Genomic DNA, 57,671 nt, shown 5'->3' with positions numbered 1-57,671 from the left:
TCAAGGCGAAGAAGGCGTTTTCCGCAAAGTCGGCATGGAGCCGACCGGCGACGACTTCAACTCCATGCTGAAGCTGGAGCTGGTCGAGCCCGGCATTCCGTTCAACCCGCTGATCAACGCGGGAGCCATCGCCGTCTCGTCATTGATCCGGGGCGTTACCCCCGTGGAAAAGACGGAGCGTATCCTCTCCTTCTTCCGCGAGCTCGCGGGCGACCCGACGCTGACCTTCAACGAAGCGGTATACCGCTCCGAAGCCGCTACCGCGCACCGGAACCGGTCCCTTGCCTACTTCCTTAAAGATAATGAAGTGCTGGACGAAGAGGTGGAGCCGGTGCTGGACGTTTATTTCAAGCACTGCTCCGTGGAAGTGACCTGCCGCCATGTGGCGCGCATGGCGCTCGTTCTGGCGATGAACGGAACCGATCCTTTGACGGGACGGGAGCTGGTGCCGCGACGCTACGTGCAAATCGCCAAAACGTTCATGGTCAGCTGCGGCATGTACAACGCCTCCGGCGAGTTCGCCATCCGCGTCGGGCTTCCGGCCAAAAGCGGCGTCGCCGGCGGCATTCTCGCCCTCGTGCCGGGACGGTACGGCATCGGCGTCGTCGGCCCGGCGCTGAACGATAAGGGCAACAGCATCGCCGGCGTCCACCTGCTGCAGACGATGTCGGAAGCGTTCGACTGGAGCATGTTTTAGCTGGAGCGGATCGTCGGAAGGCGCTGGCGACGGTGAACCGGCGCCGCAGCGCGCTCAGGCTTGAGCGGGGAGCATGGTGCTCCCGCTTAAAGCCTCAAGCATAGGCTCCCCCTGGGCGCGACACAGCGCACGCTTCTTCGGGCCTGCGCCGGCTCCCAAAATAAAGGAACTTCAACGAGCTATCACTCCTAAGAAACCGGATTCGAATCGCTTAGCGCACCCCCAGTGCTTTACTCGTGTCGAATCGTGGTCCCCGCATCGAAAAAAGCCCAACTAACGCATTTCCCGTGCTCTATTTCCCAAAAAGCAACATCCCCAACCAAATTAAATGCATCGCAGTTCCGCTATTTTCCTCCGGTGCACGAGCACTCTACTCAAAATCGCCAGTCACCTTATCCCGATCATCGTTCCTTTCCCCTTCACGCTTCCTTAAACAATTGTGCAACCGAAAACGTCGCTATGCAAACAAAAAAAGCACAGCCGCTTGAGCCGTACCCGTAAGGTTCGCGCTTCAAAGAAACTGTGCTTTTCACTTCCCGGTGCCTTACTTCAGATTTACTTCAAATCTTTCATGGCGACAGCATCCATGTCGGAGAACTCCTGGTTCTCTCCGGCCATTGCCCAGATGAACGTATAATTGCTCGTGCCTACGCCGCTGTGGATCGACCAGCTTGGGCTGATGATTGCCTGCTCGTTGCGTACAACCACGTGACGGGTTTCCGTCGGCTCGCCCATCAGATGGAAGACGACGCCGTCTTCCGGCATATCGAAGTAGAAGTACACTTCCGAGCGGCGGTTATGCGTATGGCAAGGCATCGTGTTCCACATGTTGCCCGGCTTGAGCAGCGTCATGCCCATCACGAGCTGGCAGCTTTGGATGCCGTTCAAGTGAATGTATTTGTAGATCGTGCGCTCGTTGGAGTTGGTGATCGAACCGAGGTGCTGCGGCTCCGCCTCGCTGATCGCAACCTTTTGCGTCGGGTAATTTTTGTGCGCCGGGGTCGAGCTCAGGTAAAAGCGCGCCGGATTCGCGGCATCCGCGCTCTTGAACACGACTTGCTTGTTGCCGAGGCCGACGTACAGGCCGTCTTTGTTCTCCAGCACGTAATCGGTGCCGTCGACCGTGACGACGCCTTGGGCGCCTACGTTAATGATCCCGATTTCGCGGCGCTCAAGGAAATAGTCCGCCCCCATGTCGTGCTTATCCGCTTCGAGCAGAACCGGCTCCGTTGTCGGTACGGCGCCGCCCGTAATGAAGCGGTCCACATGGCTGTACACCAGATTCAGCTTGCCCGGTACGAACAAGCCTTCGATCAAATATTCTTGGCGCAAACGTTCCGTATCGTACGTTTTCGTTTCCGTCGGGTTGGTTGCGTAACGAATTTCCATAGACATCGTATAATTCCTCCCGTATTTACATGGTCACTGCTATTATAAACCATACGTTCATTTAAGTTCAAATGAATTATTTTTGAACCAAAATGAACCAACAAGTACATACGAAACCGCAGACGCGGGTAACGAGCATGATCATTCGCCGCCTCCGCCCTCTTCATCTAGGCTTTCACTCAAACGGCCGTCCGCGTACAAGCCCACTTCAGCGCATTTGCCGGCCAGATGTGCTGGCTTCCGGATCGCAAGCGTCCCCATTCGGCGCTCGCTGCGACACGACGGATGGTCAAGCCGCATCTGAGAGCATCCCGCTCCTACCCTACCTTCCGGCTCGGCTCCGCCGGTTCCGCTCGATTCGCGTGCCTGCCGCTTCGTAGCTGCGCGCCGTCTCCTCCGGCAAATACGGATCGGTCACGATCACGCCGATTTCGGACAGCTTCGCGAACGTGATCAGCGCGCACTTGTTGAACTTGCTGTGGTCCGCCACGCAAAACACCTGCTTCGCGGAATCGATCATCGCCCGTTTTTGCCCGACGTGGGAATGGGTAAAGATCGTAAACCCATACTCCGGATGAATCCCGGTCGTGGACAGGAACGCCTTCTGCACGTTCAGCCTGCCGAGAAATTCCGCGGCTTCTTCGCTGACCAGCATATTCCGGCTGCGGAAGCCGCCGGGGACGACCAGCCGTACGCGGTCCTTCTTGATCAGCTCGCTGATGATATACAGATCGTTCGTGATGACCGTCAACGGCGCATTGTCGAGCAGCTTGGCCATCTCCAGCGTCGTGCTGCCGCTGTCGAGCGCGATAATGTCGTTCGGCTCGACGAACCGCAGCGCCCACTCCGCCGCCTCCCGCTTCTCGTCCGGATGCTTCGGATTCGGCGCGAGCCCGGCCAACAAGCCGGAGTAGCCTTCATTGGCCAGCACAGCGCCGCCGTGCGTCCGGTGCAGCAGTCCTTTGCTTTCCAGCTTCTCGAGATCCTGGCGGATCGTCTTTCCCGTCACCCCGAGCTTGTCCGCCAAATCCGCGACGGACACCTCGCGGTGCGCCATGAGCAGCTCCATAATTTTCTCGTATCGTATAATGGCTGACATCGTTGCCCCCCGCTTTGCGGACTGCTTCCTTCACGCCAATCCGCACCCATATTTTAGCTGCCCCTATGGTAACACAGCTCCTCCGGGAAAACCAAGAGCCCCCGGCAAATACGCCCGTCCGCACGTTCCGGCCCCATCCGAAATGGCTCTGCCGCAAAATACGAAACACCGTGACGCTGCCGTACGAAAAGTGTTATAATATGGTCTAATGTAAGCAATGAAGAAATATGGAAGGATGGAGCGTCATGAACCCTCTTGCCCAAAGTTTAAATGAGACCATTCAAAAGGAAAGCCCGCACGTCTACGAGATGCTGTCCGAGCTCGGCAAACAGATTTATTTTCCGAAGGTCGGCATCCTGAGCCAATCCGCCGAAGCGAAGGCGAAGGCCAAGAAGTTCAACGCCACCATCGGCACGGCGCTGGAGAACGGCCAGCCGATGCATCTCAAAGTCATCCAAGATACACTGTCCGCGTACAATCCGAAGGACATTTACGAATATGCCCCGCCGGCGGGCAAGCCGGAGCTTCGCACCGCATGGCGCAGCAAGATCATCGAGGAAAATCCGTCCCTTCAGGGCAAAAACCTCGGCAATCCGATCGCGACGAACGCGCTGACCCACGGGCTGAGCATCGTAGCCGATTTGTTCGCAGGTCCAGGAGACGCTGTGATCATTCCGGATAAAAACTGGGAAAACTACGAGCTGACCTTCGGCATTCGCCGCGGCGCCGAGCTCGTATATTACCCGCTCTACACGGAAGACCGTCAGTTCAACGCGGCAGCGCTCCGCGACACCCTGCTTGCGCAGAAGAACAAGGGCAAAGCCATCGTCGTGCTGAACTTCCCGAACAACCCGACCGGCTACACGCCAGGTCCGGAAGAAGGGCGCGCCATCGTAGCGGCGATCAAGGAAGCGGCGGAAGCCGGCATCAACGTCGTGGCCGTCACGGACGACGCTTATTTCGGCCTGTTCTTCGAGGATTCGCTGCACGAGTCGCTTGCCGGACAATTGGCGGGGCTTCATCCGCGCGTGCTGTCGGTCAAGATTGACGGCGCAACGAAGGAAGAATACGTGTGGGGCTTCCGCGTCGGTTTCATTACGTACGTCGGACAAAGCGATGCGACGCTGGCGGCTTTGGAGCAAAAAACGATCGGCATTATCCGCGGAACGATTTCCAGCGGCCCGCATCCGTCCCAAACATTCGTGCTGCATGCGCTGAAATCGCCGGACTTCAAAGCCCAGAAGCAGGAGAAGTTCGACATTATGAAAGGCCGTGCCAACCGTGTCAAAGCGCTGCTCGATACCGGCAAATTCGATCAGGTATGGGACTACTACCCATTCAACTCCGGCTACTTCATGTGCCTGAAGCTGAAGACGGTCGACGCCGAAACGCTACGCTTGCACCTGCTCGATAAGTACGGCGTCGGAACGATCGCCCTCGGCGAAACCGATCTCCGCGTCGCCTTCTCCTGCATCGAGGAAGCGAATATCGAGGAGCTTTTCGAAACGATCTACCAAGGCGTTCTGGATCTCCAGAATGTCACCGCGAGATAAACGAAATCCGTAAAAGCCGGGGTTCGCAAGAGCCTCCGGCTTTTTTTGCATTTGCAATCGACCGAAATCGAATGTTACAATAAATCTACGTTAACACCTCGGTTAAGTGAGACTTTGTCCGAAAGGAGGAATGTGGATGACAGCATGCCGACAAAAGCACCCTCTTCATGTCCTTTTCGTGCTGCTTACCGGTCTGTTCCTCACGTTCTCCTGGTTCATCCCGATTGCCGAAGCGGAAAACCCGCCGCTTACGCGCTCGATGACGATGGGCCAATCGGGCGCCTCCCACGCTGTCTCCACCGCTTCCCGTCAGCAGACGGACAACGACATGCACACGCCTGTGTCAGGCATACCGTATCTCCGTTCGGAAGCAATCCGATTTCCCATACCTGCCTTCATCTTGGAGCGGCGCTCAGACCGTTCCGTCTTCCTCCTGCTCAAGCAGCAGCTCCTGATGCCTTTAAAATTTACGGTGATTACGTACCTCGCTCCCCAAGTTTGATCGTTTACGGGCTCCGATAGCCGGACCCGCAATTCAAAACTTGGGAGGAGATTCCATGACAGATATCCGAGAGTCCGATCTTCCGGGAATCGGACGAAAATTTCAACTGCACGCACGCGGAGGCGATAAATTGGTCGTGGTCGTCCACGACGACGGAAGAAGAGAGCTGTATCATTTTGATCCGGACGATCCGGATGAGACCGTCTCCACGGTAACGCTGGACGACGACGAGGCAAGAATGATGGCCGGTATTATCGGCGGGATGAGCTATCGGCCCAAATCGCTCGAAACGATGGAAGTGGCGCTGGACGCCCTGGTCGTGGAATGGTTCAAAATCGAGGCCGGCGCAGGCAGCGTCGGGCATACGATCGGCGGGCTGAACGTCCGCAAGCAAACGGGAGCGACGATTATCGCCATCGCCGAGAAAAATCACACGCACTGCATCAATCCGGGCCCGGAGTATCGGCTTAATGTGGAATCGACGCTCGTCGTCGCGGGAGAACGCAAGCAATTGAAGGCGCTGAAGGAGCTCCTTCAGCATGGGAGCCTGTAGCCTATGGAGCACATCGTTCTAGAGATCGGGCTGGCGATTTGTCTCATTGCCGCTGCAGGCTGGCTTTCCACGAAGCTGCGATTTTCCGTCGTTCCGTTTTACATTTTGATCGGGATGGCGGTCGGCCCCCATGCGCCGAAGTTCGGGGCATTCGATTTCCGCTTCATCGACAGCGCTCCGTTGATCGAATTTATGGGCCGCCTCGGGGTGCTGTTCCTGCTCTTTTATCTCGGACTGGAATTTTCGGTCGGCCGGTTGATCAAGTCCGGGCGCTCCATCGCGGTCGGGGGCACGATCTATATCGCGATCAATTTCACGCTCGGGCTGCTGTTCGGCTGGCTCTCCGGATTCCCGCTGAACGAGACGCTGGTCATTGCCGGCATTACGACGATTTCCTCCAGCGCGATCGTAGCCAAAGTGCTCGTCGATCTGAAACGGACGGCCAATGCCGAGACGGAAATGATTCTGGGCATCATCATGTTCGAAGACGTGTTTCTGGCCGTCTATATCTCCATCCTGTCCGGACTGCTGCTAAGCGGAGCCACATCGGTAGGAGGCATTATCCTGTCCGCGCTCCTCTCGCTCGGCTTCATGCTCGTCTTCCTGATCGTCGGGCGCAAAGCGGTGCCTTGGCTGAACCGCTTCCTGAATATCCGGTCCAACGAAGTGTTTCTGCTGTTCGTCTTCGGATTTTTGACGGTCGTTGCGGGCTTCTCCGAAACGATTCATGTCGCGGAAGCGATCGGGGCGCTACTCGTTGGACTCGTATTGGCCGAGACCGAGCACAGGCACCGGATCGAGAAGCTGATTCTTCCGTTCCGGGATTTCTTCGGGGCGTTGTTCTTCTTCAGCTTCGGCCTGACCATCGATCCACTCACGCTCGGCGGCGCCGTCTGGCTCTCGTTGGGAGCGGTGCTGCTGACCCTCATCGGCAATTACGTGGCAGGGATGCTAGCCGGGCGAAGCGCCGGGCTATCCCCGAAAGCCTCGTCCAACATCGGGCTGACGATCGTCTCCCGGGGAGAGTTCTCCATCATTATGGCCAATCTCGGCAAAGCCGGCGGACTGATGACCGTCCTGCAGCCGTTCGCCGCGCTGTACGTATTGATTTTGGCGATTCTCGGACCGCTGCTGACGAAGGAATCGAAGTTCGTGTACGGCATGCTGAATCGTTGGTTTAAATTCGACACAACGGCTGCTGCGCCGCCGGACCGCTCCAAGGCGCAGGAAAACCATCCGGCCTGACGACGCAAACAAGCCTGACGGAAGGGATCGCTCCCTTTTCGTCAGGCTTGTTTATTTTTCCTTAGATCAATAAATTAAACAAGTTCGGGTCTTTATTAATCTCGCTGAACCGCAGCCCGCGCTGCTCCATCCGTTCGATCAGCGGACCGTAATCGTCCTTGTGCTTGAGCTCGATGCCGACAAGCGCAGGACCGTTTTCTTTGCTAGTTTTCTTCGTATATTCGAACCGCGTAATGTCGTCGGTCGGTCCGAGCACATATTCGAGAAACTCCCGCAGAGCGCCCGCGCGCTGCGGAAAGTTGACGATGAAGTAATGCTTCAGTCCCTCGTAGATGAGCGACCGCTCTTTGATTTCTTGCATCCGGTCGATGTCGTTATTGCCGCCGCTGATGACGCACACGACATTTTTGCCGGCGATCTCCTCGCGGTAAAACTCCAGCGCCGCCACCGACAGCGCTCCCGCCGGCTCCGCCACGATGGCGTTCTCGTTGTACAGCTCAAGTATCGTCGTGCACACTTTGCCTTCCGGCACGACGATGATATCGTCGAGGAACTCGCGGCAGATGTCGTACGTCAGCTCGCCGACCCGTTTGACCGCCGTGCCGTCGACGAATTTGTCGATCTCGCCTAGCGTGACGATCTCGCCCGAATCGACCGATTGCCGCATCGAAGGCGCTCCGGTCGTCTCCACGCCGACGACCCGGGTGGACGGGCTAACGCCCTTGATATACGTGGCCATGCCGGCAATGAGTCCGCCGCCGCCAATTCCGGCGAATACGTAGTCGACCGGTCCCTGCATGTCGTTCATCAGCTCCAGGCCGACGGTGCCTTGCCCGGCAATAACCTTCGGATGATCGAACGGGTGAACGAACGACAATCCTTCACGCTCCCCATAATCCAGCGCTTCCTGCAGCGAATCGTCGAAGGTGTCCCCGGTCAGCACGACGTCGACGAACGGGCCGCCGAGCAGCTTGACCTGCGATATTTTTTGCCGCGGCGTTGTCGTCGGCATGAAGATTTTGCCCGGAATTTGCAGCGCTTTGCAGGAATAAGCCACGCCTTGGGCATGGTTGCCGGCGCTGGCGCAGACGACGCCTTTGCGCAGCTTGTCCTCCGGCAGGCCGCGGATCATATTGTAGGCGCCGCGAATTTTGAACGAGCGGACCACCTGCAAGTCCTCCCGCTTCAAGAACACGTTGCAGCCGTACTTTTCGGATAAAATGAAATTTTTTTGCAAGGGGGTCTGATGCACGACGTCCTTCAGCAGATGGCTGGCGACGAGAATATCCTCTAGTTTGATATGCTGTGCGGTCATAATCGCTTTTTTCCTCCAACCCGGTGTACGTAAGTCTCGCGCCCGGCAGTACGGGCTTGCGCGCAATTTCTCCTAATTATACACCGTTCGGCGCATCTGTCCATCCCCCATGCCCAATTGCCAGGATAACCCGCCGCCGATGTTGCAAAGCGTTGTATGATCGGGTACGATGACGGTATCGGGGCATGACCTCGACGCCATTTCTGCGGCAATTCCATAATCATGGAGAAATTTATGAAAATAACTACGCTAATCGAAAATTTGAAGAATGATTCACAAGATTTAATCAATGAATCCGGCTTATCTCTTTACATAGAACAAGATAACAAACGTATCCTTTTTGATACCGGAAAAACCGGCAGCTTTATTACGAATGCACAGAAATTGGGAATTCATTTGGAGCATGTGGATGCCGTCGTGCTTTCTCATGGCCATCATGATCATGGCGGAGGTCTTCTACCGTTCTTTAAGGTCAACAGCAAAGCCAAAGTCTACATGAAGCGGAAAGCTTCGGGAGATTATTATTTTCATCTTCTGGGTTTTAACAAAAACATCGGCATCGATAAAAAAGTGTTCGAGGAGTATTCCAACCGAATTGCTTATATTGATCGTTTTACCGAAATCATGAATGATATTTATATCATTACAGACATCGAGGAGCAGGATTTGACCCCTAGGGGAAATAAATATTTATTTGCCAAAGAAGGGAACAAGCGGGTTCAAGATAAATTTGAGCATGAGCTCATGATGGTTATCAAGGAGCAGGACGGGATCTGCGTATTTACGGGATGTTCTCATAAAGGTACCCCCAATATGATACGAGCCGCCAGAACTATGTTCCCCAGTCTAGATATTAAAGCGGTGATAGGCGGCTTTCATCTCATGACGATACCGATGCTAAAATCATTCAGCGCTTCCCAGGAAGAGATTCAGGCCATTGCCAAAATGATCATCGACGAAAATATCCAAAAAGTATATACAGGGCATTGCACAGGGGTAAAAGCTTACAAAAATTTAAAGCATATTTTGGGTGCCAAAATCGAGTATATTCGAACAGGATCTCGGATCTATGTGTAAAAAACGGACCTTCCGGCAGACATTTAACATGGCTGCAGGAAGGTCCGTTTCCCGTTGCAATTCTAACCTTTTTTAATCGTTCTCTCTCATTTATCGAATGATGATGGTGTGTACGAGTTGGTTTTTACCTCTCAGCTCCAAAGCGCGTCCTGCGGTCAGCTGGCTGACGTCGCCGGAAATGTAGACTTCGGGAGCGACTCCGTAAACAGCCGATTGCACGCCGCCGCCGTTTACGTTTTGGTTAATCGTGATGTTGGCGAGTCCGCCTTTGGAGTTCAGTGTGTAGCTGTTCAGCGTTCCCGTTACCGTGAAGTCCGTTTGCTGCTGCGGATCGCTCGTCGTGTTCAATACTTCGACGTAGATCGCTTTGCCGCCATACGTGCGGATCAGCACCTGATCGCCCGTGCGCAGGTCGCCGAAAGCTACGCGGGAGCCGTTGCGGAATACGAACACGTTCGAATCCAGCTCAACGTTCAGCACCTCGTTGTTTTGCGATTTAACCGGCAGCAGGTTGTTGTTCAGCGCGCCAGTCACCGTGCCTTTCACCGATGCATGGTCCGGCAGCTGGCTGCCCGTACGATCCAGCAGCGCGGCAAGCTCGGCGCGGGTAACCGGCTTGTTCGGACGGAACGTGTTGTCCTCGTACCCGTCGATCAAGTTTTTCTCGATGGCCACGGCAACGTAGCCTACGGAGCCAGCGGAAATTTTGTCCGCATCGCGGAACGGAAGCTTGGCGTTCATTTTCGCTTTGGCTTCGTTCTGCAGCTTCATCGCTTTGACCAGCAGCGTCGTCGCCCACAGGCGGTCCGCTTCTTTCTCCGGCTGGATCATGTCGTCCGTCTCGGCGAACAGGTCGTTTTGCAGCGCGACGGAAACGTAGCCGGTCGCCCACGGATATTTTTGCTTTAATTTGTCCGCATCCTTGAAGTTCAGGTTAGCCGCTTTCGCATCAGCCGACTCGGCTTGATCGCGCAGACCCATCAAGCGGACCGCAGCGGTAATCGCCTCGATGCGGGAGATCGTTTTGCGCGGCTGGAACGTGCCGTCCTCGTAGCCTTCGAATACGCGCTTGGAAGCGAGAGAAGCGATGTAACGCTGCGCCCATTCCACGTCCTTGCCCTTCAGATCGTCGAACGTCAGCTTAATATTGATGTTGACATCTTTGTCAAAGTTCACTTTTTTCTCGATCGTGTCACGGTTGTCGCGGTCCTTGTCATGACCTTTACCTTTGCCGTCGGCGAAAGCCGCCGTCGATCCGCCCAGCACCATCGCCATGGTCAATCCGGAAATTACTGTCTTCTTGAACGCTTTGCTCATCATTCATTCTCCTTTGCCAAGTGGGTTGGACCGCAGTCCCGCTCCTGACGAACCCACGGCCAGCACGGGGCCCTGCCGCTCGATATAGCGGAGGAAATCCGTCGCCCGTCGATTCTCAAGCAGGTACGATCTATAATATGAGTTTGAAAAGAGGATGTTTCAGAACCTTCGCGAAGAGTTCCTGACTGCACTTACATCGTTCGCCCACCCCAAAATGTTTAGGGGGGTCCCTTTAGATCGCCTGCCAAAAATGTTAAACTTAACAGCATACCCCGGGATTGTCCTTTTCGGACCCTGTCCCGGCTTCTACCATAAACGAAAGATAAGGAGAGAGAGATGAAACTTAGCGGCAAAAAGCTGACGGTTGTTCTGGCCCTGGTGGCCTTGGTCGCCCTGGCTGGGATCTATACGTTCCTGCAGCGGAGCGCATCGGACAAGCCGTCTCCGAACTCAACGACAACCGCAGGAAAAGACGATTCGAACGGCGGCAAGAGCACAACCGCCTCCAAAACGGACAACAAACTGCCCGACATCCCAACAGAGCAGACGGATATCGTCGTGATCGGCAGCGAGCTGGAAGGCCTCTATCTGGCCCGCGCCGCGGCGGACGAAGGATTGAAGGTCAAAATATTGGACCCGCGCAATGCATTCGGCGGTCAAGTGCTGCAGGGAGAGATGCTGTTCCTCGACGAAACCCGCGACGATCAGCACAGGCTGCTGGTCCAAGGCCGGGCCAAGGAGCTGTTCGACGGTTTCCGCAACGGCAAAATCCGCAAGCTGAAGGAATTCGAGCAATATTTTGACAAGCTGAAAAAGGACATTCCCGTCGAGCAAGGGATCAAGATCGAGAGCATCGAGCAAAATCCAGGCCAATTCGGCGGACAGGCGTTAAACGGCATCGTCTACACGACCAAGGACGGCCAGAAGAAACGGCTCGCCGCCTCCTATTGGGTGGAGAATACGGATTACGCCGCGATGGTCAGCAAGCTTCAAGCGACCCGGATGCCGGGCCTGGAGAAGTTCTACGGGCAAAATAACATCGAGTATATGAGCTCAGGCATGATGATGAAGTTCAAAAACGTCGATTGGGCGAAATTCCAGCAGAGCTTCAACAATATGCCGAAGGAAGAGCGCAGCGCCAAATTCGGCTGGGGCTCGGTGGACAACAGCTTCGCCATCAGCCTCGCTGGCATGACGAGCAAGTACAAGCCGACGAACGACCGCGTGTTTCTGCGCGGGCTGAATGCGGTGAGCCAGCGGGACGGCGAAGTGATCATCAACGCCTTCCTGATCTATACGGTCGATCCGTCGGACGACAAATCGGTGGCTGATGCGATGGAGCTCGGGAAGAAGGAAATTCCTCTGATCCTGAACCATTTCCGCAAAAGCTTGCCCGGCTGGGAGAAAGCGGAGCTGAACGGGTTCCCGAACTACCTGTACATACGCGAATACAACCACTACGAGACGGATTACGTACTGAAGCCTTCGGACATGCTCGGGGCGAAAATGTTCTGGGACAACGTGAGCATCGGCGGTTACCCGCTCGACCTGCAGGGCACCAGCGCCAACAAATGGGGCATCGAGATGGGCCGCCCGGACAAATACGGGATGCCGCTGCGCAGCTTCCTGCTCAAAAATTACGACAACGTCATTATGGCCGGCAAAAACGTCGGCGCCTCCGCCATCGCTTACGGCAGCGCGCGCATTCAGCCGAATACAAGCTTGGCGGCCGAATCGATCGGCGTCATTCTGGGGCAAATTCAAGGCAAGAAGAAGCTTCGCGAGCTGAAGGAAGCCGACATGCCGCAGCTTCAGCAGTACCTGGCCTCGAAATATAACATCAAGCTGACCGGCGTCACCGGCAACAACAAGCTCGCCGGCTGGTCGGCGGACGAAATCGCCAAGCTCGATACCGGCGAGATCGTATATGCGTCTTACGTGAAAACACGCAAGAAATAACAAGCAAGCCCTCCTGCACCGGATCATGCGTCCGGTTGCGGGAGGGCTTTTTCGTGTGGCGGCAATGCGCCTCCACCTTTTGACACATCGGGTAAAAGGGAGTACAATGATTTAGTTCAAAGTTTAAATTATTTACAAACAAAATTATTAAGAGCTAAAACTCAAAGGGGGAGCCGTCATGCGGGAGCAAGGGCTTCATGCGTCCACAGAGATTGAAAAATGGACCCGGCTGGCGATGCGCCGATGGATCTCCGAAATGGGAGGCCGGCTCAAGCACGGTCTGCCGATTCAGCAGTACTATTTGCTGGAGAGCCTTCGAGCGAACGGAACGATGCGGTGTTCGGAGCTGGCGGACACGCTGCAAATTACGCTGCCGGCCGTGACGAACCTTGCCAATAAGCTGGTGGCCGGCGGGTATGCGGAACGGGCGCATAACGAAACGGACCGGCGGGTTGTCATGGTGACCGTCACGCCGAAAGGTCTGGACGCTTTGAGCGAGTTGGACGAGAAAGCGGCAGAATTGGTCGAGTGGTTCTGGCAAGGGCTGGAGCCGGGCGAAACCGCCGAATTGACCCGGCTGCTCCGCAAAGCGGTCGAGTATAGAACGGCTGTGGATAGAGACTAGAGAATGGGCTCCCGCTTACCGGAGAACCCGACAGCAGAGAGAAAAGGAGAGAATAGCATGGCTTCGCTTGAAAACACCGAGAAACCCGTGCCGTTTTGGCCGGTCATGATCGGTATTTTTTTCGGCTCGTTTCTGGCGATTCTGGGAACCAGCTCCATTAATGTCGCCATTCCGATCTTAATGCAGGATTTTAATACCGACTTAAATACGGTACAGTGGACGCTGACCGGCTTTATGCTGGCGACCGGGGTCATTGCGCCGATCACCGGCTATCTGGGGGACCGGTTCAGCACCAAATATTTGTATGTCGCGGCCCTGATCGGGTTTACGCTCATGTCGGGGCTATGCGCCGTAGCCTGGAATATTCATTCGCTGATCGTGTTCCGCATTCTGCAAGGGGCCTTCAGCGGCATGGTCATGCCTGCGACCATGACGATCATATATCAGGTCATTCCCCGAGAACGGCAGGCATTCGCCATCAGTATGTGGAGCTTGTCGGCGATGCTGGCTCCGGCACTCGGCCCGTCGCTAGCCGGTTGGCTGATTCAAACGTTCGACTGGACCTGGCTGTTCTTGATCAACCTGCCGTTCGGGATCATCGCCATTGCGCTTGCGATGAAGCTGATTCCGTATTACCGGCTGACGACGCCGAAGCCGTTCGACCTGTTCGGCTTTCTGGCCGTCATTCTCAGCAGCTCCGCGCTGCTAATCGCGTTCAGCGAAGCGCACGCCTGGGGCTGGGGGTCTTGGCAGACGATATCCCTGCTGGCCTTCGGAGCGTTGACGCTGATTGTCTTCGTCCTTTACGAGCTGCGCAAAGCCGGGCCGCTGTTGAATTTAAGAGTATTCGCGTATTCCCGGTATACCTACAGCTTGATTCTGAGCTGTATCATCACGATCAGCTTGTATTCCGGAACGTTCCTGACGCCGGTGTTTCTGCAAAATATCCAGCATGTCTCCGCCTTCGATACGGGCTTGATTCTCCTCATCCCGTCGCTGGCGATGGCGGTCTGTATGCCGATCACCGGCAAGCTGTATTCGCGAGTGGGACCAATGCCACTAATTCTGTTCGGGATCGTGCTGATCGGCGTCGGAACGCTGGCTATGGCCCATCTCAGCGTCGATGTGACGCATGGCTATATCATTATGTGGATGACCGTCCGCAACCTCGGCATCGCCTTCTCGACCATGCCCGCTTCCAACGCTGGCATGGAGGTCATTCCGCGCGAGCTGTCCGGGCACGCTTCCTCGGTGAATAACTGGATCCGCCAAGGGTTCGGATCGTTCTCCATCGGCCTGTTCACCTCGATGCTCGCCTCCCGTGTTGCCGCGCATAGCATGGAGCTCGGCAAGGCCGGCGGGCTGAACGGCCAACAGTTGCAGCAGCAGGCGTTCACGTTGAGCGTCAACGACGTATACATGGTGGCTACGGTTGTCGTCCTGATCGGCTTGCCACTGGCCTTGACGCTGGGAAAGCGGCGCGGCAAAAGCCAGCCTGAAGCTGCGCCAGGTCCGGGCTTGTCGCAAAAGACTTCATAGGCGAGCTGACACAAACTGGTTTTGTACTTACCCACCTAAAAAGGGACGGTTTCCTTCGACTAGAAAGGAAACCGTCCCTCAGTGTATTGAGAAAAGTGGTTCGGACAAGAATAGAGACAAATACGGAGGTGGGGTATCTACTGGAGGAGCGATAGCGTTCGCCTTTGTCTGCGGGAAATGTCCGCTGTTAAGCGGCTTATAATCAAAATTTCCTGCAGACAACAGCCGACCGGAAGTAGATACCCCACCCTCTCGTACACCTCTATTACCTCATACACTTTCTCAACAAACTCAGGGACGGTTTCCTTCGATTGGAAAGAAACCGCCCCTTTTGCTTTTATCTATAAGCGCAGCCCGAAGGTCACACGTACCGTAGACCCTTCAAATGCTACGTCCCGAATCGCCACATGCCTCGGCATATATTCGTTCAGATCAACCTGAATCGGCTGGAGGCTCAGCCATTCGCCCGGTACGTTAACGTCCCGAATGACAGTGCCGGTATGGGCAGCCGTCAAATACGGCGCTTTCCAGGCAAGGTCGAAGTTGAGCCGGGCGCCAACCTTCCAGCGGTCTTGAAGCAGCAATGTCACGTCCGCCGCGAGCCGGTCCCCCTCAAGGAAAAACCTCGCTCCCGTCAGCTTGACGCCAGGACGAAGCTCGGCCCTGCGGGCAAGCGCTTTTTTCAGCAGATCGCCTACCTCCTGCTCCGTCAGCACCGCCTCCGGCTTGCGGTTGACTACCATGGCGGCGAGCTTTTCGCGCACCGGAAGATCGTTGTACGACAAGTCCAGCTCCGCTTGCGGCTGCGCGTACCATAATGCCCCGGCGACCAGCAGCCCGGCCAGAATTACGATCGTGACGATTCCTTTGAAGAGCGATTTCATCTGACTTCCCCCTTAAAGGAGCCGATCCAAACCTGAGCCTGATGTCCTGTCACGAATTTGACAGGCGGAATCGGCAGCTCATTCGTTACTTTTTCGGTTTACCCGACGGATCGCGCTTTTCCTTCAGCCAGCGCGGCGCTCCTTTGTTTTTGCGGTCCCGTTCCCGGTCCGCCTTGCGTTTATCCGGGGCAGCCGGAGCCGGGGGACGGCCCGTGCCGGATTGTGCCGGCTTTACGCTCTTGCCTTCCGTACGGGGAAGTTTCGGAGCTCCCGCTTGGGCAATACGCGCTTCAGGTTTCTCCCTTCCCGACGGCGCTTCATCCGGCACCCGGCGTTCCACGAGCTTCTTCGCTTCCCGGCGAACGGACCGCTCCTGCTCCGGATCGACGACCTTCCCATGAAACATCGTCCGCTGCTTGATCTCGATACCAAGCGCTTTGGAAAACTTATCGATAATGAACTGCTCCCGCGGAGTAATGATCGACACGGCCGTGCCTTTGCGGCCCATCCGCCCCGTCCGGCCTACGCGGTGCACGTAATGGTCCGCATCGATCGGCGGGTCGAGGTTGATCACGTGCGTCACCTGCGGCAGATCAAGCCCTCTAGCGGCTACGTCGGTCGCGAGCAGCAGCTGGAATTTGCCGGCGCGGAACGCCTGCATCGCCTTGGCCCGCTCCTGCTTGAAGGAATCGCCGTACAGGCCTTCGACCGATAGGCCGATGTACTGCAGCTTCGCCACCGCTTCCCCGATATCGTCGGTCTCGTTGACGAACACAATCGCGGCCTTCGGGTTATACAGCCGGACGATCCGGCGCAGCGTATCGATTTTGTCCCGTTCCTGACATACGAAATACAAGTGCTCTAGCGTTTCCGAGGTGCGCTGCGCCGGATTTACCCGGACGTAGACTGGATCGCGCATCCAGCGGTCGATGACGTCCTGCAGCGGCGGCGGGAATGTCGCGGAAAAAAACAGCAGCTGCCGGTCACGCAGCATGCCTTTGAACAGCGCCTCCACATCCTGCATGGACCCTAGCTCGAACACTTGATCGACCTCGTCAACGACGACCGTGCGAATCCCGTGCAGCTTCAATTTGCGGAGCTTGACCAGCTCCTGCACGCGGCCGGGCGTCCCTACCACGATCTGCGGCTTGAGCTTCAACCGGTCGATCTGGCGCTCGATGGAGGCGCCGCCGATCAGCTGCTGCACGCGGATATCGCTATCTTTTACAAGCTGCTCCAGCGTCTGCACGATCTGCATGCCGAGCTCCCGCGTCGGCACCAGCACAAGAGCTTGTACCTCTCTCGCGCCCGTGTCTATTTTATGCAGCAGCGGCAGCGAATAGGCCAGCGTTTTCCCCGTACCGGTCTGCGATTGCGCAACGATATCTTTTCCTTCCAGCGCGATCGGTATCGCTTCCGCCTGTATGTCCGACGGCTCCGTGATACCGAGCTCCTGCAGCCGCTTGACATACTGCGGAGCGATATGTAAAGCTGCAAACCCCGTATTCATTCGATCATCCTTTCTTCCCTTGCGTTTCCTTAGTATACCAGAATATGCGGGCGATTGCCCTACCCGGCGGGAAGACAACCGGCTTACCGGTCCCAACCTTCCGCCTGTCCCTGTTTGCTTGCGATCCATCCGAACACCGCATCGAGCGCGCGTTCGTCGTCCTCCTTCGGAAAGCGGTGCCCGAGCCCGTCGTACAGCTCCATCGTGTACTCCTTCCCGGCCCGTTCCAGCGCCGACCCCAGCTTGCGCGCCTGCTCTACGCTGACCTGCGCATCCGCCGTACCGTGTACGATCATGACCGGCACGCGGATCGCATCGACCCAACGGACGGGCGACCGCCGCTCGTAGCATTCGGCCTGCTTGCGCGGATGGCCGACGACCCGCTTCAGCATCCGCCGGAGATCGACCCGCTCTTCATACGTATCGAGCAGATCGCTCACGCCGCCCCAGACGACGACAGGACCGGCGCCTTCGCACTCTTTGGCCGCCAGCAGCGCCATCAGTGCGCCGCGCGAAAAGCCGATCAGCGGAATCGGCCCGGACTGCACCTCCGGCAGCGATTGCATGAGGGTAATGGCATGATGCACGTCAAAGCGGTCTTCCCCTCCAAAGTCCTCCCGTCCCTCGCCGCCTTCGTTGCCCCGATAAAACGGCGCAAATACCGCGTATCCGCGCCGCGCCATCGAGAAAATGCGCCGTTTGCGCACCATCCCGACCTTGCGGATGCCTCCCCGGCAGTAAATTAAACCGGGAACGGGTACGGCGGCATCGGGTACGGCAAGATAGCCTTTCACCTGAAGTCCTTGGCTAATATATGTCAGCCGGTAAAGCGATATGCCCTTCGCCAGGCTGCGGAGACTTTCCCTCTGGACCAGCGTTCCGTCGGCTTGAATGCCGCCGGTTGACCCGCTTTGCGGAATGTTTGTATCGGTAGGTATAGGCATGTTCGGTTCACTCCATTTTTTGACACAAAGTCGTTCCGGCGTTACACTAAGATGTATTATGACCGGAAAGGTGGATTTTCAAATGAATTCCCGTTTTGCCGCCGAATTCGAAGGGCTGGTCGAGAAATATGCCGAGCTGCTGACCGGCGACGCTTCCGCCGAAACGGTGGAAAAAATTAAAGTTTGGGCGATCTACAACCATATCCATAAAACGATGCCGGCTCTCGCCAGCCATTGGAATCAGCAGCATCCCGAGGGCAAAGCCGATGTCCGGAAGCTGTTCGAAGAGGTCCGTGACCGCAACCAGAAGTTTAAGGCGGCCAATCAACAGGCGGAAGCCCAGCCGGAGCCGGAAGCCTGATCGCTGATGACCATTATTTCCTTTACCATACCCTGCACGAAGACCGAAAAGCAATGCGCGCACTCGGTCTTTTTCTTATTTCTTATCGACATTCCCGGGGCCGCTAAAAGGCGAGCCAAAGAAGACCGCCGCCCCTCGAAGGGTGCCGCGGTCTTCTCGCATATCACATCCGGCGGTTTCACGCCATTCGCCACCGCACGCCCTAGCCTTATCAATCCGGCTTGCAGCTATTTCTTGTTAAGCACTTTAAAAGCGATGCCGTCGAACAGCCGCGGAAACAACTGATACAGCTTCACCCCCGCAGCCGCCATGAACGGCAGGTTCACCTCGGGCGTCCCCCGCTTGATCGCTTCCAACACTGCCTGAGCGACGCGCTCCGGCTTCAGCATAAACCATTGGATGTTTTTTACGTAGCTGCCCGAAGGATCGGCCCGCTCAAAAAACGGCGTATCGATCGGCCCGGGGTTGACGGCGGTCAGACGAACGCCGGTGCCGACAAGCTCCTGCCGCAGACAGTTGGTCATTCCGAGCACGGCATGCTTCGTGGCGGAGTAGCCGCTCGACTTGGCCGAGCCGATCTTCCCGGCCATAGAGGCGATATTAACGATATGGCCGCTCCCCTGCTTCAGCATGGAAGGCAGCACCGCTTTCGTACAGCGGACCGTCCCCATGTAATTAACGTCCATCATGCCCTCGAATTCACTTAAAGGCGCCGTCACGAACGAATCGAACACGCCGTAGCCCGCATTGTTGATCAGAATGTCGATCCGGCCGTATTCGGCGATCACCCGCTCCATCGTTGCCGTTACCTGCTCCGCCGAGGTGACGTCGAGCCGATAGATGCCGTGCTTGCCCTGTATTTTAGCGGACGCCTCCGACAGCTTTTGCTCCGACCGTGCCATCAGCACAGGAACGGCTCCGCGCTGCGCCAGCATCTGCGCCATCAGTGCGCCTATCCCGCTGGACGCTCCCGTGATTACCGCGATTTTGCCCTGAAAATCCATCCTCCGGTTCCCCCTGTCTTCTATCCGAACAAAAAAAGCGAAGCGCTCCCGGCGTTATCGGAACCGGAGAAGCGTTCGCTTACAGCTTACACGTTATGGACTTGTCATTTCAACTATATGGCATGCCGCTTGGTTAAGCGATCAGCACTTGAATATCCAGCTCGCCGATGCCTTCCATAATCAGCGGGATCGTCAGCGCCTTTTGCGCGTTGAAACCGGCCGCATGCGCGGAATGAAGCATCTTGGGCGGCGTAATATCGACGCGGACTCCTTGGTTGAACAGCATCGTGCTGGCATTGCCGCTGATCATATTGCTGAGCTCGGAGATGGCGCTTTTGCCGATGTCGTTCATTTCGGTGATCGAGAATCCGCCCATCATGGCGGACACGACCTTAAGCGCGACTTCCTCGTGCAATCCGAAGACGATGTCCCCTTCCATTTGTCCGGTCATGCCAATTTGAATCCAAATATATTTTTCAGCAAACTTCACGTCTTTGATGCCGAGCTGTCCGGTGGTCGGTCGTACATTCGCGACTTGTTCGATGACGATTCTGGCCGACTCCAAAAACGGGTTGATAAGCTCTGCCTTCATAAGATGACCGGTCTCCTTTTTTCGACAATATGCCGCAGATCCATAGGACTTTTTTGTTATTTCATTATACCTAATTTCATGCTGCAAGTATAGAACTTTTGTCGCGTTTTGTGTGAAATATAACAAAAAGCACAGGATTGAAGCACCTTTCAAAGAAACGGTCTGATTCTTTATACATGCTACAAGTTACTCCGCCTGGGGATTTCGTCTGGGTCGGCTTTCTCCGGCAAGCAGGGTTCATACATCATAATGGCGTGGTTCTCGGCAACGAACTGTTCGTCGAGCCAGTGCCCTTCCGCATCGAACCGGTTGCGGCATATGACGTTATGGCGAACATATCCGCCCCACCATTCCTGGGTAATCCAGTGCCTGGTTTCGGCAATCTCATAACGGTGCGATGCCGGACTGTCGGCCCGCCATTCTCCGACCAAGTCAGTGTCCGTCAGCCAAATTCTGAGCTGGTAGCACATCTCCGTGCGGTTCTCGATCTGCAGATCCAAATAATTATAAAAGCAAGTCGCCCCCGTTCCGAAAGGCTGCTTTCGTCCCGCATCGGGAAAAACGTCGTATCCGTGCCGGTATCTCTCCGTCACGGTAAGCGGCGTATGCAACGTCATCCAGTAAATCAGATTGGAAAGCTGACATAAACCGCCTCCCACCCCGGCCCGGACCGTGATGCAGCACCATCCCGTCCACGTAGCCTTGATGGCGGGTCGGTTTGCCGATCGTCTTCCAGTACGAGAACGTTTCGCCCGGCTGAAGGACCAGACCATCCATTCGCTGCGCAGCCAGTCTCAAGTTAATGATTTTGTTGTATTGAAGCTGCATTTCCACATTCCGAAGCTGTCGAAGCAGCGGAGTACGGTGGGTGAAATGAACGTGCCGCAGCGGTTCGTCCCGGCGCAATCGCGCAAAGCGTTTATTCCCGAGCATCCAGCTCACGCGGCGGCGCAGCCGGTAATACGCAATGCCTGCCGCCGTCCGCCATCGGCTGCGCTGTTTCGGCTTCGGCACCGACGATGGACCGAACATCCGTCCTCCCCTCCCTTCCTTCATTCTAGCAAAAACCCGATCAGCTTACTACGACGAATCGACACATACGTCGAATTTTCGTCTAAGATGACAAAAGGCGGCCAAGCTCCCCGAACGGGTCTCTTCGCCGCCTGCTTTAATGCTGCCAGCCGTAGCTGTCGTAAAATACGCCCGCCAGCACGTTCTCGACCGCCTGGCGCACATGGGGAATCACATCTTCCGGAAGGCCGTCCAGCGGATACCATGCCATTTCGGAGCATTTGTCCGGTTCCCGGTTGTACGGCTCCCCCTCCCATCGCTTCACGGTCAGAAAAAAATCGATCCATTCGCCCGTATCCGAAAGCCGGTGCATAACGCTCGCCACTTCCAGATCGGCCGGGTCCACCCGGACGCCGCTTTCCTCCCACGCTTCGCGCGCAGCCGCCCGCTTCACTTCTTCGTTCCCGTCCATTTTGCCGGCCACCAGACTCAGCTTGCCATCCTCGTAGCCAGTGTTGGTCCGTCGAAGCAGCAGCAGCTTATTCTCGTGCACAAGGAGCAGATACACGGCGCTGTGTACCCGAAACCATTCTTTTTCGGTCGTACTCATAAGCTGTCCTCCGCAGTCATTTATCGTAGAGTTGATCCTTAAAGTCTAGCTTCTCCGTTCGTTCCAGAACCATTATACACCTCTTCGGACGGCTTTCACATCCGAAGCCCCATCGCATTGCCGGAACTGTACCGCCGCAAGCCGCGGTGAAAGAACCATAAACCGGCCGCGGTCACGAGCCCCGTCATTCCGAGCGCCTGCAGCGTGAACGCAAGATCCGCTTCCCGCAGCAGTCCGATCGGCAAATAGCTGATGAATCCGGCGGGGATCACCGTGAACAAAATCAGCCGGCCCCAGCCGCTGAAAATGCCCGTCGGATAAGTGGAAAAGGTAAGAATCGCATTGAACAGCTGCTGGCCGATGGCTTCGGCTTGCCCGATGTAGAAGGCGAGCGACTGCGTCGTCACCACGAAGAACAGAAAAATCAGCATCGCGATGAGCAGCGCCAGCACGAACTTGAGCAGACCAAGCGGCGAGCGGTCCCCAAACAGCCCATACAGCAGCAGGGCGAACAGTACGTCCCCGATCGCGGAGACGGACATCCGGCTAACCAAGATATGAAGCAGCACCGGCTTCGGCTGCGTCAGGTACAGATCAAGCTGACCGCTTGCAACCAGCGAGGCCAGCCGGTACGCATTGCCGAACAGCACGGCGGACAGGCCGAAGCCGCCCGCGCTCACCGCCCACATCATCATCACGTCTTGCAGCTCCCAGCCGTTCACGACCGGAAACCGCTGAAAATAAAGCCCCCAGAAAAAAATCCAAACGGCATTGTTCACCATCATCATGCCCGCAGTCATCAGAAAGCTCAGCCGGAATTCCATGGCTCCGGTCAAATTGAGCTTCCAGCACGTCCATACGAACCGCAGCAGCGGCATCATTTTCGAATTCTGGCGCAATTCGTTCCCCTCCCTTCTTTGCGGCTCAGCCGCCGTTGACGTTCAGCTTGCGGACACCCTTCCGGTAGATGAGCCAGACGACCAGTGCCAGCACGGCCGCCCACGCCCACTGGACCGCCAGCATCGGAGCGAGGTGGATTTCCTCCCAGCGGACGGCGGTTTTGGCCGGAAAATACAGGACCGCCTGAAACGGCAGCCAGCGGCATACCTGCTGCAGCGCTTCGGGAAACAGTTCGAGCGGCATCAACATGCCGCCGATCGTAAACAGCAGCTTATGGTACACGAACTCCAGTCCCCGCGTCTCCTCGACCCAGAACGCGCACAGCGACAGCGCCATATTGAGCATAAAGTTGACGGTCATCGCACCGAAGCTCATGATGAAAAATCCGATCCAGCCCCAGCCGAACGACGGAGGACCGAAAAAGGCGAAGCCGAGCGCGAGGCCGACGGCGAGGTTCACCAGCAGCCGGACCGTTACTTCGCTTACATAAGCCATATAATGGTAGCCGATATAGCTGAACGGCCGTGTCAGCTTATAGCCAACATCGCCGCTCTTCACTTCTTCCTCTACGCGGGTGCACAGGCTGGGAAACGCCATCGTCAGCGCTTCGGCGAATAAAATGTACCAAATGATCTGCTCGAAGCTGTAGCCCGCGATCAGCTGCGACCCTTCCCCGCGGTACGTCGTCTGCCACAATTGAATGAAGATGTACATGATGATAATCAGGAAAATCGAGCGGATTAAAAAATCGAGCACGTAAGCAAAATGATTCCGCAGGCTGATCCGCCCGATCGCACCGTATTTCAACAGCTTCGGGCTCAAATTCATACGCTTCCCTCCCGCTCGTAAATATGCGTAATGATGCTCTCCATAGGAGGATCTTCGATCGTGATGTCCGACACTCGGTATGCCGCGACGAGGCGGGAAAGCACTTCCTGGGCGGCGATAGCCGACGTATCGACGGAAAGCGCTAGCTCCCGGTCCGTTTGCGTCAGCACTTCTACGCCGTCGTGCCGGAACGGCGGACCCGGTTCCAGCAGCTTGAGCCGGATTGTCTTGCCCGTCAGCAGGTCCCGTTTCATCGCCTCGACCGTATCGTCGAAAATCATCTGCCCGTGGTTGATGACAACCGCCCGCCGGCACAGCTGCTCGATATCTCCCGCGTCGTGAGAGGTCAGGAACACGGTCGTCCCTTCCTCCCGGTTCATAAACCGGATAAGCTCGCGTATGCTTTGCTTCACCACCACGTCCAGCCCGATCGTCGGCTCGTCAAGGAACAGGATCTGCGGCCGGTGCAGCATCGCCGCCGCAATCTCGCAGCGCATCCGCTCGCCGAGCGACAGCTTCCGCACCGGAGTATGCAAATACGGCTCCAGCTCGAAGCGGCGGACGAGATCGTCCCGCCGGGCGAGATAGTCGCTGCGCTTCAATTCGTAAATGCGACTCATCAGCTCGAACGAGTCGGCGGGCGGAAGGTGGTACCAAAGCTGCGATTTCTGCCCGAAGACGGAGCCGATCCGGTAAGCCAGCTTGCTGCGCTCCTTCCACGGACAGCAGCCGAGCACCTCCGCGTGTCCGCCAGACGGATGCAGAATGCCGGTCAGCATTTTGATCGTCGTCGATTTGCCGGCGCCGTTCGGTCCGAGAAACGCCAGCGTCTCCCCCTGCGGGACAGTCAGATCGATGCCTTGCACCGCCGTCTTCTCGCTGTACTGCGGGCGCAGCAGCGATCGTACCCCGGCCTTGAAGCCTTCCTCCTTCCGTTTCACGGCGAACCGTTTCGTCAGCCCTTCGGCCCGTATCGCGTTCATGTTCCTCCTTCTCCTTTCCTCTGCTAAAGCAGAAAAGACCCCATGCCGTTTCGCCTTGTCGGCGGAACTTGCACGAGGTCTTTTATCCCTACGGTGTAGCGCGGCTCTATCGGTGGCGCGCCGGCTCCGCTTGGTTCGCCCGGCCGTTTGGCCGTCGGATCCCTAGAAGCCCTTCCACGTTAATTGTTATATACTACCACGCGATGTAAGGACTGACAAGATGAAATTGTTCGAAAAAACGGCGGCTTCCGTTCCCTGTTGATGCCTGATAATAAAGTTGTTTAAAAAACGTCATTCAACTATCGTACCTGTTAGCAATGATTTATGATACGGTTTCACTGTAATGAATCTAAGCACAAAGTACAGTTTGACTACAAAATATACATCAGTATATAAATACAAAGCCACTCCTGACATTGTAGTAGTTTCTTTAGGTACATTCACTTCTTATCTAAAAATCGTGTGGGTCAGCCCATTCAAAGTCATCAATTGAAAGCCCTTCTCTACCTTGCAGCGTTAAGTAAAAATGCTTGACAGCATCTTCAAGTGCTTCTTCGATTGTTGAGCCATTACCTCCAATCCAACCTGGAGTACCATCTAACACGCTTATGACTGCAACATTTACTTGTCCAAAAAATGTACCTGTTTTGGAGTTTTCCTTTACTTTTACCTTCACTTTTGCAAAAGGAAGTGAAGGATGAACCCAAACATCAAATTCTGCAACAATCTTTTCTATGTATGAAATCCCTTCATGTTTCACGTCTTTCCAACTCATATCCATCACCTTAGTGGTTAGAATCTATGTTAAGTAATGTTTCTATTGAAATAATCATAAGGAAGTCCACTTTTGTCATGCTCTGGTTCATTTGGTTCAAACCAATCTTTATTTTTATTGTCCGTTTCAATCCTTAAACAAGTTCCGAAGGGACATCCTCAACTACCTTCGTCAAGCCAAAAAAAAGCAATATTTCTCTGGACATTTATTTTCAATCGCGTTTTCCATATTTCCCCTTGAAGAAAACCATGTATTCATCGTATGCTTCTTGAATTTTCTTTCTACATATCTTTTCCCACAGATTCTTTAACTCTTCAGTTTTATGTGTATCATAATCAGATGGCTCCATATCACCACCAAATCCAATCAAAGCGTTTCCATCTGGAACCACACCTTCATGCCCCGAATAAGCAATTTCATATGGTGCATCTGTATATGCCATAAAAGCACATTTATTCTCCATGCAATGGTATCCTAATCTCCTCGCTCCTCGTTTACAAAAGTTTGGAACAGGCTTATTTTCCTCTTGTTGTTCTCCAAGCCCGTATAGACAATGAACTTCTAAAATCATATGAGTATATGGCATATCTGACTTGTCGCCCTTTCAGAATATAGTCCTCTTCATTAACTTTAGCTTTGTTCATTTGCCTTGTTCCAAATTTGGTTTGCTACAGATAAGCATCTCTCATACTTAAACGATTCACCAAAACTCAGTGAAAATATCTCTTGTATACTTCTAGCTAATTCTTCTAATGTATTCACTTGTTGAAGGGATTCTGTAACCTTTTCAATTTCTGAATCAAATTCATTATCGGGTGCATGTGGTAATAACCCATAAGGATTCCATTCATGAATTACTTGCCTAACAAGATTCTTCATTCTCATACATCAAAATTAATCATTCCACCAGCAATTGTACCACATATCGGAATATGCAAGTTATGTATTGCTTGAAAGAACGACTTTGTGCTACTTGTGGTACGATTCTCCGTACCACCTATTAGTTGTATGATCATCCCACAGTATCTTTTTTCCAAGTCTCTCGCTAATTTCACGCAAGGGTAAATAGGTAGTTTCTTGATATAAAAATTGTCAGATCCTACTCGTTCTCCGTTAATCTTAACACTAATATTAACAATACATTAATTTGCCCCCAAACTAATGTTTTTCATGGCATACCTCCAACTTTATATCAAAAAGTTTTTATTCCATTTTTTGTAGCAACTTGGAGTTCATGTTCCTCTGACTTCTTTATACTATAGCAAAGACCCCGTGCTCTGGCAGAACTTGCACGAGGTCTTGTATCCCTTGATGTAGCGCGGTCATATCGGCATGCCGCCGCTTTACTCCTTCGGATCGACGATGCTGCCGAGGAACAGCAAGCTGCCGGTCTCCGTACTCTGAATCGCCATCAAAAACGGCCGGTCGACGATCATCTCGAACGGCTTGGCCACCGGAGCGGGCGCAGAGGTTCCTACAACTCCTATGGAGGTGACCGCCGCGGCTTCCGTACCCTGCTCGTTCATCTCCACGAACGTCTTATGCTTCACTTCGCTGATCAAGACCGTTTTCGGCGATAACCCGGAAAAGTCCGCCTTGGCCGGGTCGAACGCCGCAGGCATACCCATCGCTATCAGCGAATCGTTTAACTCGTATCCCAGCTCCAGCTTCAGCCTCGGCAACTTCAAAGTCCCGCTCGCGGAAGGAAACGGTTTGTTCCAAAATGCCTCATCCGCCCACAGCTTCTGCTGAACCTGATCCAATCCGGCCTTTTCGGAGGGCAGGACGACGACCATTGCCAGCTTGCCGTCCGCGTAAGGCAGCCGGACCGCTTGATAATCCGGCTCCTGTACATATTCGAGCCGCCCGGTCAGTGCCATCAGGTTCACAGGCTTCGTCTGTCCCGCCGCCGCATGGAACGTACCGGGCTTTGTGTCCCGCTCCGGAAACGGATGCTGCCACTGCGCTTTGAAATAGACGGCATTCAGCAGGTACATGACCGTTTCCTGCGAGATCGGACCCTGCACGATGCTGTCGATTTTGCCGTTCGTTCGCTTGCCGACCCATTGATTGATTTTGCGAACGGTACTCTCCTGCGCAAAATCGAGTGTATCCGTCTCCGCGCCGTAGAAGTCACGGTTTCGCTGCAGGAAGCCTTCGTGAAACGGCACGCCCTTTCTGGCCCAGATCGAATTCGCGACGGAGAGCTGCGTTTCCTTGCCCGAATGCTCCAGCAAATCGCGAAGCACCTGATGCCCCCGGTTCCATTCGTCAACGGACAAGCCTTGGCCCTGCAGCGTTTTCCCGATCTGCTCGCGCGTCGCCCCGCCTGCTCCGTGGTAAACCATCGACAGCGCCATCGATACGCTGAACGGCGAAACGAACACGTTGCTGCCGGGATTTTGTTCCGCAATTGTACGGTGCAGCTTCAAGCCGAACGCATTGTCGGCCCGCACGATCCGCGCATCCAAGTCCGCCGGCGTATGCTTTCTGAGGCTGACGTCGCCCCCGGCATTGGTGGCGGTACAAGCCGAGCATAACAGCGCGGCCGCCAGCAGCAACAGCATTGTTTTTTTCATGGTGACTCCGGATTTCGGCATCTCTCCATCCTCCTCTGTCATGATATGGAAATGGACGTCGCCGGCCATCCAGAGGTTGCAGCCGCGCTGAAAATGGCAAGAGCTTAGATCACGTAATCAAGCACTTGCTCGTATGGAAAATACGACTTCCCGGCAGGCGCCGGAGCATACAGATGGAAGGCTACCGCGCGCTGCGGGCCGGAATTGCGAAGCTGGTGAATTTGTTTTTTCGGCGCGTAATAATAGCTTCCTTCCTCAATTTCGACCTCCCCGGACAAGCAGGGGTATCCGTAGCCGTCCAACCGGAACATTCGGTTCGTAAGCGTGCCTTCGAGCAGCCGCGCGCATCCGACGGATACGCCATGATCGTGAATGTACGTTTCGGTTCCGGGAGGGAGATGGATCAGCACCGCTTCGGCGGCATCGGTCCGGTACAGACATGTTCTTCCGTAAGGCAAGTCCGCAGGCTCCGCAATGTAGGGCGACAAGGCTTCAAGCGACAAATCCATGCCTCTCATAATCGCCTGAAGCTGCTTGGGCGAGGTTCTGCGCAAAGGCAGCGCGTTCAGAATCCGTTCGATGGTTTTGATCCGGTTCATGGGATTCCTCCGTTCATAACATTTTTTTACTGCTTTAATAAGTTCACCTTATAATCCAATATATTCCTCCTTTAACCAAAAAGTGACCTTTTCGCAAAAAGCGGCGACGGTTTCTCCCTTTCCCTTAAGAATGTTTTAAGGTTTTAAATCGTTAGTCGTTAAGATTTGCCGGCTATACTAGGTGACAGTCAAGTTTAGGAAAGGGGAGTGGCCCGCATGCCGTTTGTCAAGGTTATCCCGGCGTGATATGCTTTTTTTGTCGTCGGCGCCGCCCGAAAAGCACGCCGACCCCACTCCGCAACAACCGAGATTTTTTGGAATGAAAAGGAGGTCGGCCCCGTGGCGCAGCCTACAATATTGCTCGTCGACGACGAGAAAGAGATTATCGATTTGCTCGAAATTTATTTAAAAAACGAAGGCTACCGTCTGCTGCGCGCAGGCAATGGCATCGAAGCGTTAAGCGTGCTGCAAAAGGAAGACGTCGATCTGATCGTGCTCGACATCATGATGCCGAAGATGGACGGCATCGAAGCCTGTCTGAAAATACGAGAGCAGAAGCATATGCCGATCATCATGCTGTCCGCCAAAAGCCAGGACATGGATAAAATTCTCGGCCTGAGCACCGGCGCCGACGATTACGTGAGCAAGCCGTTCAATCCGCTTGAGCTGGTCGCCCGGATCAAGTCGCAGCTGCGCCGCTACACCCGGCTCAATGTTCAGCGGCCGAATAAGGAACACGAGCTGGAGATCGACGAGCTCACGATCAATACCGCGACGCATGAGGTCAAGCTGGACGGCCGGGACATTAAGCTGACGCCGCGAGAATTTGCCATCCTAGAGCTGCTGGCCCGCCACCGCGGTACGGTTTGGAGCATCGAGAAAATTTACGAGGCCGTATGGAAGGAAGCATATTTCGATTCAGACAATACCGTGATGGTTCATATCCGGAAAATTCGCGAGAAAATCGAGGAAAATCCGCGGAAACCGAAGTTTATTAAAACGGTTTGGGGAGTGGGATATAAAGTTGAGTAAAAAAGAAAAGATCAAACCGCCGCGCAAGCCCATGCTTGACCGCTTCCCGTTCACCTGGTTTCCCTTTAATCTGCTGAGGGGCATGATCCTGTTCCTTCAAGATCTGTACAAAATGGCGCGCAACCACGTGAAGCGCAGCATCCGGCTGCAGTTGATGCTGACCTTTGCCTTCTGTTTCGGCGTGTCGCTGGCATTCTACGGCATCAGCTCGGCTCTGTTCGGCGCCGTCAACCAGAACACGGTCATCGATTACAGCCAAGGGATGGAAAGCATCGATCGCGAAGCCCGCTCGCTCGCGGACCGGTTCCTTACACCTTCACGACATAGCGGCAGCGGAAACGGGACAAGCGACGAATCTCCCGAAGATGATTCGAACGAAGCGGGCCGGAGCGAATCCGGACAACCGCAAGCGGCCGTGCCGCAAGGGACGCCGACGCCCAATCCCGGCACAGCCGTTCCTGTTCCCGGCGTAAACGGCCAAGAGCCCGGCGGCGTGCCCGGAGTCCCGGCAGCCAATCCGCAGGTTTCGCCGCAGCCGAGTCAGCCGAATCAGCTCAATAACCGGCAAGGAGAGAGCAAGCAGGGGGAGGCCGTGCAGCGCAAAAATTTTGAGAATACGGTCAAACGACTCGTTACCTACAACAAGCTCAAAATTGTCATTACGGATCTGGAAGGCAAAGTCGTCTTCCGCAGCGAAAATGCGCCGGAAACGTACGTCGACGTTCACAGCGTCATCCGCAACGCCATGGAAACGCGCAACTTCGAATCCGACTCGCGGGCGGAATTTTCCAGCTTTTACCCTGTGACGTATAACAATCAGAAGTCCTACTTAATCGTCAGCGGCATCCCTCAGCCGAACATCAGTTACCATAAGGGCGAGAATCCGCTTTCCATCTTGGCTTCGCTCGCGGTCTTTATCTTTCTGTTCTACTTTTTAACACAGCGGAAAATGAGATATATCGAGGAGCTTGCGAGCGGGCTTCGGATTATCGCTACAGGCAATCTTGACCATCGGGTCATCGAGCGTTCCCAGGACGAGCTCGGATCGCTGGCGCGGGACATGAACTTTATGGTGACGGATCTGCAACGCAGAATCGAAGAGGAACGGCGCGCCGAACAGCTCAAGAACGAGCTGATTACGAACGTCTCGCACGATTTGCGCACGCCGCTGACGCTCATCATGGGGTATTTGCGGCTGCTGCACGACAAAAATTTCGAAACGCCCGAGCAAGCCGACGGATATGTCAGCATCGCTTATAGCAAATCGGAGAAGCTGAAAGGGCTGATCGACGATCTGTTCGAATTTACGAAGCTCTCCAACCATGACGTTCCGCTGCACAAGAAGGGCGTCGTGATCAACGAAGTTCTGGAGCAGCTGCTGGAGGAATACGTGACCCTCAGCGAGGAGCAGCAGCTCACGCTGATCCGCAGTCTTCCGCAGGAGCGGCTGCCGGTGCGCATCGACGTGGACAAAATGATCCGCGTATTCGAAAACCTGCTCGGCAACGCGATCAAGTACAGCCCTAAGCCCGGCGTCATCACCTTCGGCATGATCCGCGAACGCGAGCACGTGATCATCCGGATCTCCAACAAAGCGGACGCTTTGACCCGCGACGAGTTGGAGCAGTTGTTCGACCGGTTCTACCGCGTGGATAAAGCCCGGACGTCCGATACCGGAGGCTCGGGACTCGGTCTTGCGATCGCAAGAAGCATCGTCGAATCGCACGAAGGCAGCATTTGGGCCGAGTCGGAGAACGGCGAAATTCATTTTTACGTGAAGCTGAAGCTGGCATCTTAGGATGCCGTAGGCTGTTGAGAAAGTGGTCACTTGTGTAATAGAGGTGTACGAGGGGGTGGGGTATCTACTTCCGGCCGCTCTTGTCTGCAGGAAATCTTAATTGATACCGCTTAGCAGCGGGTATTTCCCGCAGACAAAGGCGAACGCTACCGCTCCTCCAGTAGATACCCCACCTCCGTTTCTGTATTTCGGTCAAAAACCTCTTTCTCAACTGCCTGAAGCTGGCATCTTAGGATGCCGGCTTTTTGGTTATTAGGGCACAGGCGGATAAAGCGACACGTTCGCCTTGGAGAGCAATGCGCGGTATAATGAAGCGGACAACGCAGCAACGAGCGGACCCGTGCGGCACGCATCGAAAGAATGGAGAATCGGATCATGAGACATGGATTTTTGCTGGATTTGGACGGGACGCTGTACCATGGGGACCGTCCGATCCCTTATGCGGCGGATTTTATCCGCTGGCTGCGGGAGAAAGGGCACCCGTTCTTATATGTGACCAACAATTCGTCGAGAACCCCGGAGCAGGTTGCGGCGCACCTCATCAAGACCGGAATTGAAGCCAGGCCGGAGGAAGTGCTCACGTCCTCGCAAGCGGCCGTGATGTATTTGCGGGAAACCGGCGCCGGGAACGGACGCGTGCTGTGTATCGGCGAGGAGGGGTTGAGAGCGGCCCTGAAGGACGGCGGCTTCGAGCCGATCGCGGAGGACGCTCCGGAGGAAACGGTCACTGCGGTCGTGCAAGGCATCGATCGTGCGTTCCATTACGGCAAGCTGCTTGCGGCCGTCCGCCACATCCGCGGCGGAGCCCCGTACATCCTGACGAATCCCGATCACCTGCTGCCGTGGAACGGCGAGCTGACGCCGGGAGCGGGCTCCATCGCGGCTTCGATCGAACGGGCAAGCGAAACGCCGCCCGTTGTGATCGGGAAGCCTTCGTCGATCATTATGCGCTACGCCGTCGCCAAGCTGGGACTAGCCCCTTCGGAGATTTGGACGGTCGGGGACAACTTGAACACCGATATCCGCGGCGGAGCCGACGCAGGCTGCCGGACGGCGCTTGTGCTAACCGGACTGGCCAACGCCTCGAATGTGGACGAGCAGATAGCCCGATCGGGCGTGCGTCCCGAGCGGATCTGCACGCATCTGATAGAGCTGGCGGAAAGCCTCGGCTAATCGATGCCGTGCCGCTTCCGGATTTCGCCGATCCGGCGAATGTGGACGTTCGCGTGGCCGGCCATCATTTTCATCAGGCGGCCGGCCGTCTCCTCCCTGCCGGAGGCGATAACGCTGCGTGCCAGCGCTCCCGGCGTATGCTCGCATACACTGAGCACGTGCTCGCGCAGCAGCCGAAACAGCGCGACCTCGGCGCGGACCGGCCGCGAAGCGTAACGCATGCCTGCGGCCCACGCGTCCTGCGAGAAGCCGTTGCCGTTGTAGGCGCGTCCGCGCTCCGGCCCGGCCAAAGCGAACTTGAGCTTGTGCAGCGCCGCAAGCTCCAGATCCACCACATGGAGCACCTGCTCGCGGATGCTCCATGTGCCGGGCGCCCGGGCCAGATCGAGCCCGGCGGCCTCGCCAAGCCCCGCCAGCGCGGCCTCCAGCCGGTCCGGCCCCGCTGCGAACAAAGCGAGTGTTTCCTCGTCGCTCGGAAACAGCTCCTGCCAGTACGCCGCGCGATAGCCCTCCGGCGTCGTAATCGTGACGGTCCGCCAGCAGCCCGGCTCCGTCTCGTCCAACCAGCGCCCGCCGGCCTCCGCGGCGCGCTGCTGGAGCCGCTCCAGCGCCTCGCCGGGCGGCGCTGGCACATAAAACCGGCCGCCGGGCGACAGCTCCCGGCATGCCGGAGCCTGCAGGCGGCGGAGCGCTTCCGCCGCCGTGCCTTCCGCGGCGAGCAGCGCTGCATCGCCGCCGGGCTGACGCAGTAGCGCGTAGCCCGCTGCTGCGCACAGCTCCAGGCGCTCCCAGCCGAGCGTCTGCTCGTAAAAGCGCAGCGCCGCCGTCACCTCCGGCACGCGCAGCAGAAGGTTCGCTTGACCCACGCTAGTCTCCATTCGCCTTCCCCCTTTGCAGAAACTGAAGCTGAGTCAGCCCTATTTTACCATAGAGCATAGCGGTCCAGCGAAACGTCGGAAACGAACAAACACCGCCCTTTGCGAAAGAGCGGTGTTTGGCATTGGCAGAGACTATTTTATTTCCGTTCGTATCAACCGGCGACCACGGTTTTGGACCCGCCGTTGCGCGAAGACACGTCGTAGTTTTCGAGCTCTTCGTCCGCTTCGTTGTTGAACGCCTCACGGTTGAATTCTTTCTCCGTTACGGCGACGACAAGGGAGCTGACGGTCGTACCCGTTGCGTTGATGGCGGTCCGGGCCATATCGAGAATCGCGTCGATGCCAAGCACCATCGCCATCCCTTCGATCGGAAGACCGACGCTGGCCAGCACGACCGTCGTCGAGATCGAAGCCGGTCCGGGCACCCCGGCCACGCCGATGGAAGCGATCATCGCCGAGCCGACGATGAGCAGGTAATGCGTGATCGTCAGATCGATGCCGAATACTTTGGCGACAAAGATCGCGACAATTGCCGGATACAAACCGCCGCAACCGTTCATGTTGATCGTAGCGCCCAGCGGAGCGACGAAGCTGGCGATCCGGTCGGATACTTTAAGCCGCTTCGTGATAACCTCCAGGTTAACCGGCAGCGTCGCATAGCTGCTCCGCGTCGTAAAAGCGACGGCCAGCACGGGATAAATCTTTTTCAGGAAGCGGATCGGATTGACCCGCGCCACGAACGTGACCAGAAAGCCGTAAGTCAGAACGAAGTGCAGCAAGCAAGCGATGTAAACGGCAATGACCACTTTGCCCATCGGCAGCAGCGAAGCGAGGCCGTATTTTGCAGCCATCGCCGCCATCAGTCCGAACACGCCGTAAGGCGTCAGGCGGATGATCAGCTTCGTCACGCGGAACATCACGACGGCGAACGATTGAATCACTTCTTTGATCGGCCGGACCGATTCCGGCTTGCGGTTGCCTTCGATCGTAATGGCGACCGCGACGAACATGGCGAATACGATCACCGGCACGACCTTGCCGGTAGCCATCTCGTTCACCGGGTTTGCCGGTACGAGATCCATAAATACTTTCAGGAACGACGGAATTTCTCTGGCGGCGAATTTGACATCCTGCACGTAAGGAATGCCAGCGCCCGGATCGATGATCACCGCAACGACGACACCGATGGCCGCCGCGATACCGGTCGTGATCAGGAACAATGCGATCGTTTTCGTTCCGACCTTTCGAAGCATATTCGGATCGGATACGGACGTAATGCTCGAAATAATCGTTGCGATGACAAGCGGCATAACGATCATTTTGATCAGGTTGACGTAGATGGAACCGATCGTTCCGAGATCTGTCGCCTCTTTACCGAACGCCGCCCCGACGACTACGCCGAGCACCATGGCGATTAATACACGCGTCCCGAAACCCACCTTTTTCTTGGCCGCGAAAAATAGCAACAGCAGGACTACGACAGCCACAGCCCAACTGGCAATGTATAGGGAATTCACAATCATGCGCCTCCTTGAGAGTATATCCTAATAATCCCTACTCGTTTACTAGGTATTCTATGCCCATTTTCGGCGGCTGTCAATAAGTATTTTATTGCTAAATTATTTATTTCGCGGGCCATCCGGAGGCATAAACCTGCTATTCTCTTAAGGCGTCCCTTAATTTCGTCGATTCGTACCGCCGGTCCGCCGACTGGGCGAGCGCTTTGCGCAGCCGCTTGTTTTCGCCCGCCAGCCTCTCGATCTCTCCGATCAGCTCCAGAGCGAAGGCTTGAGCCGCCTCGCCGGATTCCCGGCTAACGGAGGCCGCCCTTTCTTTATATTCGTTTAACCGCTCTTCTATGCTTCTCATCCGGTTCATCCTTTCCCAAAAGCAAAATTTATCGCAACGAGCTCGGCCACAGGACGAGCGAAGCGCGGTCGGCCTCCGCTCCGAGCTGCCGCAGCATACCGGCAGCAGGCGTGTCCAGCACCGGCTCCCCGTTCCACGTATCGATGACCACTTTGCGGACGCCCGGCTTCTTCAAAACCGATTGCAGCACGGCCCGAAGCATCTGCAGCCGCTCTTCCTCCGGCAGCCATTCCTCTTCCGGCACGCCGGCCAGCGCGTGTAGCGTGTGCATGCGCCTGCCGTTATTTTCGCACCACAACACCCAGCGGCCGCCGCGGAAGACGAGATCGTTACCCGGCTTGCGGGCAAAAGCGACACCCGGCGCGGCCGGCCATCTCACCGTCAATCCGAACGGATTGGCGGGATCGGCGGCCGGAAGCAGCACCGTTTCGCCGCCTCCCGCTTCCCAGACCGCCTCCCGGAGACGCCCTACCGTCTCCGGCGCGGAAAACTGCATCGCCGCAATATCTCGGACCCAGAAGCCGCGGGTCAGCATCCCCCACAGCTCCAACTGCTTCAACGAGCCGTACACGTCGTCCCAGGACCACGGCAGCAGCGTACCGGCGAGGTCCCGCGTAAGCAGCGCGCTGCCGTCCAGCGTTTGCTTCACCCAAGCGCCGAGCGAGTCGCCTCCGCCCGGCTGCTCCTCCGCCAGCGTCTCCAGCGCATACCAGCGGCCAAGGCCGGATTGGAATTTGGCGGCAGTTTTGGAAGTAGACTTCCTGCCGCTTCCATTCATCCGCAGCGGCGCAAACTGGTCGTTGGAGACGAGCCCCTCCCAAGCCAGTTCGATCAAATCCGCCGTCAGCTCCGACGGGACGCTTCCCGTTTCGCGGCTGAGCGCCGACAGGAAGCTAGCGCCCTTGCGCCGGAGCAGCGCCAGCAGCGGCTCGTGCTTCGAGACCGCTCCCCGCTTGAGCAGGGGGGCGTAAAGCTCCTTCGCTTCCGCCAGAAAGAAGGCGACCCGGCCTTCCTTCTCTCCCGCTTCCTTACGCCCGATCCAGATCACCTCGCCCGCCGCGCACAGCCGGTCGAGCGTTTCTTTGCGGTAATCGGTCAAGCGCAAAGGAAACACCGACGCCTCCCATTCCGGCAGCGGCAAAAACCAGCCTTGCAGCTTGCCGATCGCGTCCAGGAGCCCCTCTTCCCCGCTGAGGCGGCTGCCGGGCAAGATATGCTGCGCGGCCATCAAGAACCGGCAGTACCGGACCGGATCGACCGGCTCGGCCTGCTCGCGCAGCGCCCGTTCGGCTCTGCGGATCCGGCGCTCCGCCGTTTCGCGGCTCACCCACGTCCGCGGTCCGGCTTCGCTTCCGCCAAAGGCCGGTTCGATCGTCCCATCCGCGGCCCACTGCCCTACAAGGTCGTCGATAAGCGGCAAAGCCGCGCCGTACCGGGCGGCAAGCTCTTCCGCCGTAAACGACACGCGGTGCTCCATATAACGGGTCAGCACAAACCGAGCGGCCAACGGATCGTCCGGAAACCGCGCATACGTATCCGCTTCGTCGGAACAGATCCAGCGCTCTTCTCCGCCGATTTCGATCAGACGCACTTTTCCTTCCTCTTCCAATCGGCGGAGCAGCTTGCCGATCTCTTCCGCTCGCGGCACGCCCGCAGGTTCTGCCGAACTCGGGCCGCTCCCGTCCTCCGCCTGCAGCTGCGCCTCGTCAGCGCCGCTATCGGCGGCTAGCCTCGACATCTCCGCAGCAGTCCGGTCGCCTCGCTGCTTCAGGAGGCGCAGCAGCGTCTCCGGCTGCTCCAGCTCCAGCGGGGCGGAAGCCGGCCACGGCTCCTCCTCCGCAGCGCCCCGGTCCGGCTGCCCCGCGGCCAGCACCGGGCTCTCGCCGAACAGCCGCCCGGCTTGCGCCCGCTCCAAGCCGAGCAGCTGCAGTTGAATATCTTTGCCGACGGCGTCGGACTCGTAAATTTGGGCGCCCATGAACTCGGTCAGAAACGCCGCGGCCAGCGGCGAAGGAAACAGGCTCTCGCGCACGTTCACCTCGAGCGCTCCGGCCTCAATCTGCTCCAGCGCCTCCCGCACCCGCGGCATGTCCAGCTCCTCCTGCAGGCAAATGCGCATCGCCTCGCCGAGAAAAGGAAAGCGCTCGGCGTACGGCAGCGATTCCCGCAGCAGCTCCTCGCTGCGCAGCCGCTTCTTCCACGCCGGGGTGCGCGTAAAGCTTCGCGACAGCAGCAGCGACGTCTCGGCCAGACGGCGAAACGCCGACCCGAACTGCGGCGAAGACGGAACCGCTTCGCGCAGCAGCGCTTCGAGCCGGACGGACGTCACGCCGCGAAGCATCGCCACGAAGCTTGCGGCCATTCCCTCGTCGGCGCCGGACAAGACGAAATGAATGCCGTTGTCCTTGGCATTCGCGAACAGCCGCACGGGGAAACGCTCCTCCCCATGCTGCCGAAGCGCCAGTAGCCACGTTCGGTTGAACGTCCGGCCGAATGTGCTGTGCACGATGGCATGCCACTGCTTCAGCTCGTCGCGGAACCGCTCGATGACGATGCGGCGGTGCGTCGGCACCGCCGACACGGCCTTCTGCGACCGAACCAGCGCAATCAGCTCGCCCGCGGCTCCGGCGTCCAGCCCATAATCCCGGATCAGCCAGTCCAGCGTGCCATGCGGCTCCTCCCGTTCCAGCCCGCGCTCCAGCTCGTCCATGAACCGCCCGATGTCCTGCGACATCTCATACGTGCGCCCCTGCCCTTCGCCCCGCCAAAATGGAATCTCGCTGAACCGGTTGCCCGCTTCGACGACGTACACCCGGTCGTTTTTGATCGATTGAATTTTCCAAGACGACGTTCCGAGCTGGAACACGTCGCCGACCCGGCTTTCGTGAATATACTCCTCGTCCAGCTCGCCGATGTGCACGCGACTGTCCGCATGATGCACCGGGTACGCGCTGCTCTGGGGAATCGTGCCGGCCCCCATAATGGCGGCCATGGCCGTTACCCCGCGGCGGGACAGTACGCCTGTGTCGCGGTCCCAGTCCAGGAGAGGACGAACGAACGGGTAGTAACCGGACAACACCTGCAGCACGTCCAATAGCCTCTGACGCGGAAAATCCCGGTACCCATAGCTGCCAGCCAGCACGCGAGCCAGCTCGTCGATCGTCCAATCGCCTCCCGCTACGATCGCCGCGATTTGCTGGCACAAGATGTCCAGCGACTGCACCGGGATGCGGATTTCCTCGATATCGCGCTCCAGCACGCGGCGGGCCAGCACCGCGCATTCCGGCAGTTGGCCGCGGCTGCGCGCCAAAATGACCCCCCGGCTGACCCCGCCGACGCTGTGACCGGCCCGGCCGATGCGCTGAATTCCCGCGGCTGCGCTCTTCGGCGAATCGATCTGTACGACCAGATCGATGTGGCCGACGTCGATACCCAGCTCCAGCGAAGACGTTGCCACGAGGCAGCGAAGCTCGCCCGCCTTGAGCGCGCGCTCCACCTCAAGCCGCTGCTCCCGGGAGACGCTGCCGTGATGCGAGCGGGCCATTTCGTAGCCGACATGGTCGTTCAGCCGCAGCGTCAGCCGCTCGCAAAGCCTCCGGTTGTTGGCGAAGATCAGCACGGACCGGCTTCCTTCCATGAGCTTCACGAGGCGTTCGGTGACCGGCCCCCAGACGGCTTCCTGCTTGTCCTGCGTAATGAACGTTTGCTCCGGCATCGTGACCGCAAGCTGAAGCGCCTTGTGCATCCGGCTCTCCACAATGTTCACCGGACGAGGCCGCATGGGGGCGTCCGCAATCGTACCATTACCGGCTTCTACGAATATACCCACTACAGTATCGTCCAATCCGGCTTGAGCTTCATCCGACCCGCTCCCTTCCGCCATGGCCTCGCCGTTCGCTTCCCCCGTCTCCGCAGGCTCCCAGCCTCCGAGAAAACGGGCGACCCGCTCAATCGGCTTTTGCGTCGCCGACACGCCAATGCGCTGTGGGGAACGTCCGCACCAGGCGACGAGACGCTCCAGCGTCACCGACAAATGCAGCCCTCTGGCTCCCTCGGCCAGATCATGAATCTCGTCTACAATCACATGGCGAATGGTCCGCAGCATGTCTCTGCCTTTCAGAGACGTCAGCAAAATATACAATGACTCGGGTGTCGTCACGAGCACGTCCGGCGGCTGCCGCAGCATCGACGCACGGGTGCTCTGCGTCGTATCGCCCGTACGGACGCCGACGGTCAGTCCCGGCCACGGCAGGCCGGTCTCCGCCGCGGTCCGCTCCAATTGATCGATAAAGCCGACAACATGATGGTGAATATCGTTGTTCAGCGCCTTGAGCGGCGTGACATACAGCAGCTTTACTCCCCGGACCGGTCCGTCCGCCGCCTTGCCGGTCACAATCCGGTCCAAGCAGGGCAGCAGCGCCGCAAGCGTCTTGCCCGATCCCGTCGGCGCGGCAATCAAGGTATGAGCGCCCGATCCGATCGACTCCCACGCCCGCAGCTGCACCTCCGTCGGCTCCCCGAACGTCTGCCCGAACCAGGCGGCCAGCAGCGGATGAAACCCGATTGGCGACTCCGCATCCATGTTCGTTTCCCCTTCTTCCCCTAAGTTTCTTCCCAAATGTACGTTCGATATCGGTATCATACCAAAAAACAAGCGCCGGCACATCCAAGCGAAATTCCGTCTTCCCCGCCGTCCGGGCCGCTGTCTTCCATTGACACATGTTCAACTCGGTGCTACGATTCATTCGAATAAATTAAATCTAACCTATTAACACTTTAAATATCGGATTATTTCGAAACGAGGAGCTGAAAAGCATGGCTGATCCTATGGATCACGCGATCGAGCGGTTTGAAAAAGCGTTTTTTACAATGTTCCAAAAACTCGGACCGGGATTGGCATTGCCTGCCGATCTGAATTTGACAGGGCCGCAGATCATGATGCTGTATACGATCGTCAAATGCGAGCCGTGCCAAGTCGGCCGGCTGGCCCAACGGATGGAAGTGACGCCGAGCGCGATTACCGTCATGATCGACCGACTGGTGCAGAACGGGTTCGTGCACCGGAAGCACGACGAGAACGACAGGCGCGTCGTGCTTCTGGAAGCGACCGAGCAGGCGCGCGAGGCGCTGCTCCGTATCCGGGCGCTCCGCTCGGAAGTGATCAACACCTACTTGTCCTATCTGGAGCCGCAGGAGCTGGAGCCGTTCCTGCAAAGCTTCGAGAAAATTGCCCATAAAATGTCCGAGTAAAACATAGAAGGGACCGCCCCGATGAACTGCCCCCTAATGGTTAGACACAGCCTAACCACATTGGAGGCAAGATCGTCGGAGCGGTCCTCTTTATGATCTGTGCGCTTAAAAATTCGGTATCAGTCTTATCAATTTATCCGGGGTGCCGTCGCCGTTCTTGTCGCCGTTGTTGCTTGTAATAATGTAGATCGAACGGTCTGGAGCTTCGATGACCTCACGGATCCGGCCGTAGGTGTTTTTATACAGGTAGCTCAGGTTGCCGATCACCGGCTTGCCGTTCTCCTCTTTCACCTGCATGCGGATAATCTGCTTCCCGACAAGGTTGGATACGAGCAGGTCGCCTTTCCACGGTCCGTCGGTAACGAAGGTGATGCCTGACGGCGCCCATCTTGTATTGCCGCTGTGGATAAGCGGCGGCGTGATGCCCGGCTTGTTCTGGTTATCGCCTTCGTAATCCGGCCATCCGTAGTTGGCTCCGGGCACGATATAGTTAATTTCGTCCTTGGCGGCTTCCCCGTGCTCCGAAGAGAAGAGCCGGTTCGTCCCCGGCTGCCAGGCCAGCCCTTGCGGATTGCGGTGGCCTCGCGTATACACCGGCGAGCTGGCTCCGAACGGGTTATCGCTCGGAATCGTGCCGTCCAGGTTCAACCTGAAAATTTTCCCTCCCAAGTACGTCAGCGTATCGTCCGTTTTGCCGTAATTGCCGTTGCTGAAATACAACTTGTTATCCGGGCCGACCTTGAGCCGTCCGCCGTTGTGATAGACCGCGCCGGGCAGCTTGTCGAGCAGCACTTTGTCGAGCTTCGCCGTATTGTTGTTCTCGATCAGGCGGACCAGACGATTTTTCACAGTATTATTGGAATCCTTGTAAGTATGATACAAGTACATATAATGGTTGGTCTCAAAATTCGGATCCAGCGCAATCCCCAGCAGCCCGCCTTCGCTTTTCGGCTGGTAGTAGAAAGGCGCTCCGAGCGTAATGACCGGCGTGCTGCGCACCTGGCCGTTGACGACCACGCGAACGCGGCCGCTGTTGCGCTCGGTGAAGAAAATCCGTCCGTCCGGAGCAAACGCCAACGCCCACGGAACCTCCAGATTATCCGCTACGACCTGCAGCGTATACGGATCGGTAGAAGTCGCCGAAGTCTTCACGGAAAGCGTATTGCTGGCGGCCGATACGTTACCCGCCAAATCTCTCGCTTTTACGGTGAAGCTGTACGTCGTGCTCGCCTTGAGGCCGCTGACGGTAAAGGTTGTGCCGGTCGGGCTGTCCACCAGTGTCCCGTCTTTGTACACCTCATATTTGAACACGCCCACATTGTCCGTCGACGCCGTCCAGGCCAAGGAAACGGAGGAGGAGGTTTTGCCGGGACTGGTCAAATTGGAAGGAGCCGTCGGGCTTTGCGTATCCGGCTGTGCCGCTGTCGTTACGCTGAGCGGTGTGCTGGCCTCCGATACCCGTCCTGCCGCATCTTTCGCTTTCACGGTAAAGCTGTACGTCGTGCTTGCCTTGAGGCCCGTCACCTTAAAGGATGTTGCCGTCGTCGTGCTGCCGGCAAGCTGGCCGTCCCGGTAAACGTCATAGCCGGTGACGCCGATATCGTCCACCGAGGCAAGCCACGTCAGGCCTACGCTGGTGTCCGTTTTGCTGTCCACAGCCACATTGGTCGGAGCCGTCGGCGGGTAGACGTCTCCCGACGCGTTGACGGTCACTTTGCTTATCGTAGCCGTGCTGGCCGTGTTCACGTCATGGCTGGTGACCGCCAGACCGAAGTATACATCCGTCCCCATGCCGACCGTTACGCTGCCGATGTCTCCCCAGTTCATGCCGTTATTGGAGACAAAGCCTTTGATCACGTTGCCGGTCCGCTGCAGCTTCACCCAAGCCGGGCTCGAAGACGCTTGTTTGACCGATTCCGTCGTTCCTCCCGCCGCAGTCCGGTACTGGAACGTAAAGCCGTTGGACGGGGACAGGAGCAGGTCGGCATGCTTCGCGTCGGCATTCAGGTTCTCGCGGATCATCACTCCCGCTTTCGCCCAGCCGTCCGTATTCGTTTGAGAGCTGATCAAGGCAACGATCGTCCCGTCGCCGCTCCAAGGCCGGTACACATAGCGGAATTGGTCCGACGTGCTCCAAATATCTTTGCCTGCACCGGATACGGTGAACACATCGGTATTCGCATCGTACTGAGCGCTGCCGGCTACGGCCGGGGAACCGATATCCTTCGACTGCCACGGAGCCGGAACTTCACCCGGACCCGGAGCGTTCGTCTTGACCGATAATGGCGAGCTGGCGGCCGATTGGTTGCCCGCGGCATCCTTGGCCTTGACCGTAAACGAATAAGCCGTGCTTGCGGTCAGCCCCGTTACCGTGTACGACGTATCGGTGACATCAGCCTTAACGAGCGTCCCGTCGCGGTAGATGTCGTAAGCGGTCACGGCGACGTTATCCGTCGAGGCGGTCCAGGTCAACGTCACGGTCGTATCCGTCTTGCCGGCCGCAGCTACGTTCGTCGGCTCGGTCGGAGCCGTCGTATCGGCCTTAGTCGTCACGCTGAGCGGGCTGCTGGCAGCCGACGAGTTTCCAGCGGCATCCTTCGCCTTGACCGTAAAGCTGTACGCCGTTCCTGGCGTCAGCCCTACGACGGAATACGAGGTGCCAAGCGGGCTTCCGATCAAGGTCCCGTCCTGGAACACGTCGTAGCCTGTAACCCCGACATTGTCCGTCGAACCAGTCCATGACAAGTCCACGGTCGTTTCGGTTTGGCCCGGCGAAGTCAAGCCCGTCGGGACGGAAGGCGCCGTCGTATCCGATCCGCCAAGGCTTACGTTGGTAAAAGTGGCTGTGTTCAGTTTCGAAACGTTATGGCTCGAAACGGCTAAGCCGACATAAACGCCGCTTCCCATCGCGACGCTTGTCTGGCTTACTTCCGTCCAGGTCGATCCGTCCGTGGAATAAGAGCCTTTGAACGTATTGCCGTCACGCTCAAGCTTCAGCCACGACGGACTCGTTGCATTCGTCTTCACGCTGGTCGTCGCCCCGCCCACATCGTTCCGGTACTGGAACGTATACAGGCCGGACGGAACCGCGGCGATATCGACGTGCTTCGCGTTCGCATCGAGCGTCTCGCGGATCATCAGGCCCGCCTTCGCGAAGTCGTCGGTATTGCCTTGCCCCGTCACTTGCGCTATGATCGCGCCGTTGCCGGTTAACGGCCGGTACACGTAGTGGAATTGGTCGGAGGTACCCCAGATGTCCTTGCCCGCTCCCTTAACCGTATACACGCCCGTACCGGCATTGAAGTCCGCGCTGCCTGCCAGCGCCGGTGACCCGATATCCTTGTTCGACCACGGACTGGGGACGGCTGCCAGCGCTCCGATGCTTCCACTGCCGTAGACGGCGGAGGTAGTCGTTGCCGGAATGTTCGAGTTCCCCGTTTCCGGGCTGTCTTGCCGCGCCTCCTGCCCGAACCCTTGAGCGGGCACCAGGAGCTGCAGCGCGAGCAGCACGGAAATCCCTAATGCTTTTGCCGCTTTGATCTTCATCCTCAAATCATGCTCCCTTCCAAGAATTTTGAAAAAAATAAGGCGTACAAGCCGCAGCCTTCGGTTTCCCCCACCTCCCTTCATAAGCGCTATCGGCTTCCTGCTTTCCCCTACAATGAAAAAAGAGACGGCAACCTTAGTTTTCAGAAACTTGAACTGAACGAAAAGGTGTCGTCTCTTGTTTAAGGGGATTTCAGACAGCGTCAACAAAGTGAAATCCATTATAAAGACCAGTATCCATATATTAACATCATCATACCTTCAAAACGGGGATTTTTCTATTTCCTTTATTGATCTTTTCCTTGCCGGATATTGACAAAGATTATTGATCGAAAAAAACGGGCCTTTTCGGGCCCGTCCATGTACTTGTTGAGAAAGTGATCATATTGAGGTAAATAGAGGCTACGATGGAGTGAGGTATCCACTTCCGACCGCTGTTGTCCTCGGGAAATTTTTATTGGAAGCTGCTTAGCAGCGGATATTTCCCGAAGACAAAGGCGGCCGCTACCGCTTCTCCAGTGGATACCCCACCTCCGTATGTATCTTTCTATTTAAGTCAAAAACCTCTTTCTCAACACTCTGAAGAGCCGTATTGCAGTTCTCTTTGAAATATTTTCGCGAATCCATCGCTCATTTCATTAATACCCCAATAACCCCAATTCACTTATACAAATCAAATTGCCGCCATTATTTGATGAAATATTGAGCCTATACTTGTTATAAGCTGTGGAATTGTTGATTTTATAACTATTGGCAACTGTTTTTGTCCAATTCGTTACGTTGGTTTGCGTATCCAAAGTAACCCACTTTTGTCCGTCGTACGCTTCAAAAACCCAAGATTTAGGTGACTGAAGAAACGCATGGGACGGATCATCTTGCTTCATTCGGATTGTATATTCCTTCACCGTTTTTGCAGATTTAAATTCATATTGTAGCCATCCAGTTGTTGCTCCATCCGATGTTTCCCACGGGGCACATCTATTATCAAAAGCATGAAAAGGTTTTGAATCCCAGCCTGTATCATAACTACTAGCGCTAGCAATACCGTAAACATCTTCATTTGAAGTCATAGCATGAACTAGCCCGTTATTTTCTCTAATACTGCATGAATCAACCGGTGGGTTGATTGGACCTGTTGGCGTTGTTGGGGTAACTCCGGAAACGTTCCATGGCTGACCGCCGTTAATAATGATCGTTGTATTTCCTAACGACCCGGAAATAAATCCGGAAGCAACAATGGTCGCTTTCTCACCGGAAGTAACCGTTATTTTTCCTGCATATGGGCGATCTGTGCATTTTTCATTTAGTCCACCGAACGTTTGGTGGTAGAATGCGCTCAAGAGTGGGCTAACGGAAATCGAAGTACCAGGGGTAATCGTAGAACTAATTCCGTTATATGTTGTTCCTGGAGCTACATACTGGGTGCCATCCGCTTTGATTAAATCTAATTTTACCGTCGCATTGGTATTACCCATATTTGTTAAATTTAAAGATAGTTCTACTTTTTGAGATTGATCGCAAAAAGTATTTGCAGGGATCGAAAAGGTCATTTCGTTGTTTCTCTCAGCAGGTTTGTCTTCTGCTAATGCAGCAGGAGCTGTCTGGCAAATTAATAAAACTAATAATAAAAACGTTAAATACTTTTTCAAATAAATCTCTCCTTTATTTCACTTATCTTGTTTTATTAACAAATAATAGACTACTAAAAATATCCATGGGTTGTCTAAACATAATAGAACTATTTTTCCAATATTATGGAATAATTTTACTAATTATTTCTGAGTGAACGGATTAGCCTACTCCAATATAAAAGGGAGCCACTTCTCTTCGAAGCGCTCCCAGTTGTTATTTATACATTATTGTGTCTTACGGAACCGCTGGACGATCGTAGTCTCCGCTTCGAGACTTACGATCATCCTTGCAGCGTAATGAAAACGGCGCCTACTCCTCCAGCGGCTTGCCGAATTCGTACAGCCTGCCTGCCGCGGCATCGGCAGCCAGCCGTTCCAGCCAGCGCAGCTCCGTGACGGCATGCTCCCAGCGGCCTTTCATCATATGCAGCACACTGCGAGGGACGGTAGGGATATGCTCCTCGTAGATATCATGCAGCAAGGCTACGATACGGCGCTGCTCTTCGATCTTTTGCGAGATAATGGTATGAATGCGCTGCGCATCCCCGTGAAAGGCGAATACCAGCGCCGCATACATCGGGTGAAAGACGGTAGTGCGGCTCTCGAACTGCTCCAGCAGCAGGCGGTGAAACAGCAGCCTGCCTTCTTCCGTAATCCGGTAGACGGTGCGGTCCGGACGCCCGCTCTCCTTCACGATTTCCAGCGCCTCGATATACCCTTCTTTATTCAGCGTATCGATGGCGTAGTACAGCGAGCCTTCCTGCATTTTAATGTAATGGAGCATGGCCCGCTCCTTCATTTTATGCCGCAATTCGTAGGGATGGCTGTCTCCTTCCATGAGCAGACCCAAAATGACGAGTTTCATGGACAACCGTATTCACCTGCCTTACATATGCTGCGGGGCATGAATGCCGGAGCCCTCATCCGGATTGCCGCCTTCTTTACGGGGGCCTCTTGCCGGAACTTCCATTTTGGCTTTGCCCATCAGCAGAATAAAGACGAGCGCGAGCACGGCCATAACGATGGTCACCTGAAATACATAGGCGATGGAATCCGCAAGACCGACCATCATTTTCTCCAGCACCGGCTTCGGAACGTTCGCCTGAAATTCCGGCGACAGCAGCGCCCTCGGATCGGCCGGCGTCTTCGCACCCGCTCCGGCGGGCAGCAGCTCGGCCAATCGGCGGCTCAGCGCGGACGCTTGCAGCGCGCCCAGCACCGTCAGGCCGACGGCGGAGCCGATCGAACGGAAAAAGCCGACCAGTGAGGTGACGGTGCCGCGAAACCGGAAGTCGACGTTATGCAGCGAAGAAATCGACGTCACCGGGAAGCCCGTGCCGATGCCGAGACCCATCAGAATCATATAAAGCGTAATTTGCCAACGGGGCGTGTCGATGGACACGAGGCTGAGCAGCGCGGTTGCGATCAGCAGCAGCAGAACGGAGCCGAGCATGATGCCCCGATACGACAGCTTTCCGATAAACCGCCCGCCGATCGCACTGCTGGCAACCACGCCGAGCATCATCGGCGTCAGCACGAGTCCGGCGCTCGTCGCCGACCCTTGAAATACCCCTTGAATGAACAGCGGTATGTATGTCGCCGCGGACATCATCAGCGCCCCGTAGAAGAAACAGACGCCCATACTGGCGGTAAACAGCCGGTTGCCGAAGAGCGGAAGCGGCACGACCGGGGAAGCGGCGCGCATCTCTATCCGGATGAACAGCAGAAGGAAGACGACCGCTATAGCGAACAAGCCGATGATCTGCACCGAATCCCATGCATACTCCTTGCCCCCGAGCTCCAATCCGAACATCAGGCTCAAGATCGAAACGGCAAACACGAATGTTCCCAGCCAGTCGATTCTTTGGTTCGGATTGTTCGGCAGCACCGGATGATAAAACAGCGAAATAAGAATCAGCGACACGATACCCAGCGGCAGATTAATATAGAAAATCCACGTCCAATGCACGTGATCGGTGAAATAAGCGCCCGCCAGCGGCCCGAGCACGCTCGATATGCCGAAGACGGCACCGAACAGACCTTGCATCTTGCCCCGCTTCTCCGGGGGAAAAATATCAAAGATAATAGCAAACGTAATCGGCATCAGCGCGCCGCCGCCGATCCCTTGGATGGCGCGGTAAACGATCAGCTGCGTCATCGTCGTCGAGGTGCCGCAAAGCGCCGAGCCGATCATAAACACGACAAGACCGAGCAAAAAAAACAGCTTCCGGCCGTACATATCGCCGAGCTTGCCGAAGATCGGCATCGATACGACGTTAGCGATCAAGTACGCGGAAAATACCCATACGTACTTGTCGAGCCCTCCGAGCTTACCGATAATCGTCGGCATGGCGGTCGAGACGATCGTCTGATCGAGCGAGGCTAGCAGCAGCCCGAGCATCAATGCGCCGACCGTCCATGCCGTATTTGTTTTCTTCTGAACCATAAGTTGCTCCTTACTTTACCTGAGTGTATTTTTAGTGCTAAACTAAATTATACTCAAATTTGAGTAGGTGACAAGAGCAAGTGTGATTTTTTTCTCCGGGCGTAGTTTGCCCTAATCTTTCAAGTATCATATAATGGAGTAAGTCAAGAAATTGTATTTATGCTTAATAAATAAATGATAAAATTTGCTTATTCTGAGAATGCTATGAAAGCGTTCGCGCCCCGATGAGGAGGAACGATGTGAATCTCAATCAGTTGGAAACGCTCATTACGATATCCAAGACCATGAGCTTTCGCAAAGCGGGCGAAATTCTGAATCTGACCCAGCCGGCCGTTTCGGCGCAAATTAAAAGTCTGGAAGACGAATTCAAAACGGTGCTGATCGACCGCAACCAGCCGGTTACGCTGACCGACAGCGGCCAAGTCTTTCTTGAACATGCGGAGATCATTTTACAGACGGTCGAAGATTTGAAGCAGCGGCTTTCGGATTTGAACCAAACGCCGCAAGGACATATTCATCTGGGAACGACAACTTCGATTGCGATCCAAATTTTGCCTAGGGTGCTTTCTTATTTTCAGAACCAGTTCCCCTTGATCAAAACGACCATCCATTCGATGACCACCTCGCAAATCATGCACAGCGTCGAGAACGGAACGATCGATATCGGCATCACCTACCTGTTCGACAAGCATCCCGCGCTCGAAAGCTCCGTGCTTTATTACGATACGTTCGAGCTGGTCGTCTCCCCCGATCATCCGCTTGCGCGTTTCGCGCATGTGCCGATCGAGCGGCTTCACGAGCTGCCGCTGATCATGCTGTCTCCGGAAACGGCCGGACGGAGGTTCGTGGACCAAATTCTGAAGCAGTTGTACATCACCCCGCAGGTCGTGATGGAGCTATCCAGCAGCGAGGAAGTGAAACGGATGGTGGAGCTGAATCTCGGAGCGGCGATCATCTCGAAGCTGTCGATCCAAAGCGAGCTGCGCCTCGGGACGCTCAAGATGATCAAGGTGAACGAGCTCGAGATCAGCCACCCGGTCGGAGTGGTGTACAAGTCGGGACGCTATCTGAGCTCGGCGCTGCATCAGTTTCTGGAGGATTTGAAGGGCATGCAGGAAACTCAATTCATAGGTTCGGAGTGAGGGAACGCCATGAAATTCGATTTGCATACGCATCACGAACGGTGCGGTCACGCGACCGGAACTATCCGCGACTATATCGAAGCGGGGATCAAAAACGGCCTGCAAGTCATCGGAATTTCCGATCATTCGCCGTACTTTGCAAGCAGCGTGGACCGGGAGCAGCCCGGCATCGCGATGGCGAAGAGCGAGTTCGCCCGTTACGTGGAGGAAGTGCTGAAGCTGAAGGAGGAGTACCGCGGACGTATTGACGTTCTGCTGGGAGTCGAATCGGACTTCTTCCCCGAGGTGGCGGACGTATACCGCAAAGTGTACGAGCAGTATCCGTTCGACTATATCATCGGGTCGGTGCATTTGTCGGGCGGCGTCAGCATCTTCAACCGGAAGCGGTGGAACGGACTGACGGACCGTCAAAAGGTGGAGCAAAAGGAGCTGTACTACGATCTGATCGAGCAGTCCGCGCGCAGCGGCATGTTCCAGATTCTCGGCCATATCGATGCGATGCGCGGCTTCTATCCGGCCTTCTCCGATATTCAGACCGACGCGGTAGACCGCACGCTGCAGACCATCGCAAAGTACGACATCGCCATCGAGATCAACACCTCCGGGAAAACGAAGGATTGCGGCGGCTGGTACCCGATCGACGAAATTTTGGAGCGGGCGCTTCATTTCGGCGTTCAGGTTTCGTTCGGCTCGGACGCGCACGTCCCTTCCCGGGTTGGCGACGACTGGGATGAAGTAGCGGCAAGGCTGAAGGAAATCGGGTTCCGCGAATGGGTGTACTACAAGGAAAAACAAAAGCAGGTCGTCCCTTTATAGAGCACGGGCAAAAAAATATCCGGCAAATTCCCCGAGGGCCGAGGAATTTGAGCCGGATATTTGTGCTTTGACGGCCGTTCGGCCGCGCTTATCTTGCTGTCCGCTTTGGTCCTGCGGCCCGCGCGGGCTTCGCAAGCGCCCGGGAACGGGGCTTGCGTACGCCCTTGGCCGGAAGCCGGAGGCTCTTGACCTTCGCTCCGCCGCCGAACAGACCGCCTAAGCCCCCGAAGCTGCTGAACAGCTTGAAGATCGGGCCGATCTGCTTTACGATGGTGAACACCTTCTGCACCTTGCCCATGGTGGAAATGATGCCGTCGAGACCTCCGATCGAATTGAAAAACGAGAGGAAGCCCCCGCCGCCACCGGCGCCTTTGGCCACCTCCGCAGCGCCTACGCCTCCGCCGGGTACGCCGCTTACGGTACGTCCAATGCTGGAAAAGCCGCCTAAACCTCCGCCGATGCCGAACGGGCTGAACAGTCCCCGCACCTGTGCCGTATTCATATGGGGAGGGATTCGTACCGGACGCAGCGGGCAAGAGGCGCCTCGTTTTGCCGATTTGGCTGTACGGGCCGAAGCTCGTTTTGGAGTAACATGATGCTTTTTATTGTTCATTCGTCGATCCCTTCCTTAGCCGAGAAACTGAATCCGACTTGTCTGATACATCAGCGTATGTCGGTCTGCCCTTCCGCGTATGGGTATGTGGACCGATCGAAGGAAAATGGGTGTATATTTAGGAAAAAACACATGTTCAATGGGAGGTACTTCAAATATGACGATCCGCCGCGCTACGGCTCATGACGCGATGCAGCTCAGCGAGCTGTCATTTCGCGCGAAAGCTTATTGGGGCTACGATCCGCAGTTTATGGAAGCCTGCCGCGAGGACCTGACGCTGCGCCCCGAACATATCCATTCGTCGGCCGTCTACCTGCTTGAGACGGACGGCGGTGAAATCGCCGGCTTTTACAGCCTGCTGCCTCCGGGTTCGGGCGGTTCGTCCGATGCCGTGGCGGAGCTGGACAGCCTGTTCATCGCCCCCGAGTACATCGGCCGCGGGTACGGGAAACGGCTGTGGAGCCATATGCTCGCTACCGCCGACGAGCTCCACCTCCCCCGCATCCGCATTCACAGCGATCCCCATGCGGAAGCATTTTACGCCAAAATGGGCGCCGTGCGGATCGGCGAAATCGAATCCACCGTTTTCCCGGACCGGAAGCTCCCACTGATGGAGCTGATCCTTACTGCTCCATGATTTCGAACGAAACCTGCAAAGGAGGAAGCGTCATGCTCCATGAGATGACCGATATCGCGGGCAAAAAAATCGTCATTATCGACGATGAACCGGACCTCGTCAACCTCCTCGATGCCGTACTGCGCAAAGAAGGCTTCCGCCTGGTGTACAAAGCGGCCACCGGCCTTGCTGGCATCGAGCTGTGCCGCAGCGAAAAGCCGGATCTGATCGTCCTTGACGTCATGCTGCCGGATCTCGACGGCTTTGCCGTCTGCCAGCAGCTGCGGCAATTCACGCTTGCGCCGATCTTTTTCCTGTCTGCCAAAAACGAAGACGTGGACAAGCTGCTGGGGCTCAGCCTCGGCGGTGACGACTATATCACAAAGCCGTTCAGCCCGAAGGAAGTCGCGTACCGGATGAAAGCGTATTTCCGCCGCAACCGGTACGCGGCCATACAGAAGGAAAGCCGAAGCATCTACGAATTCGGCAGCGTGACGATCGACGAGAAGCAGGGCGAAGTACGCAAGCACGGCATTCCCGTGACGCTCACCGCGAAGGAATACCAGCTCTTGCTGTTTCTGGCCCGGCACCCGGGACAGCTGTTCAGCAAGGCGCATTTGTACGAAACGGTATGGGGCGATTCGTATACGGGGTACGACAATACCGTGATGGTGCATATGCGCCACCTGCGGGAAAAGCTGGAGGACAAGCCGTCGGAGCCGGAATATTTGCTGACCGTGCGGGGACTCGGCTATAAGCTGCAGCGAAAGGACGGCCGTCCGTGAAGTGGAAAGTCATTATCCAATTCCTGTTATCCATGTCGACGCTGGCGATCCTGATTTTGATCGTCAATTATACGGCGCTCTATTTTTTAGCCGGTGGTCCGGCCTTCGAAAACGGAAGAACGGCCGCTTTCGCCGAGCGGTTTACGCACGACTTCGGGCAGCGCATCGCCTTGCAGGGCGGACGGCCGTACGTCACTCCGGAAGGTCTGGAGGAATTGGACCGCCAGCGAGCGTGGATTCAAATTTTGGACGAATCCGGCGCGGAAGCGTTCGCCTATCATAAGCCGCCGCATGCCCTAACGCATTACTCGCCCAGCGAAATCGCATTTTTTTATAAATATGCCGTCAAAAATTTTACCGTCTTTATCAGCCGCGTGGAAGATAACGGCTATCATTGGAGCTACATGATCGGCTTTCCGGTAGAAACGGTAGCCAAATATTTTCTATATATCAGCCCGAAAAATGTGCAAACGTTTTTCCCGAACGGCCTTTACATCCTCCTCGGGGTGACGCTGGGCGGTACGTTGATCATCGGCTATTTGTTCGCCAGGAGACTTTCCCGACCGGTACGGACCGTTATCGACGCGATCCGCGAGCTTGCGGACGGCCGTTATGAGCTCCGCCTTACGCCGAAAGGAATCTATAAAGATGTGTACCGCAGCCTGCTTCACCTCTCCTCTACCCTGTCGTCCCTTAAGCAGCACCGGGATCGCGTGGACCGCATGCGGGAGGAATGGATCGCTGGCTTGTCCCACGATTTGAAAACGCCGCTCTCCTCCATCAAAGGCTACGGCGAAGTGCTTGCCGAGACAAACTACGACCTCAGTCCCGACGAGCGGACCGGCTATGCGGCAACGATCGTGCGCAATGCCGCTTATATGGAGGGTTTGCTGGACGATTTGCGGCTGACGTCTCAGCTTAAGCACAATCTCCTGCCGATGGATAAGCGGGAAAGCGATGTCGTCCGGCTGCTGCAGGAAACCGTCATTTTGCTGCTTAACAGCCCGGAAGGCGAGGACCGGACGATATCGTTCGATGCGCGTCCGCAGACGATCCCGTTGTCCTTTGACGCCAAGCTGCTGCAGCGCGCGTTCCTGAATCTTCTCTTCAACGCGCTCGTCCACAATCCCGCCGGAACGCAGGTGCAGGTCGCCGTCTCGGGCGACGAGAGCGGTGTGCGGGTAGTCATCGCCGACAACGGCGTTGGCATCTCCAAGGAAGATATGGCCAAGCTGTTCGACCGTTACTACCGCGGCACGAATACGGCGACAAGCCATCAAGGCTCGGGGCTCGGACTTGCGATCGCCCGGCAAATTATCGAAGCGCACGACGGAAAGGTCGAAGTGGAAAGCCGGCTTGGGCACGGTACGACGATCATCGTCCATTTTCCGCAAACTTAAGCCGGATTTAAGATAAACTAAAGCGAAGCTTAAATCCCATACGATACCATGCTCTTGTCGAACGAAAGGAGCATGGTTTTTTTATGAGCGAATTCATCTTGGAAACGAAACGGTTATCAAAACAATTCAAGTCGTTCGCCGCGGTCAAAGGGGTCGATTTGCAGGTAAGGCCGGGCGAAGTGTACGGCTTCCTCGGTCCGAACGGCGCAGGCAAAACGACGACGATCCGCATGCTACTCGGGCTGATTCGTCCGACGCAGGGCGAGGTGCGCGTCTTCGGGCAAGACTTGGCCCGGCATCGGCTCGATATCTTGCGCCGGGTCGGCTCGCTGGTCGAGTCTCCGTCGTATTACGGCAATCTGAGCGCCTATGACAATTTGGAGATCACCCGCAAGCTGCTCGGCGCAAGGAAAACCGATATCGACAAAGTGCTGGAAACGGTAAGGCTGTCCGAATGGCGCAACAAAAAAGTCAAAACGTTCTCCCTCGGCATGAAGCAGCGGCTCGGCATCGCGCAGGCGCTGCTGGGCAATCCGATGCTGCTCGTGCTCGATGAACCGACCAACGGCCTTGACCCTGCCGGCATTCTCGAAATCCGCGAGCTGATCGCCCGCCTGCCGGAAGAACGCGGCTTGTCGGTGCTCGTCTCCAGCCATATTTTGAACGAAATCGAGCTGATTGCCAGCCGTGTCGGCATTATTTACAAGGGCGAGCTGCTGTTCCAAGGCTCGCTTCAGGAGCTTCGGGAGCAGAACAAAACGATGCTGCGGATCGATGCCGCTCCGCTCGTGGAGGCGGGCAATTTCCTGCTGGCCCGGGGCCATCAAGTGGAAAAGCGTCACAACAGCCTGTACGTCGACATGTCGAGAACGAACGCTGCCCGTCTGAACCGCGATCTGGTTACGGCCGGTTTCGACGTCTCACACGTCAGCGAGAATACACCGTCGTTGGAAGATATCTTCCTGACGATGACGAAGGGAGCGCAAAGCTTGTGAAGGGTTGGAGCGTCATTGCGGCAGAACTGTACAAGCAGAAAAAAGGCGTGTTATGGAAGCTTGCCTTCGGTGGTCCGGCCCTGGTCTCCCTGCTCATTTTCCTGAACATGTCTATGCGCTACGATTATTTGATGCAGCGGCATGCAGGGAAAACGTCGTGGGAAGCGATGCTGAACGAAGTGTTTTTTCTGTGGGCCTTCTTTCTCCCGATCGGGGTTACACTGCTGGCGGCTATCGTCCATTTCCGCGAATATAGCGAGAACGCCTGGAAGCACCTGCTGAGTCTGCCGGTGAAGCGGGGGCACGTGTATGCGGCCAAGTGGTTCGTCATTGTGCTTGCAACCGTCTTGTCGGTGCTGGCGCTTATGGCCGGACTGCGGCTGTGCGGGCTCGTCATCGGCTTTCCCGAACCGTTCCCCTTCGGCCTCTATGGACAGTATGCGCTGTACCTGATCTTTTCGTCGCTCGGCATCGCCAGCGTGCAGCATTGGCTCAGCTCCCGCTTCCGCAATACGATTATTCCGGTCGCCGTCGGCGTGTCTGGCACCGTAGGCGCGATCTTCCTCGCTCAATCGGAATGGACGCGCTACTTGCCATATGCGGCCCCGCTGTTCACCATGCCGGGTCCGGAAGGGGACGCCGGCGTCTCGATCGTGAGCGGGCTGCTCTTCGGAACCGCAGCGCTGTTGGCCGGTATGCTCGAATTCGGAAAAAGGGATATTTTGTAATCCCAAGCCAAGGAGGTACGCTGGAGATGAAGTCGTTATTTGCCGCCGAATGGCTGAAATTAAAGCATTCGCGCATCCTATGGATCGTTATTCTCATGCCGATGTTGTTAACCGCTCAAGGCGTTGGCAATTTTGCCCGCTACACCGACGTATGGACCCGGGACGATTGGACCGTCATTATCGAGCAGTGTCTCATTTTTTACCCGCCGATGCTGCTGCCGTTTTTTATCGCCATTGTGATCGCGCTTATGATCCGCATCGAGCACAGCCATAACGGCTGGAAGCATCTGCTCGCGCTGCCGGTGCGACGCGGGTACATTTATGCGGCCAAGTTCGGCCTCGCGCTGCTGCTGGTCGTTCTGAATATCGCCGTCTTCGGCGCAAGCATCGTCGCCGCGGGCCTGGTCGTCGGGGCGAACGGCCCTCTCCCGCTGGACCGGATCGCACTGCCGCTTCTGCGCCTGATCCCGGCGGTGCTGCCGATTATGGCGATTCAATTCTGGCTCAGTCTGCGCTACCGTCATATCGGCATCCCGCTAGGCATCGGGATCGGGCTGGCGATCCCCTCGCTCCTTGTGGCGAATACGAAATATTGGATCGTCTATCCGTGGACCTACCCAACGATGGCCGCGCTCGCGAGTCACAGCAGTACCTTCAGCAAAGGCCCGCTTCTGTACGGCGTGGTAGCCCTTGTCTTTCTTCTGGTCACCGTCTTCGGCTTCAACGAGTTCAGACGGCGGGACATTCTGTAAATAGCATAAATCTTAAGCGAAGGCTTTCCGTTTTCGGGAACCTTCGCTTTTTATTTTTCCCGGGAGCATTTTCCTATCGATGTGCCATTTATGTGATATACTTAATGAACGCAGGTACATGCAAAGATGCTTATAGTATACATTTATATACCGAAAGGAAATGAGCGAATGAGCAAGAAAATAAACGGCGGCTGTAGCGTTCCCAATTTTGAAGGCTGCCCTGTCGAGTTTACGCTGGATGTCATCGGAGGCAAATGGAAGGGTATTCTGCTCTACCATTTGATCAATGGAACGAAACGGTTCAATGAATTCCGCCGCATCTGCCCGGCCATTACTCAACGGATGCTGACCCTGCAGCTTCGAGAACTGGAAGAGGACGGCATCGTGCATCGCGAAGTATACCAGCAGGTTCCGCCTAAAGTGGAATATTCGCTCACCGAATTCGGCCGGACGCTGGAACCGATCATTTTGCAGATGAAGCAGTGGGGGGAAACGTACCGAGGCCGGATGAACGATACGTCCAAAGCCGTGGCTGTGGAGCAAGAACGGTAGCTTTACCTTGCTTGGGTGATCCATGGAAAAGTAAAGGAAGTCCTTGAATTCGAAGGACTTCCCTTTTTATTATTGCGCAGGACCGTGAACCGTAACCGCTAAGCCGGGGTAAGCGGCTGCGAGCTGGGCTGCCCGCTCCTCGATCCGTTTCCGCTCAAAGCCCGCGCCAAACAGCTCGCGATTCGGCCGGAATGTGACGCTCGTGCCTGTCGCCTCCGTCAAGCCGACTGCGAGCAGCTCCGTCTGCGGGATGCCCTGCTTGTAGTCTTGACGGTGCACCTTCCCTTCGCGCTTGATTTCAACCGACAACGATTCGGAAAGAGCATTGACCACCGCGATGCCGATCCCTTTCTCCGCGCCGGGCGAAACAAACGGCGCATTGCCGCTCGACTCGGCAGCAATATCGGTCAGAACCCTCTGCACATTCGAGAGGTTCGAGGAAGGGATAGGCTGTACCGGAATGCCGCGTCCGTTATCCGCTACGGTTACCGTATAGTCGTCGTGCACAAAGATATGGACTTCGCTGCAATAGCCGGCCCGATGCTCCAGCACGCTGTTTTCTAAGACGGCCCATAATAATATGTGCGTATCGTAGCCTCCTTGCTCCCGTCCCAAGTAAGCGCCCGCATTGCTTCTGACCTCCGTCATATCCATGTAATCGCTCGTGTCGATCAGATCGGAGAGCGCGGCCAGCAGCAGCAGCAATGGCAGCATCCGATGGGCGGGAAGCGTATAGCCTCCTCCCGGCTCTTGAACGAGCAGATCCGCCCCAAGCAGAGCTTTCAGATGATGATAGAGCTGTCCGGTCGTCCCCATATTCAGCCGTTCCACCAAGGCGGCCCCGGATAACGGTTCGTTCACGACAGCCCGCAAAATATCCAGCCGCTGCTTATGCCCGAGCGCAGACAGCACTTTGGACGCTTTGTCCGTACTCAGACGAAGCAGGTCGTCCATCCGCCGCTCTTGCGGCACCCACTGGAAGACGCGCCCCTTACCTTCATAATGGCCGGAATATTGAACACTCCCACCACCTGCGCTAATAACGCTGAGGTAGGGGATTCTTGCGAACAGAGAAGCATCCTTCTCTTCTTGAGCAAGCGATCCCTGCGGTTCCCGCAGTTCAGTTGGCCTTCGCCAACAAGCGCAGTCCTTCTTGCAAGATGTTCATGCTGGCATTGTGGTCACGGTCATGGTGCGTC

At 56.2% G+C, this 57,671-nt stretch carries 52 protein-coding genes and 2 pseudogenes (1 of these 54 running past the window's edge); 23 read left to right on the top strand and 31 right to left on the bottom strand.

Annotated features, from left to right (window positions below; genetic code table 11):
• On the top strand, nucleotides 1–697 hold the 3' portion of the coding sequence (gene glsA, locus NI000_RS34085; RefSeq protein WP_253415789.1) for a glutaminase A. The gene continues 248 nt to the left of window position 1, outside the view; 697 of the gene's 945 nt are visible here — the last part of the coding sequence; its start codon lies off the left edge, out of view; it ends in the stop codon at nucleotides 695–697.
• A 555-nt stretch (nucleotides 698–1,252) separates the two neighbouring features.
• Here the strand turns inward: glsA and kduI are convergent.
• From kduI to NI000_RS34070, 3 genes are all read right to left on the bottom strand, one after another.
• Nucleotides 1,253–2,086 (bottom strand): 5-dehydro-4-deoxy-D-glucuronate isomerase, encoded by an 834-nt coding sequence (gene kduI / locus NI000_RS34080; protein WP_179223554.1) that lies wholly within the window; start codon nucleotides 2,084–2,086, stop codon nucleotides 1,253–1,255.
• 141 nt (nucleotides 2,087–2,227) lie between these two features.
• Complete coding sequence (locus NI000_RS34075) at nucleotides 2,228–2,386, bottom strand: hypothetical protein (protein ID WP_253415788.1); 159 nt, start codon at nucleotides 2,384–2,386, stop codon at nucleotides 2,228–2,230.
• A gap of 22 nt (nucleotides 2,387–2,408) precedes the next feature.
• Complete coding sequence (locus NI000_RS34070; RefSeq protein ID WP_253415787.1) at nucleotides 2,409–3,185, bottom strand: DeoR/GlpR family DNA-binding transcription regulator; 777 nt, start codon at nucleotides 3,183–3,185, stop codon at nucleotides 2,409–2,411.
• 245 nt (nucleotides 3,186–3,430) lie between these two features.
• Here NI000_RS34070 and NI000_RS34065 point away from each other — a divergent pair, with 245 nt between their 5' ends.
• The 4 genes from NI000_RS34065 (at nucleotide 3,431) to NI000_RS34050 (ending at nucleotide 7,038) form a co-directional block, all read left to right on the top strand.
• On the top strand, nucleotides 3,431–4,738 hold the full coding sequence (locus NI000_RS34065; RefSeq protein ID WP_253415786.1) for an aminotransferase class I/II-fold pyridoxal phosphate-dependent enzyme: 1,308 nt from the start codon (nucleotides 3,431–3,433) through the stop codon (nucleotides 4,736–4,738).
• Between the two features lie 136 nt (nucleotides 4,739–4,874).
• On the top strand, nucleotides 4,875–5,240 hold the full coding sequence (locus tag NI000_RS34060; protein ID WP_253415785.1) for a hypothetical protein: 366 nt from the start codon (nucleotides 4,875–4,877) through the stop codon (nucleotides 5,238–5,240).
• Between the two features lie 55 nt (nucleotides 5,241–5,295).
• The gene (locus NI000_RS34055; RefSeq protein WP_253415784.1) at nucleotides 5,296–5,793 is read left to right on the top strand and encodes a cation:proton antiporter regulatory subunit; all 498 of its coding nucleotides are present in this window, start codon (nucleotides 5,296–5,298) and stop codon (nucleotides 5,791–5,793) included.
• A gap of 3 nt (nucleotides 5,794–5,796) precedes the next feature.
• Nucleotides 5,797–7,038, top strand: a complete 1,242-nt coding sequence (locus NI000_RS34050) for a cation:proton antiporter (protein ID WP_253415782.1) — start codon at nucleotides 5,797–5,799, stop codon at nucleotides 7,036–7,038.
• Nucleotides 7,039–7,099: 61 nt separating this feature from the next.
• On the opposite strand, the gene ilvA is transcribed toward NI000_RS34050, so the two are convergent.
• Nucleotides 7,100–8,353, bottom strand: coding sequence for a threonine ammonia-lyase IlvA (ilvA, locus tag NI000_RS34045; RefSeq protein ID WP_253415781.1), 1,254 nt, complete (start codon nucleotides 8,351–8,353; stop codon nucleotides 7,100–7,102).
• 234 nt (nucleotides 8,354–8,587) lie between these two features.
• Here ilvA and NI000_RS34040 point away from each other — a divergent pair, with 234 nt between their 5' ends.
• On the top strand, nucleotides 8,588–9,430 hold the full coding sequence (locus NI000_RS34040; protein WP_253415779.1) for an MBL fold metallo-hydrolase: 843 nt from the start codon (nucleotides 8,588–8,590) through the stop codon (nucleotides 9,428–9,430).
• Between the two features lie 90 nt (nucleotides 9,431–9,520).
• Here NI000_RS34040 and NI000_RS34035 read toward each other — a convergent pair whose 3' ends face one another.
• Entirely contained in the window at nucleotides 9,521–10,747 is a 1,227-nt protein-coding gene (locus NI000_RS34035; protein WP_253415778.1) for an S-layer homology domain-containing protein, read from the bottom strand.
• Nucleotides 10,748–11,083: 336 nt separating this feature from the next.
• Between NI000_RS34035 and NI000_RS34030 the strand changes: the two genes are divergently transcribed.
• The 3 genes from NI000_RS34030 to NI000_RS34020 all read left to right on the top strand — a co-directional run bounded on the left by NI000_RS34030 (nucleotide 11,084) and on the right by NI000_RS34020 (nucleotide 14,870).
• Nucleotides 11,084–12,706: an FAD-dependent oxidoreductase gene (locus tag NI000_RS34030; RefSeq protein ID WP_253415776.1), complete on the top strand. Its 1,623-nt coding sequence runs from the start codon at nucleotides 11,084–11,086 to the stop codon at nucleotides 12,704–12,706.
• Between the two features lie 178 nt (nucleotides 12,707–12,884).
• Nucleotides 12,885–13,331, top strand: coding sequence for a MarR family winged helix-turn-helix transcriptional regulator (locus tag NI000_RS34025; protein ID WP_253415775.1), 447 nt, complete (start codon nucleotides 12,885–12,887; stop codon nucleotides 13,329–13,331).
• A gap of 57 nt (nucleotides 13,332–13,388) precedes the next feature.
• Nucleotides 13,389–14,870 carry a DHA2 family efflux MFS transporter permease subunit gene (locus tag NI000_RS34020; protein ID WP_253415773.1) on the top strand — a complete coding sequence of 494 codons (1,482 nt, stop codon included), beginning with the start codon at nucleotides 13,389–13,391 and terminating at the stop codon, nucleotides 14,868–14,870.
• 341 nt (nucleotides 14,871–15,211) lie between these two features.
• Here the strand turns inward: NI000_RS34020 and NI000_RS34015 are convergent, their stop codons facing one another.
• The 3 genes from NI000_RS34015 to NI000_RS34005 all read right to left on the bottom strand — a co-directional run bounded on the left by NI000_RS34015 (nucleotide 15,212) and on the right by NI000_RS34005 (nucleotide 18,208).
• Entirely contained in the window at nucleotides 15,212–15,754 is a 543-nt protein-coding gene (locus NI000_RS34015) for a hypothetical protein (protein WP_253415770.1), read from the bottom strand.
• An 85-nt stretch (nucleotides 15,755–15,839) separates the two neighbouring features.
• The gene (locus NI000_RS34010; protein WP_253415768.1) at nucleotides 15,840–17,264 is read right to left on the bottom strand and encodes a DEAD/DEAH box helicase; all 1,425 of its coding nucleotides are present in this window, start codon (nucleotides 17,262–17,264) and stop codon (nucleotides 15,840–15,842) included.
• Nucleotides 17,265–17,347: 83 nt separating this feature from the next.
• On the bottom strand, nucleotides 17,348–18,208 hold the full coding sequence (locus tag NI000_RS34005) for an alpha/beta hydrolase family protein (protein ID WP_253415767.1): 861 nt from the start codon (nucleotides 18,206–18,208) through the stop codon (nucleotides 17,348–17,350).
• Nucleotides 18,209–18,290: 82 nt separating this feature from the next.
• On the opposite strand from NI000_RS34005, the gene NI000_RS34000 reads away from it, so the two are divergent.
• Nucleotides 18,291–18,569: a DUF2573 family protein gene (locus NI000_RS34000; RefSeq protein WP_253415766.1), complete on the top strand. Its 279-nt coding sequence runs from the start codon at nucleotides 18,291–18,293 to the stop codon at nucleotides 18,567–18,569.
• A 227-nt stretch (nucleotides 18,570–18,796) separates the two neighbouring features.
• Here the strand turns inward: NI000_RS34000 and NI000_RS33995 are convergent, their stop codons facing one another.
• The 13 genes and pseudogenes from NI000_RS33995 to NI000_RS33940 form a co-directional block, all read right to left on the bottom strand.
• Entirely contained in the window at nucleotides 18,797–19,573 is a 777-nt protein-coding gene (locus NI000_RS33995; RefSeq protein ID WP_253415764.1) for an SDR family NAD(P)-dependent oxidoreductase, read from the bottom strand.
• Between the two features lie 133 nt (nucleotides 19,574–19,706).
• On the bottom strand, nucleotides 19,707–20,165 hold the full coding sequence (locus NI000_RS33990) for a chemotaxis protein CheX (protein ID WP_010497894.1): 459 nt from the start codon (nucleotides 20,163–20,165) through the stop codon (nucleotides 19,707–19,709).
• 179 nt (nucleotides 20,166–20,344) lie between these two features.
• Nucleotides 20,345–21,197 (bottom strand): annotated as a pseudogene (locus NI000_RS33985) (VanW family protein).
• Nucleotides 21,198–21,333: 136 nt separating this feature from the next.
• A complete protein-coding gene (locus NI000_RS33980) occupies nucleotides 21,334–21,786 on the bottom strand; it encodes an NUDIX hydrolase (protein ID WP_253415762.1) in 453 nt (150 codons plus the stop codon).
• A 95-nt stretch (nucleotides 21,787–21,881) separates the two neighbouring features.
• Nucleotides 21,882–22,685, bottom strand: a complete 804-nt coding sequence (locus tag NI000_RS33975; RefSeq protein WP_253415761.1) for an ABC transporter permease — start codon at nucleotides 22,683–22,685, stop codon at nucleotides 21,882–21,884.
• A 25-nt stretch (nucleotides 22,686–22,710) separates the two neighbouring features.
• A complete protein-coding gene (locus NI000_RS33970) occupies nucleotides 22,711–23,514 on the bottom strand; it encodes an ABC transporter permease (protein ID WP_253415760.1) in 804 nt (267 codons plus the stop codon).
• Nucleotides 23,511–24,497, bottom strand: coding sequence for an ABC transporter ATP-binding protein (locus tag NI000_RS33965; protein WP_253415759.1), 987 nt, complete (start codon nucleotides 24,495–24,497; stop codon nucleotides 23,511–23,513). Before NI000_RS33965 ends, NI000_RS33970 begins: the two co-directional genes overlap by 4 nt.
• Nucleotides 24,498–24,948: 451 nt before the next feature.
• Nucleotides 24,949–25,272 carry a hypothetical protein gene (locus NI000_RS33960; RefSeq protein WP_253415758.1) on the bottom strand — a complete coding sequence of 108 codons (324 nt, stop codon included), beginning with the start codon at nucleotides 25,270–25,272 and terminating at the stop codon, nucleotides 24,949–24,951.
• 211 nt (nucleotides 25,273–25,483) lie between these two features.
• Nucleotides 25,484–25,735, bottom strand: a complete 252-nt coding sequence (locus tag NI000_RS33955) for a hypothetical protein (protein ID WP_253415757.1) — start codon at nucleotides 25,733–25,735, stop codon at nucleotides 25,484–25,486.
• A 167-nt stretch (nucleotides 25,736–25,902) separates the two neighbouring features.
• Nucleotides 25,903–26,157 (bottom strand): DUF1871 family protein, encoded by a 255-nt coding sequence (locus NI000_RS33950; RefSeq protein WP_253415756.1) that lies wholly within the window; start codon nucleotides 26,155–26,157, stop codon nucleotides 25,903–25,905.
• Nucleotides 26,158–26,241: 84 nt separating this feature from the next.
• Nucleotides 26,242–26,349, bottom strand: a pseudogene (locus NI000_RS37260) (hypothetical protein); the annotation flags it as partial.
• Nucleotides 26,350–26,615: 266 nt separating this feature from the next.
• Complete coding sequence (locus NI000_RS33945) at nucleotides 26,616–27,872, bottom strand: serpin family protein (RefSeq protein ID WP_253415754.1); 1,257 nt, start codon at nucleotides 27,870–27,872, stop codon at nucleotides 26,616–26,618.
• Nucleotides 27,873–27,955: 83 nt separating this feature from the next.
• Complete coding sequence (locus NI000_RS33940) at nucleotides 27,956–28,450, bottom strand: cysteine dioxygenase (RefSeq protein WP_253415752.1); 495 nt, start codon at nucleotides 28,448–28,450, stop codon at nucleotides 27,956–27,958.
• 339 nt (nucleotides 28,451–28,789) lie between these two features.
• Here NI000_RS33940 and NI000_RS33935 point away from each other — a divergent pair, with 339 nt between their 5' ends.
• From NI000_RS33935 to NI000_RS33925, 3 genes are all read left to right on the top strand, one after another.
• Nucleotides 28,790–29,482, top strand: a complete 693-nt coding sequence (locus tag NI000_RS33935) for a response regulator transcription factor (RefSeq protein WP_253415751.1) — start codon at nucleotides 28,790–28,792, stop codon at nucleotides 29,480–29,482.
• Nucleotides 29,475–31,280, top strand: a complete 1,806-nt coding sequence (locus NI000_RS33930) for a sensor histidine kinase (protein WP_253415750.1) — start codon at nucleotides 29,475–29,477, stop codon at nucleotides 31,278–31,280. The genes NI000_RS33935 and NI000_RS33930 overlap by 8 nt, the downstream gene beginning before the upstream one ends.
• Nucleotides 31,281–31,655: 375 nt before the next feature.
• Nucleotides 31,656–32,453 carry an HAD-IIA family hydrolase gene (locus NI000_RS33925; protein ID WP_253415749.1) on the top strand — a complete coding sequence of 266 codons (798 nt, stop codon included), beginning with the start codon at nucleotides 31,656–31,658 and terminating at the stop codon, nucleotides 32,451–32,453.
• On the opposite strand, the gene NI000_RS33920 is transcribed toward NI000_RS33925, so the two are convergent.
• The 4 genes from NI000_RS33920 to NI000_RS33905 all read right to left on the bottom strand — a co-directional run bounded on the left by NI000_RS33920 (nucleotide 32,450) and on the right by NI000_RS33905 (nucleotide 39,782).
• The gene (locus NI000_RS33920; RefSeq protein ID WP_253415747.1) at nucleotides 32,450–33,331 is read right to left on the bottom strand and encodes a DinB family protein; all 882 of its coding nucleotides are present in this window, start codon (nucleotides 33,329–33,331) and stop codon (nucleotides 32,450–32,452) included. The genes NI000_RS33925 and NI000_RS33920 overlap by 4 nt on opposite strands.
• A gap of 152 nt (nucleotides 33,332–33,483) precedes the next feature.
• Nucleotides 33,484–34,854, bottom strand: a complete 1,371-nt coding sequence (locus NI000_RS33915; RefSeq protein WP_253415746.1) for a dicarboxylate/amino acid:cation symporter — start codon at nucleotides 34,852–34,854, stop codon at nucleotides 33,484–33,486.
• Between the two features lie 133 nt (nucleotides 34,855–34,987).
• Nucleotides 34,988–35,200 carry a hypothetical protein gene (locus NI000_RS33910; protein ID WP_253415744.1) on the bottom strand — a complete coding sequence of 71 codons (213 nt, stop codon included), beginning with the start codon at nucleotides 35,198–35,200 and terminating at the stop codon, nucleotides 34,988–34,990.
• A 28-nt stretch (nucleotides 35,201–35,228) separates the two neighbouring features.
• Entirely contained in the window at nucleotides 35,229–39,782 is a 4,554-nt protein-coding gene (locus NI000_RS33905) for a DEAD/DEAH box helicase (RefSeq protein ID WP_253415797.1), read from the bottom strand.
• A 233-nt stretch (nucleotides 39,783–40,015) separates the two neighbouring features.
• Between NI000_RS33905 and NI000_RS33900 the strand changes: the two genes are divergently transcribed.
• Complete coding sequence (locus tag NI000_RS33900; protein WP_253415743.1) at nucleotides 40,016–40,450, top strand: MarR family winged helix-turn-helix transcriptional regulator; 435 nt, start codon at nucleotides 40,016–40,018, stop codon at nucleotides 40,448–40,450.
• A 105-nt stretch (nucleotides 40,451–40,555) separates the two neighbouring features.
• Here NI000_RS33900 and NI000_RS33895 read toward each other — a convergent pair whose 3' ends face one another.
• From NI000_RS33895 to NI000_RS33880, 4 genes are all read right to left on the bottom strand, one after another.
• Nucleotides 40,556–43,996, bottom strand: coding sequence for a PQQ-dependent sugar dehydrogenase (locus NI000_RS33895; protein ID WP_253415741.1), 3,441 nt, complete (start codon nucleotides 43,994–43,996; stop codon nucleotides 40,556–40,558).
• A gap of 638 nt (nucleotides 43,997–44,634) precedes the next feature.
• Nucleotides 44,635–45,645 carry a discoidin domain-containing protein gene (locus NI000_RS33890; RefSeq protein WP_253415740.1) on the bottom strand — a complete coding sequence of 337 codons (1,011 nt, stop codon included), beginning with the start codon at nucleotides 45,643–45,645 and terminating at the stop codon, nucleotides 44,635–44,637.
• Between the two features lie 292 nt (nucleotides 45,646–45,937).
• A complete protein-coding gene (locus tag NI000_RS33885; protein WP_253415739.1) occupies nucleotides 45,938–46,498 on the bottom strand; it encodes a PadR family transcriptional regulator in 561 nt (186 codons plus the stop codon).
• A 15-nt stretch (nucleotides 46,499–46,513) separates the two neighbouring features.
• Nucleotides 46,514–48,073: an MDR family MFS transporter gene (locus tag NI000_RS33880; RefSeq protein ID WP_253415738.1), complete on the bottom strand. Its 1,560-nt coding sequence runs from the start codon at nucleotides 48,071–48,073 to the stop codon at nucleotides 46,514–46,516.
• Nucleotides 48,074–48,312: 239 nt separating this feature from the next.
• On the opposite strand from NI000_RS33880, the gene NI000_RS33875 reads away from it, so the two are divergent.
• Nucleotides 48,313–49,215, top strand: a complete 903-nt coding sequence (locus tag NI000_RS33875; protein ID WP_036679025.1) for a LysR family transcriptional regulator — start codon at nucleotides 48,313–48,315, stop codon at nucleotides 49,213–49,215.
• Nucleotides 49,216–49,224: 9 nt separating this feature from the next.
• Complete coding sequence (locus NI000_RS33870) at nucleotides 49,225–50,031, top strand: histidinol-phosphatase (RefSeq protein ID WP_216788766.1); 807 nt, start codon at nucleotides 49,225–49,227, stop codon at nucleotides 50,029–50,031.
• Between the two features lie 88 nt (nucleotides 50,032–50,119).
• Here the strand turns inward: NI000_RS33870 and NI000_RS33865 are convergent, their stop codons facing one another.
• Nucleotides 50,120–50,644 carry a hypothetical protein gene (locus NI000_RS33865; protein ID WP_253415737.1) on the bottom strand — a complete coding sequence of 175 codons (525 nt, stop codon included), beginning with the start codon at nucleotides 50,642–50,644 and terminating at the stop codon, nucleotides 50,120–50,122.
• Between the two features lie 157 nt (nucleotides 50,645–50,801).
• Between NI000_RS33865 and NI000_RS33860 the strand changes: the two genes are divergently transcribed.
• From NI000_RS33860 to NI000_RS33830, 7 genes are all read left to right on the top strand, one after another.
• Nucleotides 50,802–51,281 (top strand): GNAT family N-acetyltransferase, encoded by a 480-nt coding sequence (locus tag NI000_RS33860; RefSeq protein ID WP_253415736.1) that lies wholly within the window; start codon nucleotides 50,802–50,804, stop codon nucleotides 51,279–51,281.
• 32 nt (nucleotides 51,282–51,313) lie between these two features.
• The gene (locus NI000_RS33855; RefSeq protein ID WP_253415735.1) at nucleotides 51,314–52,045 is read left to right on the top strand and encodes a response regulator transcription factor; all 732 of its coding nucleotides are present in this window, start codon (nucleotides 51,314–51,316) and stop codon (nucleotides 52,043–52,045) included.
• Complete coding sequence (locus tag NI000_RS37020) at nucleotides 52,042–53,445, top strand: sensor histidine kinase (protein WP_253415734.1); 1,404 nt, start codon at nucleotides 52,042–52,044, stop codon at nucleotides 53,443–53,445. Before NI000_RS33855 ends, NI000_RS37020 begins: the two co-directional genes overlap by 4 nt.
• Nucleotides 53,446–53,528: 83 nt before the next feature.
• On the top strand, nucleotides 53,529–54,440 hold the full coding sequence (locus NI000_RS33845; RefSeq protein ID WP_253415733.1) for an ABC transporter ATP-binding protein: 912 nt from the start codon (nucleotides 53,529–53,531) through the stop codon (nucleotides 54,438–54,440).
• Nucleotides 54,437–55,168 carry an ABC transporter permease gene (locus NI000_RS33840; RefSeq protein WP_253415732.1) on the top strand — a complete coding sequence of 244 codons (732 nt, stop codon included), beginning with the start codon at nucleotides 54,437–54,439 and terminating at the stop codon, nucleotides 55,166–55,168. Before NI000_RS33845 ends, NI000_RS33840 begins: the two co-directional genes overlap by 4 nt.
• Before the next feature lie 26 nt (nucleotides 55,169–55,194).
• Nucleotides 55,195–55,920: an ABC transporter permease gene (locus NI000_RS33835; protein ID WP_253415731.1), complete on the top strand. Its 726-nt coding sequence runs from the start codon at nucleotides 55,195–55,197 to the stop codon at nucleotides 55,918–55,920.
• Between the two features lie 168 nt (nucleotides 55,921–56,088).
• Nucleotides 56,089–56,472, top strand: a complete 384-nt coding sequence (locus NI000_RS33830) for a winged helix-turn-helix transcriptional regulator (RefSeq protein WP_253415730.1) — start codon at nucleotides 56,089–56,091, stop codon at nucleotides 56,470–56,472.
• Between the two features lie 69 nt (nucleotides 56,473–56,541).
• Here NI000_RS33830 and NI000_RS33825 read toward each other — a convergent pair whose 3' ends face one another.
• Entirely contained in the window at nucleotides 56,542–57,444 is a 903-nt protein-coding gene (locus NI000_RS33825; RefSeq protein WP_375541030.1) for an ATP-binding protein, read from the bottom strand.
• Nucleotides 57,445–57,671: the final 227 nt, after the last annotated feature.

The organism is Paenibacillus tyrphae (assembly GCF_024158745.1).
GTDB classification, from domain to species: domain Bacteria; phylum Bacillota; class Bacilli; order Paenibacillales; family NBRC-103111; genus Paenibacillus_G; species Paenibacillus_G tyrfis_A.
Note: the sequence above shows the minus strand (reverse complement) of the source record. Positions and strands in the feature narration are given on the sequence as shown.

Bases quoted from the DNA above. Each gene is read 5' to 3' on its own strand.
- kduI (WP_179223554.1), bottom strand. From the start codon at position 2,086: ATGGAAATTCGTTACGCAACCAACCCGACGGAAACGAAAACGTACGAT.
- NI000_RS34075 (WP_253415788.1), bottom strand. From the start codon at position 2,386: ATGCGGCTTGACCATCCGTCGTGTCGCAGCGAGCGCCGAATGGGGACG.
- NI000_RS34070 (WP_253415787.1), bottom strand. From the start codon at position 3,185: ATGTCAGCCATTATACGATACGAGAAAATTATGGAGCTGCTCATGGCG.
- NI000_RS34065 (WP_253415786.1), top strand. From the start codon at position 3,431: ATGAACCCTCTTGCCCAAAGTTTAAATGAGACCATTCAAAAGGAAAGC.
- NI000_RS34060 (WP_253415785.1), top strand. From the start codon at position 4,875: ATGACAGCATGCCGACAAAAGCACCCTCTTCATGTCCTTTTCGTGCTG.
- NI000_RS34055 (WP_253415784.1), top strand. From the start codon at position 5,296: ATGACAGATATCCGAGAGTCCGATCTTCCGGGAATCGGACGAAAATTT.
- NI000_RS34050 (WP_253415782.1), top strand. From the start codon at position 5,797: ATGGAGCACATCGTTCTAGAGATCGGGCTGGCGATTTGTCTCATTGCC.
- ilvA (WP_253415781.1), bottom strand. From the start codon at position 8,353: ATGACCGCACAGCATATCAAACTAGAGGATATTCTCGTCGCCAGCCAT.
- NI000_RS34040 (WP_253415779.1), top strand. From the start codon at position 8,588: ATGAAAATAACTACGCTAATCGAAAATTTGAAGAATGATTCACAAGAT.
- NI000_RS34035 (WP_253415778.1), bottom strand. From the start codon at position 10,747: ATGAGCAAAGCGTTCAAGAAGACAGTAATTTCCGGATTGACCATGGCG.
- NI000_RS34030 (WP_253415776.1), top strand. From the start codon at position 11,084: ATGAAACTTAGCGGCAAAAAGCTGACGGTTGTTCTGGCCCTGGTGGCC.
- NI000_RS34025 (WP_253415775.1), top strand. From the start codon at position 12,885: ATGCGGGAGCAAGGGCTTCATGCGTCCACAGAGATTGAAAAATGGACC.
- NI000_RS34020 (WP_253415773.1), top strand. From the start codon at position 13,389: ATGGCTTCGCTTGAAAACACCGAGAAACCCGTGCCGTTTTGGCCGGTC.
- NI000_RS34015 (WP_253415770.1), bottom strand. From the start codon at position 15,754: ATGAAATCGCTCTTCAAAGGAATCGTCACGATCGTAATTCTGGCCGGG.
- NI000_RS34010 (WP_253415768.1), bottom strand. From the start codon at position 17,264: ATGAATACGGGGTTTGCAGCTTTACATATCGCTCCGCAGTATGTCAAG.
- NI000_RS34005 (WP_253415767.1), bottom strand. From the start codon at position 18,208: ATGCCTATACCTACCGATACAAACATTCCGCAAAGCGGGTCAACCGGC.
- NI000_RS34000 (WP_253415766.1), top strand. From the start codon at position 18,291: ATGAATTCCCGTTTTGCCGCCGAATTCGAAGGGCTGGTCGAGAAATAT.
- NI000_RS33995 (WP_253415764.1), bottom strand. From the start codon at position 19,573: ATGGATTTTCAGGGCAAAATCGCGGTAATCACGGGAGCGTCCAGCGGG.
- NI000_RS33990 (WP_010497894.1), bottom strand. From the start codon at position 20,165: ATGAAGGCAGAGCTTATCAACCCGTTTTTGGAGTCGGCCAGAATCGTC.
- NI000_RS33980 (WP_253415762.1), bottom strand. From the start codon at position 21,786: ATGAGTACGACCGAAAAAGAATGGTTTCGGGTACACAGCGCCGTGTAT.
- NI000_RS33970 (WP_253415760.1), bottom strand. From the start codon at position 23,514: ATGAATTTGAGCCCGAAGCTGTTGAAATACGGTGCGATCGGGCGGATC.
- NI000_RS33965 (WP_253415759.1), bottom strand. From the start codon at position 24,497: ATGAACGCGATACGGGCCGAAGGGCTGACGAAACGGTTCGCCGTGAAA.
- NI000_RS33960 (WP_253415758.1), bottom strand. From the start codon at position 25,272: ATGAGTTGGAAAGACGTGAAACATGAAGGGATTTCATACATAGAAAAG.
- NI000_RS33955 (WP_253415757.1), bottom strand. From the start codon at position 25,735: ATGGAGAATAAATGTGCTTTTATGGCATATACAGATGCACCATATGAA.
- NI000_RS33950 (WP_253415756.1), bottom strand. From the start codon at position 26,157: ATGAGAATGAAGAATCTTGTTAGGCAAGTAATTCATGAATGGAATCCT.
- NI000_RS33945 (WP_253415754.1), bottom strand. From the start codon at position 27,872: ATGCCGAAATCCGGAGTCACCATGAAAAAAACAATGCTGTTGCTGCTG.
- NI000_RS33940 (WP_253415752.1), bottom strand. From the start codon at position 28,450: ATGAACCGGATCAAAACCATCGAACGGATTCTGAACGCGCTGCCTTTG.
- NI000_RS33925 (WP_253415749.1), top strand. From the start codon at position 31,656: ATGAGACATGGATTTTTGCTGGATTTGGACGGGACGCTGTACCATGGG.
- NI000_RS33920 (WP_253415747.1), bottom strand. From the start codon at position 33,331: ATGGAGACTAGCGTGGGTCAAGCGAACCTTCTGCTGCGCGTGCCGGAG.
- NI000_RS33915 (WP_253415746.1), bottom strand. From the start codon at position 34,854: ATGATTGTGAATTCCCTATACATTGCCAGTTGGGCTGTGGCTGTCGTA.
- NI000_RS33910 (WP_253415744.1), bottom strand. From the start codon at position 35,200: ATGAGAAGCATAGAAGAGCGGTTAAACGAATATAAAGAAAGGGCGGCC.
- NI000_RS33905 (WP_253415797.1), bottom strand. From the start codon at position 39,782: ATGGATGCGGAGTCGCCAATCGGGTTTCATCCGCTGCTGGCCGCCTGG.
- NI000_RS33900 (WP_253415743.1), top strand. From the start codon at position 40,016: ATGGCTGATCCTATGGATCACGCGATCGAGCGGTTTGAAAAAGCGTTT.
- NI000_RS33895 (WP_253415741.1), bottom strand. From the start codon at position 43,996: ATGAAGATCAAAGCGGCAAAAGCATTAGGGATTTCCGTGCTGCTCGCG.
- NI000_RS33880 (WP_253415738.1), bottom strand. From the start codon at position 48,073: ATGGTTCAGAAGAAAACAAATACGGCATGGACGGTCGGCGCATTGATG.
- NI000_RS33870 (WP_216788766.1), top strand. From the start codon at position 49,225: ATGAAATTCGATTTGCATACGCATCACGAACGGTGCGGTCACGCGACC.
- NI000_RS33865 (WP_253415737.1), bottom strand. From the start codon at position 50,644: ATGAACAATAAAAAGCATCATGTTACTCCAAAACGAGCTTCGGCCCGT.
- NI000_RS33860 (WP_253415736.1), top strand. From the start codon at position 50,802: ATGACGATCCGCCGCGCTACGGCTCATGACGCGATGCAGCTCAGCGAG.
- NI000_RS33855 (WP_253415735.1), top strand. From the start codon at position 51,314: ATGCTCCATGAGATGACCGATATCGCGGGCAAAAAAATCGTCATTATC.
- NI000_RS33845 (WP_253415733.1), top strand. From the start codon at position 53,529: ATGAGCGAATTCATCTTGGAAACGAAACGGTTATCAAAACAATTCAAG.
- NI000_RS33835 (WP_253415731.1), top strand. From the start codon at position 55,195: ATGAAGTCGTTATTTGCCGCCGAATGGCTGAAATTAAAGCATTCGCGC.
- NI000_RS33830 (WP_253415730.1), top strand. From the start codon at position 56,089: ATGAGCAAGAAAATAAACGGCGGCTGTAGCGTTCCCAATTTTGAAGGC.